Source organism: Pseudogracilibacillus sp. SO30301A (genome assembly GCF_037072025.1).
Lineage (GTDB): Bacteria > Bacillota > Bacilli > Bacillales > Amphibacillaceae > Pseudogracilibacillus.
Genome location: NZ_JAXHDD010000003.1, coordinates 1 through 57,671 on the forward strand (window position 1 = coordinate 1; position 57,671 = coordinate 57,671).

Consider the following 57,671-nt stretch of genomic DNA (forward strand, 5'->3'; position numbering starts at 1 on the left):
CACTGCCCTTTTCCTCTGTTGAAAAGGGCTTTATTTATTGGATTTTCAAGGTGCGAAACTTAAGTTATTAAGTTCCCGGGATGTAAAGTACAAAATAAAAGAAGTCGCTGAAATGGTAGGATTTACGGATCCGTTATATTTTAGTCGCCGATTTAAAGAACATATCGGTATATCTCCAAAAACATATCTAAATAAATTCATGAATAATCCATAGATTTTCATGAAAATGATATTCACAAAGGAATTCGCTCTGATACAATTAATAGTGATAATCATTATCAATGTTGTTTATGGAGAAGGATGTGTTATTTAGTGTTGAATAGTAGTGACGGATTATATGATATTACTATTGTTGGCGGAGGACCGGCAGGACTATTTGCGGCATTTTATGCAGGTTTACGTGAAATGAAAACGAAGATTATAGAAGCTGATAGTAAACTTGGTGGTAAAGTTCATGTATATCCACAAAAAATGGTTTGGGATGTAGGGGGACTAACTCCTTTGACTGGAAGAGAATTAATTGAGCAGTCTATTGAACAAGGACTTTCATTTAGCCCAACAATTGTATTAGATCAAGTTATAACAAGTATAGAAAAGAAGAATGACGGCACCTTTTTAGTTACGACAACTAAAGGAGATATCCATCATACCAAAACAGTAGTTATTGCAACTGGAGCAGGAGGCGTAATTCGACCAATGAAGCTTGAAGTGCCTAGAGCAACCGAATTTGAGAAGAAAAATCTCCACTATGAAGTACTTGATGTTAACGACTTTAGAGGAAAGTCATTGCTTATATCTGGTGGAGGTCCAACATCTATTGACTGGGGAAATGATTTATCTCCAATAGCAAAAGATATTACACTTATTTATCGTGGAGATGATTTAAAAGGTTTGGAAGCAACCAAAACAAAGCTTATTAATAATGGTGTGAATATTCTTTTTAATACGGAGATTTATGAATTAATTGGAGAAAACAATGTAAATGAAGTAGTACTTTATAATAATAAGAAACAAGAAACATTTTATATGGAAGTTGATGCAGTTCTAGTAAATCATGGTTATCATAAAAACAATCCTCTTCTTAAGGAAAACAGTAAATCAACAGGATTGGAATTAACCGAGCATTTCTATATTAAAAGTAATTCTATGGGGCATACGAATATACCTGGTATATATGGAGCAGGTGATTGTGTCTTGTATGATGGCAAATTGCAGCTGATTGCAGGTGCGTATCAGGATGCAACAAATGCAGTTAATGCTGCAAAGTTATATATTGAACCAGATGCTCATAAAGTGGCTCAAGTGTCCTCACACAATGATATTCTAGACGAAAGAAATAAAAAATATTTGTACGAACAAACAACTTAAACATTATATCAGGGGAGAAAAAAGCATGAAAAAAAATCTACTATTATTAATGAGTGCATTATTTTTAATTTTTCTAGTAGCATGTAATAATGAAAAAGGATCTGATAAAGCAGAAACAACTGATAAAGAAGTATCCAATGAGGAAACCCAAGATGAGGCAACATCTGATACGGATGAGACAAAAATCTTTACTACTGACAGTGGTGATGAGGTAGAGATACCGGCCAATCCTAAAAAAATTGTCGTACTTCATCCTGCATATGTAGGTGCATTAATTAAGTTTGGGCATAATCCTGTAGGTGTACCTTATTATGTTGACCAAGATGAGGTACTTAATGAAGCTACAGAGGGAATCGAGCGAATTGATCCTGAAGATGTTGAAGGTATTATTAATTTGGAACCAGATTTAATTATTGCTACGGCTACAGAACCTAACTTAAATAAGTTTCAACAAATTGCTCCTACAGTAACATTTGATGCAATGATTAGTACATATAAAGATAATACTAGGTTACTAGGAGAACTTGTCGGTGAAGAAGAACAGGCTCAAGCTTGGTTAGAAGAATGGGAAGGAAAAATGGCAGAGGATGCTAAGAAGTATGCTGATTTAATAGAAGGTAAGACACTTTCAATTTTTCAATCCACTCCTAAAGGGCTAATATCATTTAATACCGACTATGGGCGTGGCGGAGAAATATTATATGATGGATACGGATTTGTACAACCAGATACACTTGCTGAAATTACGAAGGATCAATTTAATGTTGAGCTGTCTACGGAGGAGTTGCCAGAATATGTTGGAGATTTCATTGTTTTAGCCACCATAGGAGATGAAGGAGCACCTGTAACCGAGACTAAAGTATGGGAAAATGCGGATGCAGTTCAAGCTGGAAGAGTAATTGAATTGGATTTATCAGTAACACGTTATAATGATCCGATATCATTAGAATTCCAACGAAAATTGATTAAAGAGCAACTTGATGCAATGGATTAAAGAACATATAACCTTTTCATAGAGATATCTTTATGAAAAGGTTTTTATCTATAAAACTGACCAAAGAGAGGGAGTAATATGAATCGACTAACAGGGAGCGGATTGACTATTGCATATGGTAATAAAATAATCATTGAGAACTTGGATATTGATAATCCGGATAAAAAAATCACTTCTATTATTGGTCCCAACGGTTGTGGAAAATCAACTTTATTGAACGCATTATGTAGACTTCTTCCAATTAAGAAAGGAAAAATACTTTTAGATGGTGATGATATAAATTCAATTGCATCAAAAGAAATTGCTAAAAAAATTTCAATTTTACCTCAATCTCCAGAGGTCGCAGATGGTCTAAGCGTTGGAGAACTCGTATCCTATGGAAGGTATCCTTATCAAAAAGGATTTGGAAGTTTATATGAGGATGATATTGATATTATAGAATGGGCTTTACGAGTCACTGGGATATCAGAGTTTAAATATAGGGCGATTAATGATTTGAGTGGTGGACAAAGACAGAGGGTATGGATTGCTATGGCTCTTGCGCAAAAAACAGACATTATTTTCTTAGATGAACCAACGACTTTCTTAGATATTGAACATCAGCTTGAAATTTTAGAATTAATTACAGAACTAAATCAAACGCAAAATACAACAATTGTTATGGTGCTTCACGACATTAATCAAGCAATTCGTTTTTCAGATTATATTATTACAATGAAAAAAGGAAAGGTTATTACACAAGGAAACATTGATGACGTGTTATCTAGTCAGTTACTTGCCAAAGTGTTCAATATTGATGCAGAGTTAAGTATAGATAAAAATACTGGAAAACCAATGATTACAAATTATCAATTAATGAAAAGAAAATATTCAAACGTATAAATTCATAAAGAAGTGAGTTAAAAAGGATGGGTTTTAAGGAAGAAGGTCAAATAAATTTTATTTTTATTTTTACTATCGCTTGTCTCTTGATGGTTATTATTTTTTTGTTGTCAATTATACTTGGGAGTGCGGAAATAAATATTCAAACAATTATTAATGCTATTTTCAATTATGACTCTACTGATATGAACCATAATATTATTGTGGATATTCGTATTCCTAGAGACATTGGTGCTTTACTTGTTGGCATGGCACTTGCAGTTTCAGGTGCTGGGATTCAGAGTGTGACAAGAAATAGTCTTGCTGATCCAGGCTTGATTGGTTTAAATTCCGGGGCTGCACTTGCGCTTGCACTAACATATGCTTTCTTACCTACCGTTTCATTTTCTATGTTAATTTTCACAAGTTTTTTAGGTGCAATGATTGGTGGAACGATGGTCATTATGATTGGGCGTTCAAGAAGAGATGGTTTTAACCCAATACGTTTAATTTTAGCAGGTGCTGCTGTCAGCGCATTGCTCAGTGCATTAAGTCAAGCAATAGCTCTTTATTTTAGGCTGAATCAATCCATTACTTTTTGGAGTTCTGGCGGTGTCTCCGGTACAACTTGGGAACAATTATATATAGGTTTTCCTGTCGTTATTATTGTAATCGTTATGTTTATTCTAATAAGCAGGCAATTATCTATTTTAAATTTGGGGGAATCAGTCGCGAAAGGACTTGGACAAAATGTTAAGCTTATCCAAGTATTCACAATGTTATTAAGTATGATGCTAGCAGGGATTGCGGTAGCAATTGTAGGGCAAGTTGCTTTTGTAGGATTAATGATCCCCCATATTGCTAGATTTTTAGTTGGTACGGATTATAAAAAGGTCATCCCATTAACAGTAGTTTTGGGAGGTAGCCTAGTTGTAGCTGCCGATACAGTTGCAAGGTTAATGGGTGAAGCACCTGTCAGTGCAATCATCTCTTTTATAGGTGTCCCTTATTTCTTATATTTAATTAAAAAAGGGGGACAAACGATATGATTGATCCACGATTAAAAAGAAAACAGTTAATTGTATTTATTATCTCATTATTCCTCCTTTTTTTAGCAATTACTTGGAGCATTACTTCCGGAGAATATAAAATGGCTGTAAATACATATTTAAAAACAATAATTGGACAGGGCGAATCTATGGATACTTTAATTTTAATGAATTTTAGAATGCCTAGAATGATTATTACTCTACTAGCTGGTATGTCTTTAAGCGTAAGTGGAGCAATCATCCAAAGTGTTACAAAAAATCCATTAGCCGAACCAGGTATTCTCGGTATAAATGCAGGTGGGGGATTTGCAATTGCTGTATTAATCATTATTGGACAAGTTAATCCAAATACATTTATTTATGTATTGCCACTTGTAAGTACGATTGGCGGTATATTAACTGCATTTTTAATTTTCTTGTTTAGTTATAATAAAGGTAAGGGAATCAGTCCTGCAAACATGGTTTTAATTGGTGTAGGATTATCTACTGCCTTATCCGGCGGTTCGATTACTATCATGCGAAAGTTCAATGAAGATCAGGCAGAATTTATTGCCACTTGGCTTGCAGGTAATATTTGGGGAGATGAATGGCCATTTGTCATCGCTTTTTTACCTTGGGTTTTAATAATTATTCCTTTCTTGTTTTTTAAATCAAATGTCTTAAATATCATTAATACACATGATCAAACGGCGAGAAGTCTCGGAGTCAGGCTAGATAGAGAAAGGATTATTTTATTATTAACAGCTGTTATCCTGTCCTCAGCTACAGTTGCAGTAGCTGGTTCAATTGGTTTTATCGGTTTAATGGGGCCACATATAGCTAAATCACTTGTTGGGCCACGACATCAGTTGTTCTTACCAATTGCATTATTGGTAGGTGCTTTTTTACTTGTGATTGCGGATACTATCGGTCAAGTAGTCATCTCTACGGGCACCATTCCTGCCGGGATTGTTGTAGCAATTATTGGCGCACCGTACTTCATATATTTAATGTATAAAACGCATTCTATTTAAAATTAATCAATATTCCTTGATTATTCAGCGCACTGACGGGATTCAGCGGTTTCAGTCTATAATTCAGCGATCTGACCGATTATTCAGCGCAAAGCCCATGACATTCAGCGGGATTTACAATAATTCAGCGAATTACAAAATTATTCAGCGCACTGACGCGATTCAGCGGTTTCAGTCTATAATTCAGCGATCTGACCGATTATTCAGCGCAAACCCCATGATATTCAGCGGGATTTTCAATTATTCAGCGAATTACAAAATTATTCAGCGCACTGATGCGATTCAGTGATTACAATCATCAGATAACCACCAAAAAAAAGTGCATTTTTTGTGGCTTATTTGGTGTGCCCTTAGAAATATTTTACATAGAAGTGTTTCACTGATTTTGTTTTCACACTATCCACCCAAGAATTTTTTTGTTCTTCTCGTTTCTTTGCGGATGACATTTTTTCGTTTTGCGTCCTTAACTTGCGGTTGCTTCGTGTAATGACCGTTTTTTTTGAAACTGCCTGATCTTGAAAAAGAAGGTCTGGACATCCTTTTTGACCAAAGAAATACCACTGATGGCCACCGCATCATTCGCATGTCTTTTTTCCAATCCCAAAAGCTCGTTGCGGTGTCGTTTATGATTTAGGCCAGCAGTGATTCAATTGGTAGGAGGATAATGACGAATAGAACTATTGACGGAAGAGCAGCAAATAATTAGTTGAACGAAAAACTAGGATTTCATTTTATTTAAAAAATGAATTCTAGTTTTTTTAGTTGGATTTTAATTTTGTATCGAAGTGTTCGATCCTCTGTAAGGAATTTAATATAAAAAACAAATCGTAATCATTCCTATTTACAAATCGTAATCATTACGATATAATTTGGAAACAACAAAATTTAAGAAAGGGAGTAGAGAATGAAATTCATTAAATCATTCGTATTTTTATTATTTTTAGTTTTTGTGACTGTGGGTTGTTCTTCAACAAATGAAGACACTAAATCGGATCTAACCATCTATACTACAGTCTATCCACTGCAATACATAGTGGAGGAAATTGGAGGGGATACGGTTACTGCTCATTCTGTTTATCCACCTGGAGCTGATGGACATACATATGAACCCACCTCTAAGGAAATGGGAGAGTTTGCTAGAAGTGATGCATTTATTTATATAGGTGAAGGTATGGAGGGGTTTGCCGAGAGTATCTCTAGTGCATTAGGTTCGCAAGATGTGAAGTTAATTGAGATTGGAAAACATGAGGAGCTTTTCCATCATGAACATGCCGACCATGATCACGATGGACACAACCACGAACACGGGGATGACCATGATCACGAAGGGGACGACCATGATCATGACGGAAATGATCACGAACATAGGGATGACCATGATCACGATGGACACAACCACGAACACGGGGATGACCATGATCACGAAGGGGACGACCATGATCATGACGGAAATGATCACGAACATAGGGATGACCATGATCACGATGGACACAACCACGAACACGGGGGTGACCATGATCACGATGGACACAACCACGAACACGGGGATGACCATGATCACGATGGACACAACCACGAACACGGGGGTGACCATGATCACGATGGACACAACCACGAACACGGGGATGACCATGATCACGATGGACACAACCACGAACACGGGGATGACCATGATCACGAAGGGGACGACCATGATCATGACGGAAACGATCACGAACACGGAGATGACCACGACCATGACGGACATGACCATCAAAATGATGGAGATGAAGCAACTACTGCAGTATCCATCAATGGGTTAGCTGATCATTACCATACAGGAGATACGATTGAACTTACTGCAAAACATAATGAGGACTCAGATTATGATCACTGGCACTGGTTTACACGTAATTCAGATTCAGAAGAATGGGAAATGGCAGAAGATCAAAATGAAGGTACTTATGAAGGAAAAGCTACTATTTCTGAACAGCAAATAAAGGCCGAGCTATATGATGACAATCATGAACTTGTTGCCGAATCAAATCCAGTAACGATTGTCATTGATGATCACGAAGATCATGATCCCCATATTTGGACTGATCCACTACGAGTCATTAAAGTTGCGGAAATAATAAAGGAGGAGCTAATTGAATTAAACCCTAATGAAGAAGCTCTTTACAACGAAAATTTTGATGCATTAAAAAGCAAATTAACAGAATTAGATGAAAGATACAAGAATCTACTTGATACAAAAGAAAATAAGCATATTATCGTTTCACATGCAGCTTTTGGTTATTGGGAAGAACGGTATGGTATCGAACAAATTCCAATTAGTGGGTTATCTTCTAGTGAGGAGCCATCACAAAAGGCATTGACTGAGGTTATAAAAGCTGCAGAAGAGTACAATTTAGATTACGTTCTTTACGAACAAAACAGCAAGAACCGTCTCTCTGAAATTATTCAAGACCAAATTGGTGCGGAAGCTGTAATGATTCACAACTTAGAAGTGAGAACAGAAGAAGATATTGAAAATGAGAAAGACTATATTGAACTAATGGATGATAATCTAAAAGTGCTTGATAAGACAACAAAGTAAGATGTTACTGGGGCTGGGCAATAACTAAAATGCTACCCTCAAAGACGAACAATGAATTACCTTAGCGGAGGAAATATACGTATACTTCTGCGGGAGGTCGGCTAGTGACGGTCACGTCCTGTGACCTACGCCGACACTAGAACATCGTGTTCGTCGAAAAGGCATCGGTGAGAACCTGCCCCGGCAAGGGGTATGCAGATGTTGGCCGCAAAGGGAGGTTTTAGTCTGCCCTCCTTAATGTACTCGAGGAAGCTCACCAGCCGCCGCCCTAAGGATAGCGAGAAGTATATTTCCGGAGCGGGTTTGCACCATAGTAGTTCGGCTTTTTCTTTGGTAAAAACACTTTTGTCCCAGCCCCATTTAAATAAGGGTTTTCCAGCTACTGTTTTTGAAGCTGTCACAATGGATCAAGTGGATATGGGTTAATATGCTTACAACAATATTGGTAATCTATCTGTGGACAAAAAAATAGTGAAAAGTTCTTGGATGACACTACATCATAGATCGATTCAGAAGAAAGATTTATTATACTTTGAGCAAAATGTATGAAAGAAGGCGTGTATGACATGATTCGTAATAAAATACCGATAACAATTTTAACAGGCTTTTTAGGTGCTGGAAAAACAACATTATTAAATCGGATACTTAAAGACAATTCAAATGAAAATGCAGCTGTAATCGTAAATGAATTTGGTGATTTATCGATTGATAGTGCGCTCATCATGAATACAAAAGAAGAAATTATTGAGATTAATAGTGGTTGTATTTGTTGTAATGTTAGAGGAGACTTAATTTCTATTTTATCAACCTTACTCAAACGATTTATAAAAGAAGAAATACATATTAATCGCGTTATCATTGAGACAACAGGGCTCGCAAATCCAGCTCCTGTTATTCAAACGTTTTTGATGGATGATCTCATGGCAAGTTGGTTTGAAATAGACAGTGTTTGTACTGTCTTAGACTCAAAACATATCTTGCAACATATTGATATAGAAACTGCTCTTGAACAAATCGCATTTGCAGATGTGTTGATCTTTAATAAAGTAGAACTCATTGATAAACAAGAATTAGATGGGTTAAAAGCAAGAATTATTGGCATAAACCCAAATGCAAAGATGTTGTTCTCTTCTAATTGTGAAATTGATATAAAAGAAATAATAGATATAAAGTCTTTTGAGTTAGGAAATAAGCTTAAAATTAATCCGCAATTGTTAAAAAACGAACATCGTCATCAACATAATGATGATATTAATTCTTTTATATTTACCGATGAACGTCCTCTTAATTTGGATAAAATTAATAAATGGTTTAGCTATCTCGTGCAAATAAAAGGGGAAAGTCTGTATCGCTATAAAGGTATTCTTCATATTGCGGATAGGAAGGAACGAGTTGTTTTTCAGGGGGTCCATATGTTGTTTTCGGGAACGAGTGACCGAAAGTGGAAAAAAGATGAAGCTAAGCTCAGCAAAATTGTTTTGATTGGAAAAAACTTAAATAAACTTGAATTAGAAAAAGGTTTTGAATATTGTGTTGCAGCACAAAGATAAGAATAAAGCGCTGCACGGAGAGTGGTGAAAATGTGAATTCAAAATTATTATTACCTTTTTTACTTAGTTTCTTTCATTGTGGTTAGTTTGTTTAATTTTTTTAAGAGTGTTACATAGATTCGGACAGAAGTATACTTCGGAAAACACTTAGAAAAAAGATATCATAATCGCTAATTCAATGTATTGTAATTATATTTACTTTAGTTCTACTTAGTAGATTTATGTAAAGTAGAAAAATCGGAATTTTCCATAAATCATAACTTCAGTTTTAATGAGAGGGAGAAAACTAGTTGTCGAATTCCCGGATTATGAAGTGGGTTTCCGGGACTAGAACTGTTTCTAGCTATTCCTATTGTTGGTGGATCTATCGTGATTAGTACTTGGTATATTGCTCTTATTATTGCATCACTTGTAATAGCGATAAATGCTCAAACATCAAAGGTTGGAAACATATTAGGAATTGTACCATCTTGCTTAGCTTGGATTCCATTAGTTGGTTGGTTTTTACACTTAGTGATAGGAATTATTATAGCGATTGATGCATCTTAAAGAGACGAGGTAATCATTCCATGAACAAGGCATAAAGACTTGCCTTGTTTTTGCGATAGTATTAAAAATAAATCATTGATATTTTAGTTGTAATACTGTATTATAATTTTAACGCTTACATTTTAGATCGATCTAACCGTGAAGGGAAGATGGTCACTCAAATGTATAAATAATTTCAGCTCTGAAATTAGATCGATCCAACTAATAAAAGGAGGATTTTTCATGTCACAACCTCAGTTTTCATTAGCATATTTAACAGTATTGAATACGCCGCCGCCGGAAATGACGTATATGGCTGCACGTGCGGGGTATGATTTTGTAAGTTTACGCCCGATTTATATGGGATTACCAGGTGAACCGAATTTTTCCTTGGCTAAAAATAAAGCACTTCTTCGTGATACAAAAACAGCATTAAAAGATACTGGATTACAATTACTTGATATTGAACTAGCTCGGATCGCAGATGGCATTGATCCGAGTCAGTATGAGCCTGAGATGGAAGTTGCTGCTGAACTTGGTGGGCGTCATGTGTTGAGTAGTATATGGACAGATAATAAAGAAGAAGCAATTGATAAGTTTACAAAGCTTTGTGATTTAGCTGCTCAGTATGAACTTACTGTTGAGTTAGAGTATGTGCCAATTGCAAGCGTTTCAAATTTAGCTGGTGTAATGGATGTCTTAAATACTGTAAATAAAGCGAATGCCGGGCTGATGATTGATATTCATCATTTCCATCGTGCACATGGTACAGTTGAAGATTTGAAAAAAGTACCTAAAGAATGGTTCCGTTTTCTCCATCTCTGTGATGCGCCTGGTATCATTCCATCTGATCGCGATGAAATGGTTCGTATCGTACGAGAAGCTCGTTCATATGTCGGGGAAGGCGGAATTGATGTAGCAAGCATTATTAATAGTATCCCGCAAGTGCCATATTCAATTGAATTGCCAAATAAGCGACAATCTGAATTACTTGGCTACGAAGAATTTGCTCGCCGTTGTCTCGTGACAGCGAAAGAATATTTTGCCAAACATCCTCGCCAGCAGAAGGTTAATAGCTAACTAGGGTTATGGTATACTATCGATAAGGAAAAATGAAACGGAGTGTAACAAGATGACGACAGAAATTTTTGCAAATAAAAAAGCGCCATATGTTTGTACACCTTTAACAGGAATAACAAAGGCCGAAATTCTTGAGCAATTAGATAAAATTTTGCCACAGGAGCCAGATCTTATTGAATGGAGAGCAGATTTTTTAACAGATTTAACTGATGTTGAACTTGTGGTAGGACTCGTTCAAGAAATCAAAGGTAAAACAGACATCCCATTATTATTTACTATTCGGGCAGAGCATGAAGGTGGGGAAAAAATTACGTTAACCGAAGAAGATAAAGTATCTTTAATTAGCAAGGTTTGTAAACAAACAGATGTTGATTTCGTTGATTATGAAACGTCAAATGAAGATAAGTATTTAAAAACGTTACGTGATATTTCTAAAGAAAACAATAAACAATTAATTTTATCTTATCATAATTTTAAAGTGACTCCGGATAATGATGAGATCATTGAACGTGCTCGTCAGGCGGAGGCTTATGGAGCGGATATAGCAAAGTTTGCGGTAATGCCAAACTCAAAAGAAGATGTACTTCGTCTGCTTGAAATAACAAAAACAATTGACGATATGCTTGAAGTACCAGTAGTGACCATGTCAATGGGCGATCTTGGCGGATTAAGCCGTATCGTTGGCTGGGCTTATGGTTCAATTATTACGTTTGGTGTCGGTGTAGAGTTATCCGCGCCAGGACAAATTCCGGTTAAAAAATTGCGTGAAGCGATTCAGTTAACGCAAGATTTAGTACCTAGCTGGGAGTAGAAGTGATTAGGGTGCGAAAGTTCTTTATTTAAAGAAATGTCGAGTCTGAAGCAATGTGACTTACTTGCGGTTCAGTTTGCGTTTTGATATTGGGTATAAAATAAGGCTGGGGACAGGGGAACTTGTCCTCTTTTTCATCTTATGAAACATGCTACAATGGATGTGAAGGAGAGGTGGTATCAATGTTTAAAAAGATAATATGGACCTTCATTATTGTGATTGTAGCATTAATTGGATGGTTTACTTATATTGTTTATACTGATTTTTCAGCTTCTGAACAACCTGTTACGGAAGAACCGGCTGAAACCGAAACAGAATCTCCTCAAGAAGAGGGAGAAGAAGAACCGATTTTACTGAATGAACAGGGAGATGAAGATAAAAATCCTTTTAATACAACAATGAAACAGGAAGAAGTAACCGAAGAGGTGATGAGAGATTTCATTCATAAAATGTCTCATCAAAAAATAGAAGCTGAAGCAAAATGGGGATTAATTGAAATCACAGATGAACGGATTGACTGGTTACTAAAAAGCGTAGATAAAACAAAAGAACCTCTACAACATAAAGAAGTGTACAAAAAAATTTTAACACGTTGGGCGGATGGTGACTTTTCGCATGCTGTCGAAGATCATAATACGATCTGGGAAATGCAAGGTGGAAATATCGGCGAAGCCATTAGATTGTTAACCGCAGAAGAAGAGAAGGCATATTTGGAAAGTAAAAGAAAATAAGTTCACGAGAAAATTGAGTGCGCTTACTATTTTACATCCCATCAATTGAATAGTAAAAAAAATAGACGCCGATGTTTTAATAGAAAGGAAGATTCGATGAGTGAAAATATAATGAGTAACAACCCATATTGGGATCATATCGGCTTAAAAGAAGTTGAACTTAATGATGGTCACTCTGTTCTTGAATTGCCCGTTATTCATGAAATTACACAGAGTCAAAAACGGTTCATGGCGGAGTGATTGCAAGTCTTGTCGATGCAGCGGTTGGGGATGCCCTCAGGTCACAAGTTGAAAAAGGGATGGGCGGTGTGACGGTTGAAATGAAGGTCAATTATTTGCGCCCGGCTGTCGGAGAAACGCTAATTGCTAAAGGGCGAGTAGTCAAACAAGGAAAATCAAAATCACTCATCGTCGGCGAAGCAGTCATTGAGAATGACCAAGGCGAAGAAGTTGCAATTGGCCTGGCAACCTATATGATGAAACCGAGAGAATAATTAGAAAGAAGGGATAAAATGACAAAAAAAATAACGATCAGAGGTACAGATTTAGAAGTGAATCCAATTGGACTTGGTACGAATTCAGTTGGAGGACAAAAATATTATCCGAATATTACAGATGATGATGGACGAGCATTTTTAAAAACGGCGATTGAACATGGAGTAGACTTCTGGGATACTGCATTTACATACGGTCCAAAGCGGTCCGAAGAAATTATCGGCGAAGTGCTGGAGGAAACGGGTGAGCGGAAAAATATTGTTCTAGCTTCAAAAGCGGCACATAAATTTGTTGAAGAAAAGACGGTGTTTGATAATTCCCCTGCATTTTTGAAACAAGCTGTGGAAGATAGTTTGAAACGGTTGCGAACGGACTATATTGATCTGTTTTACATTCATTTTCCGGATGAGGACACGCCAAAATATGAGGCGGTTGGTGCGTTAAAGGAATTAAAAGATAAGGGAATAATTCGTGCGATTGGTGTGTCGAATTTTTCACTCGATCAGCTGAAAGAAGCGAACCGTGATGGGTATGTCGATGTGTATCAAGGACTGTATAATTTGATTGAGCGGGAAAATGAGCAAGAATTGTTTCCGTATACGATTGAAAACGACATTTCATTTGTACCGTTTTTCCCATTTGCATCTGGGTTACTTGCAGGAAAGTATACGGAGGACACAACTTTTCCAAAGGGAGATACCCGTTTATCTAAGCCGCATTTCCAAGGAGAGGCATTTAAAAAACATTTAGAAAAAGTTGATAAGCTACGTGCGATTGCGGAGGCAAAAGATGCGGAAGTGGCGCATATTGTCCTCGCTTGGTATTTGACGCGTGATGCGATTGATGTTGTAATTCCGGGAGTGAAGCACAGTGATCAGGTGATTAGTAATTTACAAACGCTTGAACTGGAGTTGACAAAGGAAGAGATTAATAAAATAAATGAATTCTTTCGTTAAAGAGATAATGCTTCCAAGGTTGTCTCTAGGATATTAAAACCATGGCTAAAAAATTTAATTCGTTCATTATAATTATTAGGATGGAAATATAAAATATTAAAATTTACTTAGTGTTATTATGATTTAAGCTTATTGCTACAATAATTTTAAGTCAATGTTTAAAGTTTAATTTTTTATTCTATACAAGGGGGATTATTTATGATTGGAGTTGTGGCGCCGTATTCTGATTTTAAAAAAGAAATTAAACAAATTGCTTCTAGCATGACAATACCGATAGTGGTAGAAGTGGGAGCATTACAAGCAGGGTTATCAAAAGCAAAGCAAATGATTCGCAATCATGAAGTGAAAGTGATTGTTGCCCGTGGTGTTACAGCAAATTTCTTAAAGTCAAAACTCGATATTCCAATAATAAAAATAGATGTAACGAATTACGATATTGTCCGAACAATAAATGATGCTAAAAAAATTGATAAGTCTATAGTTTTAATCGATCATTTTGAAAGTTCTCGTCGTATTGACCTCAGTACAATTAGTGAAATGCTTAATGTCGATATAGACTTAAAGTTATATGAAAATGAAAGAGATATTTCTAACCATATTCATGAAGTAGCAAAGACAAAAGAAAATAAACCAATTGTAGGAACTGCAGAGTGTATGAGACATACTGCCGGTAAAATTGGAGTGCAATCATTTATAGTGTTCTCACAGACTGATTCGATGACTGAATCTCTTTTAAGAGCTCAAGAATCATTAGAATACTTTTCAAAGGAAAGAAAAAAGCAAAAACATTTACAGTCAATTATTTCAAGTGCATTTGATGGTGTAATATCTATGAATTCTAAAGGGATAATAACTGTTTGTAATGATGTCGCAGCAAATTATCTTGGAATCCACTCAAAAGATATTATTAATAGAAAGGCAAAAAATATCCAATTAATGCTATTTAAAAAACTTGTTGGTGATTATTCACCTGCTTCCAAGCAAATCATTAAAAATGGAAATAAAAGTTATGTATTGAATCGCGTACGTTTAGGCGAGAAAAGTATGGTAATCACTTTCCAAGAAACTGAATCATTTTTAGTAATTAATGATGATATTAGAAGTGAACTTTACCAGCGGAGATTTTTTGCTAAGCATAAATTTGATGATATTATTTATCGGGGTAACAAAATGGAACAAGTAATAGCATTGGGGAAAGCTTATGCAAATTCAGAAAGCAATATTTTAGTTTATGGAGAAAGTGGGATTGGTAAAGAGTTAATGGCACAAAGTATACATAATGAAAGTAAACGAAAAACAGGTCCGTTTATTGCGGTGAATTGTGCTGCACTACCAGAAAATTTACTAGAAAGTGAATTGTTTGGTTACGAAGAAGGAGCTTTTACCGGTGCAAAAAAAGGTGGGAAACCGGGTTTGTTTGAAATGGCTCACGGTGGGACCATATTTTTAGATGAAATTGGAGATATATCACCTACTCTGCAAGCGAGATTACTAAGAGTTCTTCAGGAAAAAGAGGTTCGCCGTATTGGAGGCGAGCGAATATTATCAGTTGATTTCCGTGTAATTTCTGCGACGAATAAAAATTTAATCCAGTCGGTAGAAAAGGAAGAATTTAGAAGGGATTTATATTATCGATTAAATGTTTTACATCTTTTTATTCCAGCTTTACGTCACCGTAGAGAGGATATAGAAATATTGCTTGATACATTTTTAGAAAAGCATGGTGTAAATTCTAGAATCATATCAGAAACAACAAGGAGACTGTTAATTCAATATGATTGGCCAGGAAACATTCGAGAAATGGAAAATTTTATTGAACGGGTGTCCGCTGTAGATGATCATTATAAAGGGACTATTATCAATCTATTAGATAAAAAATACCAAGAAGAAAAGAGTGCCAAAAAGGATAATAATGATTTAGAAAGTGAGTATTTGACAATCAAAGTAGAAAGCATGGAAGGAATGGAAAGACAAATTATTGCTGAACTATTAATTAGACATGACGGAAATCGTTCTAGTTTAGCAGAAGTATTAGGAATTAGTCGCACGACGCTTTGGAAACGAATGAAAGAACAAGCCCAAGTAAAATAATTCCATCTATTTGATAACGCTATCTTCATTTGATAGCGTTTTTGTTTTTTAAAATAAAAAACGTGTTCAATAATGTAACAAAAACTGTTCACTAAAAAAATAGAATGTTCGTAATTTGAACAAAAAGAAAAAATGCTTAATTTCTTTAATTAAAAAAATTAAACTTTAATTTAAAATATATAGAGTTTTGTTGATAACGCTGATAAAATATAATATTTAAAAAATTCATACCCGAAAAAAACCTATTTTCGGATATGTTGGCACGAATATTGCATGATTTAGTGAGTGAACATAAAATTAAGGAGGAATCATCATGGATCACTTTTTAAGTCCAACACAACCAGAAGAAATGGAGTTACAAAATGTTTTATATGAAAAGAAGGGTGCTGTAGCAACTGTTACAATTAATCGTCCAGAAGTTTATAATTGTTTAAATTTTAGGACATTACGTGAGTTGGCTTATGTTTTTGAAATGGCTTCATGGGATGACGAAGTGGGAGTTGTCATCTTGACAGGTGCTGGAGATAAAGCGTTTAGTACAGGTGCGGATATGAAAGAACAAAATGAACAAATTTTAGAAAGACCTCGAAACTATTGGAAATGGATGGGTCAGTTTTTAGAAGCTCATAAAAAGTTACTCAATATTGGAAAGCCAACAATAGCACGTATTAACGGAATGGCTGTTGGAGGTGGAAATGAATTTAATATGACTTGTGACTTAGCAATTATGGCTGACCATGGCTATATTCGCCAAGTAGGTAATTCACACGGTAGTGTTGCAGCTGGAGGAGCAACTCAATGGTTACCGATCATGGTTGGTGATCGTCGTGCAAGAGAGATCCTTTGGTTAAACGAAGAAATCTCAGCAGAAAAGGCACTTGAGTGGGGCTTAGTAAATGAAGTTGTTCCATTTAACAAATTAGATGAAGCAGTAGAAGTAATGGCACAGAAATTATTGAATAAACTACCAGAGTGTTTACGTTACACGAAAGAGCAAACAAACTTCTGGAAGAACATGTCTTTCGATTTAACAACAGGTCATGCGCGCGACTGGCTAACTGAACATACAGCAAAATATGAGACTCATGAAGCAATGCTTGCATTTAGTGAAAAGAGACTACCAGACTATAAAATGCTACGTGAGCGTTTAAGCACAGGAGAATCGTATGAGCATATGTGGGGAGCGCCGTCACTAGATTGTAATGAGTGTGGAGCGAAAGATATCCCAGAGCATTTTAAACATTGTGGAGTTTGTGGATCTCCATTATCTAATTAATTTGAAGACATCTTAGAAACATTTAATCTACGAAATTATTTTCCGATTAATTGACTGGAGATTTGCTGAGACTGCCCGCAAGTGAAAAAAATAAAACAACTTTTTCTATGGGCAGTTTCTTTATACTATTGCTGTAAGCGCATTCATAAAAATTGTAGGTAAATTTTACCAAATGATGGCTTATGTTTTATAGTTAAAAATTTCAAGGAGGGAATTCAATTGAATAAAAATTTATCAGAAAGAGTAGCGGATCTCTATAGTCGTTATTTTCCGGATGCATTTATTTTTGCGTTACTGTTAACGTTTATTTCAATAGTATCGGCAATCCTTTTTACAGATTCATCAACATTCGGCGTTTTAGGTTATTGGGCCAATGGTATGCCTGACCTATTTCTATTTGCTTTCCAACTAGTCATTACGTATGCTGCAGCATTAGTGCTTGTTGATACACCAATTATGAAAAAACTAATAAGAAAAATGGCGAACTACGTTAAGTCACCAAGTGCTGCCTATGTATCAACTAGTATTATCGGAGCATTAACTTCTTTTTTAGGGTGGTACTTCGGACCAGTTATTACTTCCTTATATGCACGTGCTATTGGTCAAAACGTGGATGGAGTGGATTATCGACTACTTGCCGCTGTTGCCTATTCATCCTTTACGATATCGTTAACTGGAATTTCCGGAACGATTCCGTTATACGTAGCAACAGAAGGGGAACTTACGGAATTACTCGGTGGACTATATTCATTAAAAGAGACTACATTTTCCGTCATGAACTTAGTAACAGCATTTCTAATCGTTACTTTCACTACGATTATTTTCTACTATATTGGAAAAGGCAAAAAAGAAATTGTTACATTTAATGATCTTGCAATCGATAAAGAAGTTGCTGCTGCACTTGAGGAAGTAGACGATCATAACCAAAAACAAAACCATACAACATTTGCAGAAAAAATTAATCATTTTCGCCCGATCATTTTCGTTATCGGATCTTTAGGTCTTCTGTATTTAATTTATTTTTTAGGGTTACATGGACTCGATGGATTAAACTTGAACACGGTAGCATTCATTGCGATTACTTTAGGATTCCTTGTTCATCAAAATCCAACGACTTACGTTGAATCTTTTTCAAAAAACATGAATGCAACAAGTAGTATTGCACTTCAGTTCCCGCTCTATGGTGGAATTGCAGCAATTCTTTTTCAATCTGGACTAACAGACGTCATTACACAATGGATTGTTGGTATTTCTAATACTGCAACGTATCCAATCTTCACATTTTTAATTACAGGATTCATCAACTTGTTCATTCCATCTGCAGGGTCTCAATTTGTCGCTACAGCACCATTCCTTGTACCTGCAGGAGTAGAACTAGGAGTAGATATTCCGCGGATCATTATGGCAATTACGTATGGAGATCTTTGGACAAACATGATTCAGCCATTTTGGGCATTGTTATACTTCCCGATACTTAGCTTGGGAACTCGTTTAACGGTTCGTGACTTTATGGGGTATTGCTTACCTATCCTTGTACTACTTGGTGTTATTTGGATTTTAGGATTAACATTTTTACCACTTTAATCGATTAGACAGCATAGAAAGAGTTTTATTAGATACTCTTAAACAACAATTAAAAGGAGATGGAGAAAAATGACTGCAAAGACAAAAAATCTTCCTTATTACTACAAATCAGTAGATTGGAACAAATTGGTAAGTGAATATGAACCTCCAATTGAATTTATGGAAGGAACTTGGAAATGGAGCCGAGATCAAATAGAAAGTACGCAATTAAAAAGGCTACATGAAACACTTGAAAAAGGATCCAAAATTCCTTTTTTCCAAAGACTATGGAAAAAACACGACTTTACTCCAAATGATGTAAAGAGTCTTGATGATGTAAGTAAAATTCCTAGTTATACAATTGATGATATCCGGGATAGTATCGATCGTGAACCACCGTTTGGAGATTATCAAGCGTATCGATTTGAAGATGGTAAACATACTCCACTAAGGATCTATATGAGTGGTGGGACGACAGGGGCTCCAAGACCGACGATTTATTCGTCATGGGATCGAGAAGTAGGGGCAATTTTAAGTGCTAGAACTTTTTACATGCATGGAATTCGTCCGGGAGATGCCGTGATGAACTCGTGGGCATATTCCACTCATAATGCGGCATGGATTATGGATCATGGGTTGTGGCACTGGTTAGGGTGTACGCCGATTACAACAGGTATTGGAAATGTAACACCTACTGAAAAACAAGTAGAGCTTGCCAAAACATTTGGTGTTACCTCTATCTTAGCAACATCGGATTATTTAGTTCATATTGGAAACACAGCCAAAAAGATGGGAATTGATCCTAAAACAGATTTAAATTTAAAAACTTTATCTGCTTTTGGTACGAAAGAGCCAGTGGAAAAAATGTTCGGCATTCCAGTGTATGACTCGTATGCATTCCATGAAGTACAATATGTCGCTTCCGAATGTGAAGCAGAATCAGGACTGCATATATTTGAAGATGCATTTATCGTTGAAATTGTTGACTTTGAAACAGGAGAGCCTTTACCACTGGGGCATCGTGGAAATGTTGTTGTAACTGCATTGTATAAAACAGGAACGCAACAAATCCGTTATAATATTCAGGATATTTCTGCAAGCTTTAAACTTGAGAAATGTACATGTGGAAGTTGGCATCGAAAAATTGATTACTTCCAAGGCCGAAGTGACAATATGGTTAAACTTCGCGGAATCAACATTTGGCCAGAAGCGATCGGAGATATTGTGAACGAAAGTCCAAAAGTAAATGGTGAATACTTCTGTTATGTAGAGCGAATTAATAACCGAGAAGAAATGACGGTTCTTGTTGAACCAAAATTTTCAAGTTCTGATAAACATGTTCTCAAACTAGAATTAGAAGAGGAGCTAAGAAGAAGAACTGGTGTTAAAATTTACGTCCAAATTGTTGAAGAAGACTCTTTACAAGAACTTACGGGTCATGGTTCCAGGGCTAAATTAGTACGTTTTGAAGATCGACGTTAAGAGCACAGCGGTAATATGTCAAGTCCTTAAAACAAGAAAATTGGAAATTTATTTCAGCAATCGTTAAAAACCACTAAAAATGAGCAAGCCAAATATTACTGAATATTCCGAGCTTTGCTGTTTCCAATAATCAAACAGGGGCAGATACCCTCATTAAAAAAAATGTTGGAAACATGCGAAAAGCATAAATTAAATTCAATGAAAATAGGGATGGAAGCTACATCAAACCTTGGTTGGCACCTTGCACATCATTTAAGAGACCAACTTCAAACCGACATAGAAGACAATTAATGGGACGCTGCTTCCCCTTCTAAGGCACCGGGTGAAGCAGGTGAAACGAGTAAAACAAACAGGGTGGATGAGGGAGCTATTAATGTAGCTACTCAACCATCTAAAACAGAATTAATTCTGGAAATTGATTTAGGGTCTTTCTGGTTGTCCGGATCAACTGGAAATTCGCCTAAATCTAAGCTCTAAATATATTATACGAGGAGGTATCGGGAGTCATGGGAATTTCAAACAAAACGATGAAAGGAATTGTATTACACGAACATGGCGGTATAGAGCAATTAAGCTATGAGGAAGATATTGAACTAAAACCATTAAAAGCGGATGAAGTGCGTGTCCAAGTAAAGTACTGTGGGTTAAATCATTTAGATATTTGGCTGCGCAAAGGGGGGACGGGAGACCGGCTATCTCTTCCGCAAATTCCAGGTAGTGATGTAGTCGGTATTATCCATGAAGTAGGGAACAAAGTTAACCATGTAGATGTAGGTGATGCAGTCGTTCTTTACCCGGGTAAGGGTTGTGGTTCTTGCTCATCTTGTATAAAAGGAAGAGAAACATTATGTCAGCATTTTGAAGTTCTTGGATATAACAATGACGGTGGTTATGCTGAATATGTTACAATTCAAGGGAAACGAGCCGTAAAAATTACGAATGACGAGCTGAGGTCTTGGTCTGGAGTTCCGATTGCATATGTTACTGCTTGGAATGCACTTGTTACAAAGGGGAAAATGACTGCGAATGATACAGTTTTCATTTGGGGCGCTTCCGGCGGACTTGGCTATGCTGCACTGTCGATTGCAAAAGCAATTGGAGCGAATGTCATAGGAATTGTCAGCTCAAAAGAGAAGAAAGAATTTTTACAGGAAAAAGGATTTACGGATGTCTCGTTCATCGTACGTGATGAGGATATTGTAAAACAAGTCCGGGAGATAACGAATAAGGTAGGGGCGGACATAGTTTTAGATCACGTTGGTCGTAAAACTTTTAATGATAGTTTACGAATGCTTGCGCGTGGTGGAAGACTAGCATTTTGTGGAATAACGACAGGTCCTTTTACAGAAGTAGATTTACGTTTAATTTTTGGAAAACAATTGACAATTACAGGTTCATGGATGGGAGATCTACAAGACTTTCATGAAGTTGTAAATTTAATCGAGAAAAAGAACGCATTTCCGCATATTCATCAGGAATTTCTACTAATCGAAGCTGGAAAAGCACAAGCATCTTTAGAAGCTGGAGATCATATTGGTAAGATTATCTTAAAAGTAGATACAAATGATAAATAAATAGTATCAATTTCATAAATGTTAATTTTGAAAATAAATCTGAACAAAAAAAGTACGTGGTTTTACTCACTAACAAATAAGACTTGGAACGGCAGGTGGTCGATTCTTGGTCGGCTATAGATACGGTCACGTCCTATGGCCTACGCCGACACTAACACGTCGTATTGCGTTGGTCGATAATAAACGTCACGTTAAGGGACTACTACTAAAGGCTGGTCTACCATAAAGATTTGTGACGTCATCGACACTTGCACATGATGTCTGTTGCGGGAAGAAAGGCTTAACGGACGCTAGTAAAAAAAGCGACCACCTAGAGTGAACATCAATAACTAATTTTTATTGGGGATCTTTAAATTGAATTATTATATTGATACAAATGATATATTAAACAATGTATTATATTCAAACAGTTTTTATTAGAGAAATAGATTTAAACTAGGAGGACAACATGAAGATTAAACATATTTTAGTAGTTGGTTCAGGTATTATGGGAAGTGGAATTGCATACGCCAGTGCTGTTGGTGGATTTGAAACGACTGTGTATGATATCGAGGATGAAAGTCTAGATAAAGCAAGAGCTTATCATCAAGAAATGTTGCAAAAAGGAGTCCATCGGAACAAGATTTCCAAAGAAACTCAAGCAACTGCAATAGAAAATCTAAATTATTCAACAGACTTAAAAGAATCAGCAGAAAAAGCAGACTTTGTCATTGAAGCAGTACCTGAAGTACAAAAAATTAAACAAGATGTATTTGAAAAGCTAGATCAATACGCTCGAGAAGATGTAATTCTTGCGACCAATACATCAACAATGAGTCCGACAGAAATTGGATCGTACACAAATAGACCGGAAAAAGTTATTGCAATGCACTTTTTCAATCCAGTTCCACTTATGAAGCTAGTAGAAATTGCTCGTGGACTAGAAACGAGCGATGAAACAGCAGAATTAGTAGAGGCTGTTGCGAAACAAATGGGGAAAGAAACGGTGTTAATAAATGAAATGCCTGGTTTTGTAACGAGCCGAATTAGTAGTATGGTCGGAAATGAAGCGTTTAACATGCTCATGGAAGGAGTCGGGACACCTGAGGAGATTGATAAAGCGATTGAGATCGGATTAAATTATCCAATGGGACCTTTTAAATTGGGAGATTTAGTAGGACTGGATACAAGATTAAGTAACCTAGAATATTTACATTCTACTTTAGGGGATCGTTTTCGCCCAAGTCAGCTGCTCGTAAAATATGTGAAAGCAGGAAGGTTAGGACGTAAAACAGGCAAAGGGGTTTATGATTACAATGACAACTAATTTAAAAGAATATAGCAATTTAAGATTATCTATCGAAAACTTTATTGGAAAAATTCAAATTTACCGTCCAGAAAAACGAAATGCCATGGATCCCCAAAGTTGGGCAGAGTTAGATTGTGCGGTTGCCGAATTAAATGATAATGATGGTGTCCGTGTTATCGTGATTACTGGACATGAAAAAACGTTTGTCGCAGGAGCCGATATTCAATGGATTCATGACCGTAAACCACTTGATATCTACGGGCTAGCAGTGCAAGATGTATTATTAAATGTTTACAACTCAAATAAACCTGTCATTGCGGTAATTAATGGCTATGCACTCGGTGGCGGTTGTGAACTCGCACTTGCATGCGATATTCGTGTAGGATGTGAAACAGCACAACTTGGCCAACCAGAAATTAATCTTGGAATTTTGCCTGCTGGCGGTGGTACCCAACATTTAACGCGAATTGTCGGCCTAGCGAAGGCAAAAGAAATGATTTTTACCGGAGATTTTATCGACGCTGAAGAAGCGCATCGACTTGGACTATTAAACCATGTCGTTCCAAACGATGAGCTGATGGACAAAGCATATGAAATCGCAAGAAAAATTGCGAAAAAATCGCCAATTGCTGTACAAATGGTAAAAATTGCTTTAAATCAAAGCCCGACAACGGACTTACCTTCAGGGCTTGCTCTAGAAAAATCGTTACAAGCTGTGTTATTTAGCACAAAGGATAAAAAAGAAGGAACAAAAGCATTTTTAGAAAAAAGAAAACCAATATTTAAAGGTGAGTGACATGGCAAAGAAAGAAGTATACATCGTTGATGCAGTGAGAACACCAATTGGAAGGTTTAAAGGTGCCTTAAAATCCGTACGAACGGATGATCTTGCAGCGACCGTCATTAAAGGACTTGTTGAAAGAAATCCGGACGTTCCAGTTGAGGAAATTGAGGAAGTCGTATTAGGTAACGCAAATGGTGCAGGAGAGGAAAATCGAAATGTTGCCCGTATGGCTGTATTACTTGCTGACCTCCCAATTGAAGTAGGTGGCACAACTTTAAACCGCCTATGTGGGTCAGGGTTAGATGCTGTGAACTATGCAGCTCGAGCCATTCTAGCTAATGAAGGAGATATTTTCATTGCTGGCGGAACTGAAAGTATGACCCGAGCTCCATTTGTAATGGCTAAAGCGGAAACAGATTTTCAACGAAGTGTTGAAATTTATGATACAACAATTGGTTGGCGTTTTCCAAATCCAAAAATTGAAGAAAAATATGGTATTGATTCCATGCCGGAAACCGCAGAAAAAGTTGCACAAAAGTACGAAATTTCTCGGGAGGCACAAGACGAATTTGCACAAAATAGTCAAATGAAAGCAAAAGCTGCAATCGAAGCTAATCGTTTTAAAGAAGAAATCATTCCAGTTGAAATTACTGGGCAAAAAGGCCAAACGACGATTGTTGATACAGATGAACACCCAAGGCCAAATTCAACTTTGGAAGGGTTAGCGAAATTAAGTCCGATATTTAAAGATGGCACGGTAACAGCTGGGAATTCATCTGGTATTAATGATGGCTCTTCTGTATTGCTTCTTATGAGTGGGGAAAAAGTAAAGGAATTAGGGGTAAAGCCGTTAGGAAAATATATTGTTTCAGCTATTGCGGGATTGGAACCTGAAGTAATGGGGCTTGGACCAATTTATGCTTCACAAAAAGCATTGAGACGAGCTGGTTTAAAAGCAAATGATATGGATTTAGTGGAATTAAATGAAGCCTTTGCTTCCCAATCTATAGAGTGTATAAAGCAGTTGGAATTTCAAACGGACTTCGTTAATGTTAATGGTGGGGCTATTGCTTTTGGACACCCTTTAGGAGCAAGTGGGGCCAGAATTTTGACAACACTCTTACATGAAATGCATAAGCGTGAGCATATAAACTATGGTCTTGCAACGATGTGTATCGGTGTAGGTCAAGGAATTGCAACTATAGTTAAAAAATGTTAAGAGTTCTATATTATATGTCATTTTAATAATTCGAAATAAAAGAGCTGTCCCCTAAATCCAATATCACTGGTTCATGGGACAGCTCCTTTAATAATTTATGAATTACATCTTTTTGCTTTTTGTAGGTGTATGAAGATTTAATTATTATTTTTCATATTTAATATTAATAATGCAGTACTTGGACATTTTTGATAAGGTTAAATGTAAAATTATAGCTAAAGTAGGGATTTATTATGGACCGTTCTTCCTCAATTCTTTTTTTATTATTTGCAACTATACTATGGGGAGGTAATTTTGTGATAGGGCGTGCAGTTATAAGTGAATTGCCTCCATTTACTTTAGCATTTTGGCGATGGTGCATTGCATTTATGGTGTTTTATCCATTTGCTTGGTCTTTTCTAAAACGTGATTGGAATCTTATACGCAAACATCTAGTGCCAATTTTTTTCATGGCACTAACAGGTGTCGCTAGCTATAGTTCTTTGATTTATATTGCGCTCCATAAAACTACTACTATTAACGCAGCTATTATGAACACAACTGCGCCTGTCATTATTTTTATTATTTCATTTATTTTTCTAAAAGAACGTTTAACTATGATTCAAATTGTCGGAACAGCCATTTCTCTCATAGGCGTCTTATTCATTATTTCAAAAGGATCTTTTATGTCGTTGTTAAATGTGTCATTCAATATTGGAGATTTATTTGTTCTTATTGCTGTTATTGCATGGTCTATATATTCTGTATTAACCAAAAAATTCTCTTCAATACTACCTGGACATTCTACCTTCTTCATAAGTATGTTGTTTGGAATACTGATTCTTTTACCATTGTTTATACTTGAATCTGTATATACTACGCATGATATAACATGGTCTTTTATGTCTATTTTCGCTGTTTTTTATACTGGTATTTGTGCATCAGTAGTTGCTTATATATGTTGGAATATAGGTGTTATTAAATTAGGGGCAAGCTATGCAGGAGTGTTTATGAATTTTATACCTGTGTTTGCTACATTATTTGCATTCATATTTATCAATGAAGCATTAAAGGTATTCCAAATAATGGGAGGTTTCTTTGTTTTCATGGGTGTCTTTTTAACTATGTATAGTAAATCGAAAAGAGTATAAATGTAACATTGGAAAGTTTGAATAAAAAATTTAGCGGTGAATTGGCTGAAAAAAAGATATTCAACCAGATTTTTTTTACTCAATTTTGCTTTTTTCATTTTTATATTAAGCTTAAATTGACCAGGGAAAGTCTTATTTTTTAGTTACTCCACTTTAAAAGTTTTTAACTAATTCCCCATTGACATACTACGATATAGATTACAAACGCTGGAAAACTAAAGTCAACTCATATTTAATCAATTTTTCATTTGAATCCACTCAATCATTATCTGAAATTTTTAAAACCTATTGACATGGAAAAAGGAATAATGTATTGTATCTATAACTATAATTAATGCATACGTTATTAAAACGTTATATAATGGTTTGTGAGGAGTGGGATTATGTGTAGGTATACAATTGTCAATCAAGAAACTTGTATTTCTTGTGGAAGCTGTGGGGCTATTGCACCTGAGATTTTTGCATATGATGAGGAAGGTTTATCTTATTATATAGGGGACGATAATGAGGGGAATGTGCCAGTGGATGAAGAGCTGATATATGATTTGGAGGATGCGCATGATGAATGTCCAACGGGTTCGATTAAAATATCAGATGAACCATTTGAGGGAGATCCTTTAAAAGAAGAAACCTATGTTAAGGGGGCTTAAGTGATGAGGGAAATTCACGATATAACAATAATTGGCGCAGGTCCCGTTGGTTTATTTACGACGTTTTATGCGGGTATGCGTGAGGCAAGCGTTCATCTGATTGATAGTATGCCAGAAGTTGGTGGTCAATTGTCGGCACTTTATCCGGAAAAATATATTCATGATGTGGCGGGGTTTCCAAAAATAAAGGCACAAGATTTAGTCGATCAACTTTATGAACAAGCGCTCACTTTTTCACCGAAAATTACGTTAGGCGAATCAGTGCTTCATGTGAATCGTTTGGATGAGGAAATTTTTGAGCTGATTACGACTAAAAATCGATATTTGACGCGAAATTTGATAATTACTGCAGGCGCTGGGGCATTTCAGGCACGGAAATTGGAAGTTGAAAACTGCGATAGTTATGAAGGGGAAAATTTACATTACTTTATTAAAAAACTCGATGATTTTAAGAATCACGATGTACTCATTTGTGGAGGCGGAGATTCTGCGGTCGATTGGTCACTGGCGCTTGAGCCCCTTGCTAAAAGTGTAACACTTATTCACCGGCGTGATCGTTTTCGAGCACATGAGGCGAGCTTATCGGAGTTGCGAGCATCTAATGTAGAGATTGTTACACCATTTGAAGTGGCAGAGATTTTTGGAAGCGGCAACAAAATCGATCAAGTTTTAATTAAAGAAGTAAGAGGAGAAAAGACTAGTTTACTAGATGTTGATAGTATCATTGTAAATTTCGGCTTTATCACGGATTTAGGGCCGTTAAAAAAATGGGGACTTGATATACATCGTAATTCAATTCGTGTGAATCAACAAATGGAGACAAATATTCCTGGTATCTATTCAGCTGGAGACATCTGTATTTATAAAGGAAAGCCTAAATTAATTGCAACAGGTTTTGGTGAAGCAACGATTGCAGTCAATCAAGCGAAATTACGAATTGATCCAAAGGCAAGAGTCAATGTCCATAGTACCCATTTGTTTGAAAAAACGAAAGTCATCTAAATTTTACCTATTGACTTGTTTGCGTATGGTTGATTAAATGGATTCAAGGGGGGATGGTATGTTTTATCGTTATAAAGAATTTATTCCGCAAGTAAATGAGTCCGCTTTCATTGCAGATGGCGCAAAAGTCATTGGAGATGTCAAGATTGGTGCCGAGACAAGTATTTGGTTTAATGTAGTTTTACGAGGCGACGAAGATCAGATTCGAATTGGAAACCGTTGCAGTATCCAAGAAAATACAGTCTGTCATTTGTATGAAGGATATCCATTAATTGTTGAAGATGAGGTAACAGTTGGACATAATGCAATTATTCATGGTTGTACATTGAAAAAAGGGGTCCTCATCGGAATGGGAGCGACTGTTTTGGATGGAGCGGTAATTGGAGAAAACTCCATTATTGGTGCCAATGCATTGATCCCGGCGGGTAAAGTAATCCCACCGAATTCACTCGTGCTTGGAAGTCCTGGAAAAGTTGTGCGACAATTAACCGAGCAAGATGAGGAATTATTAGATCTTACAATAAGAACATATGTAAGAAACGCAGAACAATATCAAGATCCGGCAATTTTTGAAAAAATTGAACGGGAAAAAGTGAAAGTATAGGGAACAAAAAACTTGACTGTTAATGTTGACAGTCAAGTTTTATTATGTGTGATCAGATGCTAACGGATTGGCGCATGTCCCTCTGAATTGGCACATAATTTTCGAAACCGGCACATCTCTCTTCGAATAGGCACATAATTTCTGAAATCGGCACATCTCTCTTCGAATAGGCACATAATTTCCGAAACCGGCGCATCTCTCTTCGAATCGGCACATCTCTCTCCGAATAGGCACATAATTTCTGAAATCGGCGCATCTCCCTCCGAATAGGCACATAATTTCTGAAATCGGCACATCTCCCTTCGAATAGGCACATAATTTCTGAAATCGGCGCATCTCCCTTCGAATCGGCACATAATTTCCGAAACCGGCACATCTCTCTCCGAATCGGCACATAATTTCTGAAATCGGCACATCTCCCTTCGAATCGGCACATTATTTCTGAAACCGGCACATCTCTCTCCGAATCGGCACATAATTTTCGAAATCGGCACATCTCTCTCCGAATAGGCACATAATTTCCGAAACCGACACATCTCTCTCCGAATTGGCACATAATTTCTGAAATCGGCACATCTCCCTTCGAATAGGCACATTATTTCTGAAATCGGCACATCTCTCTCCGAATTGGCACATAATTTCCGAAACGGGCACATCTCTCTTCGAATAGGCACATAATTTCCGAAACCGGCACATCTCCCTTCGAATAGGCACATAATTTCTGAAATCGGCACATCTCCCTTCGAATAGGCACATAATTTCTGAAATCGGCACATCTCCCTTCGAATCGGCACATAATTTCTGAAATCGGTGCATGTCTCCCACAATCGGTACTGTTTCCTCAGAAATCTCTCTACTGCTGTTTAATCGGTTCTCCTAATTCAAAGACGGATTCGAAAAAGCGTTTTGCAGGTTTTGATAAAATAGCATTATAGTCTTTAAATAAGGCAGTTGCTGAATCGCCCAACCATTTTTCTGGTAAAAGTTCATCTGGTAAGCTTGGGTCGATAAATAAAAATTTTCGATATTGGTGGACGAGCAATGCACTTTCTACAAAACAGCTGCTGTCACTCATTTCATTTTTACTAATTTTATTTTTATGAATAATATAGTTTTGACTGTATTGCTCAATGAATCCTGCATATTGTTCATTAATTTCATTTAAGTCCCAACACTTTTTCACTAAGTCTTGGTGTGATTGCATCCCTTCATATGATGCGTGAAAATAGGTTACATATTCTTCTACTTGATATTTTTTGATCATGAGATTGATTTCTTTTTGGAGGTTATTCGGAGTGATCCAACAACTATTTGAAAGTGGACCAAATCCACTCCATACTAGTTCCTCACGTAATTTATCACGTAAATGGCGTTTTTCTTCGGGAATATTATACAATAAAATCCACCATTTCCCGTCCCATTTCGGAACTGGCTCTTTATAAATTCTTCGAGAAGCCTCTTCCATCCGAACTTTTCCTTGTTCGGTTAACGAATAAAAACTTTTATTGCCTCGTCTTTCAGATTGTATCCAGCCTTGTTTACTCATTCTAGAAACAGCTGCCCGTACAGCTTGTTCGTTATGTCCGAACGCTTCTAGTAATTTTATTAAACTGCCAATCCAAATCACACTACCATAATGCCGAATATAATCTCCAAATATCGTAAAGATCATTGAACGAGTATTAAATTTTCTCTCCATATGAATCCCTTCTTTACTCTGAAAAAATAAAATTGATTTCTATTATAGCATAAATAAATAACCATACGAAAAAAATACGCGTCAATATTTACGTGTTAGATGAGTGGATGCATTTAGTTTGGAAAGAAGTTGAGGTATAACATCGTACAATTCAAAATAGAAATTGTGCAATTCAGATTTGAATTCACGCATTATAGGAGAAAGTTTCTCGAGGATAGGGTAGGAAAAATCAACGTTCAAAGTTACTCAATCCCTTGGAAGAATTGCAATCCAGTAAGATCCATACAGTGATTTTTGAACGGTTGGATTATTTAAAGTTTTTTGACAATAGGGCATTGACACAATTTCGCCTTATATGTATAATCATATATAATTCATAACGATAAATATACGTCATTATTTTAAATGTAATATAGAAAACTATTAGGGGGTGGATGATTTATGGGAGATTTAATCCAATTTATTATGACTGGATTAACAATAGGAAGCATTTATGAAATCGTTGCTTTAGGATTTGTAACGATTTATAGCGTGACAAAAATTATTAATCTTGCTCAAGGTGAGTTTGTCATGCTCGGTGGAATGCTCATGATTACTTTTGTCGGTATGGGGATTCCGTTTGTCATTGCTTTTATACTTACTCTCATTATGGTGACAATTATTGGATGGGTGCTAGAATTTGCTGTTTTCAGGAGAGTGAAAGACGCTGATCCGATTAGTCTTATCATTTTAACGATTGGGATTGCTATTTTGATTAGAGGGCTTGCTAGTATTGGTTGGGGGAAAGGTTCGTTTCGTTTGGAGTCATTCACAGCACATGCTCCTTTAAAAATATTTAATGCGACGATCAACATTCAAAGTATTTGGGTGATGTGTATCATGTTAGCGGTCGTGATCTTTTTATACATAATGATGGAAAAAACAATCTTAGGAAAAGCGTTTCGAGGAACATCGGATAATCCGGTAGCAGCGAGGTTAATGGGAATTAGTTCCGTGAAAATGGCAACGCTTGCATTTATGTTAAGCGGCGGACTAGGAGCACTTGCAGGAGTGGCGATTGCACCAATTATGTTCCCGTCTTATGACTTAGGAATTATGTTAGGAATAAAAGGATTTTCTGCTGCAATATTCGGAGGACTTGGAAGTGCACCAGGCGCGGTTATTGGTGGATTAGTAATAGGGCTTGTTGAATCTTTAGGTGGAGGATATATTAGTTCAGGATTAAAAGATGCAATTACGTTTTCGTTTGTCTTGCTGCTTTTACTAATTAGACCGAGTGGAATATTAGGGGAAAAGTCAGTTGGAAAAGGAGGTTTATAATGGCTGTTCAAAGAAAAGGCGTCAAAAAATTAAATTGGATTGGATTTATCATTTTCTTACTTATTGTACTCATCCTACCGTGGCTCGGCTTAAATTCTTTTTTAATGACACAAGCTACATTTGCTGGAATTTATGCCATCATTGCTGTTGGACTCGGGATGTTAATGGGCTATGCAGGGCAAATATCACTTGGGCAAGCAGCCTTCTATGGCGTTGGCGCTTATACGACTGCAGTGGTATCAAAAACATTTGGCCTCAGCCCATGGATCGGGTTAATATTTGCTATATTACTCCCGGCACTCGTCGCTTTTATTGTCGGACATACGATGGCGCGACTCAGTGGGTACTATTTAGCAATGGCCACACTCGCATTTGGAATTATTGTAAGCGTTTTAATCGTTGAATGGCGTTCAGTTACGAGTGGAGCTTCTGGATTCTACGGTATTCCAACGATTCAGTTATTCGGTACGATGATCAAACAAGGGTTACCATATTATTATTTCGTCTGGTTTTTCACGGTGATCACTGTATTAATCTCACTTAATATCGTTCATTCCCGGATTGGCAGGGCACTTCGGTCAATACATGATAGTGAAATTGCCGCAAATAGCATGGGAGTTAATACAGGGAAATATAAAATGCAAATTTTTATTTTCAGTGCGATGTTAGCAGGTCTTGCAGGTTGGTTATTTGCCCATATGAGTTACAGTATTTCGCCAGGATCATTTGGACTTGATGCCTCCATTTTATTTTTAACGATGGTCGTACTTGGTGGAGCAACGAGTGTTTGGGGAGCCCTTATTGGAACCATACTGATCACCGCAATTAATATTTTCGTTCATTTTTTAGGAAATAATGTTTCCTTTATTACTAGTGATTTTGAGCATGTCATGAATGGTCTGATTTTAGTGCTAGTCATCATGTTTATGCCAAAGGGGTTATTTCCAAGTTTGGTAAATGTTTTTAGGAAAAAAACACCCCATCTAGTAAAAGAAAGTACGACATAAGGAGGTATTTTATGCTGCGTGTAGAGAATGTGACACAGTCGTTTGGTGGCATTGTCGCAAATAAAGATATATCATTTCAGATTGTAGAAAATTCAATTGTCGGATTGATAGGACCAAATGGAGCTGGTAAAAGTACATTATTTAACGTTATTTCAGCTATTTATAAGCCGACCAAAGGAAAAATAATGTTTAACGGAAAAAGGATTGATGGGTTGCCTCCTTACAGAATAGCTACGCTTGGAATATCCCGAACATTTCAAAATTTACAAGTATTCAGAAATATGTCAGTCATCGAAAATGTCATGGTCGGTTACCATACAAATTCAAAAACTGGAATGATCCAATCAGCTTTACGTTTACCGAGAGTGTTAAAAGAAGAGGAAGATGTTTATACGAAATGCTTACAATTTGTAAAATTTGTTGGTTTGGAAAATGATATAGAAATTTTAGCTGGGAATTTACCGCTTGGAAAATTGCGTTTACTTGAGTTAGCACGGGCACTAGCTGTTAAGCCGAAACTTTTATTACTTGATGAAATTGCTGCAGGGTTAAATCATAACGAAACGAAAAAAATGAGTGGATTGATTAAAAGCATAAAAGATAAAGGGATCACAGTGTTAGTTGTAGAACACGATATGGATTTAGTAATGGGGATTTGTGATTCGATCATTGTTCTTAATCAAGGAGAAAAAATTGCCGAAGGAACGCCGTATGAAATTCAACAAGACGAAGCAGTCATTAAGGCGTATTTAGGAGAGGAAGTTAAAGAATCAGTTGCTAACTAGTAAAAAGGAGGGCGTCATGACGAAAAAGATAAGTTTACATATTGAGAATCTTCACGTGTTTTACGGACCGATCGAAGCTTTAAAAGGGGTGAATCTTCATGTGAATGAAGGGGAAATTGTCGCACTATTAGGAGCAAATGGTGGTGGGAAAACAACTCTTTTACAAGCGGTTTCTGGACTTGTGAAAATTAAAGAAGGTCACATATCCCACAATGGAAAAAGCATAGTAGGGTTAGGAACTGAACAAATTGTTGCCCAACACATTGCACATGTACCTGAACATCGGCAAATTTTTGGAACGTTATCTGTTCTCGATAATTTGCATTTAGGGGCATATCATCACTATAGAAAAACAGGAAAGGCGGAAAAAGAGAAAGATTTAAAATTAATTTTTGAACTTTTTCCAATTTTAAAAGAGAGACAAGACCAGCTTGCTGGAACACTTTCAGGGGGACAACAGCAAATGCTTGCGATAGCAAGGGCGATGATGGCAAAGCCGGATCTTTTATTATTAGATGAACCGACGCTTGGACTTGCACCGATTGTTGTTGGAGAAGTGCTTGATTTAATTGTGAAACTAAATAAAACGCTTGGAAAGACAGTGCTATTAATCGAACAAAATGTAGCTGCTTCTTTAAAAATTTCGAACAGAGCATATGTCATTTCCAATGGTGTCATTGTAAAAGAAGCCTATTCAAACAATCTGTTAAATGATCAAGAAATTAAAGAAGCGTATCTTGGTCATAAAATTGAAGTGTAAAAAATTTACAATACGGGAGGGTTTTGATTGAAAAAGTTCTATGCATTTGTATTCATGATCGCTTTTGTTTTCGTTTTGGCTGCTTGTAATGGGGAAGATGGTGAAGGACAAGAAGCATCAGGGGAAGCTAATGGGGGAGACGATGCAGAAGTATATAAAATTGGTGCAATTTATTCAAAAACGGGACCAAATAACCCTCTAGGTGAACCGGAATGGAATACGACAGAGTTAATAGTAGAAGAAATTAATGCAGCAGGAGGAATTAACGGAATTCCGTTAGAAGTAATTTTAGCAGATGATGAGTCAACACAGGAAAAAGCAACACAAGAAATGAACCGACTCATTCATGATGAAGAAGTTTTAGCGGTATTAGGCTCTTCTGGATCGACGGAAAGTTTAGCGATGAAAGGGATTGCGATGGAGCAAGAAGTTCCACTAGTTTCTGCGGCAGCAAGTATTCAAGTGGTCGAACCTGTAGAAGAATCTACATGGGTTTTTAAAACACCACAAAACGATGTTCATGCGGTAGAAAATATTTATATGTACTTAGAGGATGAAGGGATCGAAAAGATTGGTATATTAACAGATTCAAATGCGTATGGTGAAAGTGGACGTGAGCAACTGGAAGCAATGGCCGAAGACTATGGCATTGAGATTGTTGCGAAGGAAGTTTATAACATGGAAGATGCTGACATGTCGACACAATTAACGAAAATTAATAGTTCGGGAGCAGAAGCGCTCATTACATGGGGAACGAACCCGGGGCCGGCAACGATTGCAGTAAATATGAAAGATTTAGGAATGGAGATCCCGCATGTAAGTAGTCATGGGGTTGCTAACCAAGCGTTTATTGATCTAGCTCAAGACGCGGCAGAAGGGGTCGTTATTCCAACAGGGCGTTTATTATTCCCATCCGAGATTCCAGAAGATGACCCACATTATGAAGTGATTTCTGACTTCTATGAAAAATATACAGATAAATATGATAGCGAGCCGACGAATTTCGCTTCATACGGATATGACAACTTAATGCTCGTTGTCGATGCACTAGAAGCAGGTGCTACAGATAGAGCGTCAATTCGTGACCATCTTGAAAATAATATTACAGATTGGGTAGGAACATCTGGAACATTCAATATGAGTTCAGAAGATCATAATGGGTTGGATACAGATAGTTTAGTAATGGCTCATGTAAAGAAAGGCAAATGGCAGTTTTTAAAATAAATATTGCATATATTTTGGAATAAGACGAGTGAAAAAGGATTGACCGTTTTAACAAATAAATTCTTTTATTTGCTGGTAGGATCGGGACATGATTAAAAACTTAGTTTTTAAAAAATTATACACTTCTTAGTGAAGGAAATAAACAGAGACTAAAGTCAGTCACGTCCTGTGCATGTGCGAGGAAAGGCATAGGTGCGATAACGAAGTGATTAGCATAAGGTCGATGACAAACGTCATGTCTTGTGATCTACGCCGAACTAGTACGTCCTGTACGTCGAAGGCTAAAGCAGCCGCCCGGCGGTAAAGAGACACTGTGAAAGCTAGTAGTAGAACGTCTTGAACAGGTGCAGTTGATGGGACGAACCTTGTGCAGTCCTAGATGTCGCTCTTATGCCTGTGGTGAAAGCGCAGTGCATTTTCCGAAGCGGTTTATATGCACATACAAACTTTTGTCCCAACATCACTGCTTATGCCTTGGCGCTAAGCTAAGTGTTCTAAAGAAACATCCTGATTTAATAAAAGTAAGGAGGATTTAGGTAAATGATTTTTAATGAAGAGAGAGAAACGATGAGTGAGGTTGAGAGAGAAGCATTACAGCTTAATTTTTTAAAAAACACATTGAAACGTGTATACGAAAATAATGCTTACTATAAAAATGCGTTAAATCGTGTAGGTGTAAAGCCAGAAGATGTGAGGTCACTAAAGGATATTCAAAAACTTCCATTCCTTACAAAAAAGGATATTCGCGACAATTATCCGACTGGACTATTTGCTGCGCCACAGGAGGAAATTGTGCGCTATCATGCATCATCCGGAACAAGTGGAAAACCGACGATTGCTGCATATACTAAAAATGACATCGATATGTGGGCAGAAGTTATTGCAAGGTCAATCGTTGCTGCAGGAGGAAGGAAATCCGGAATTATGCATAATGCGTATGGGTACGGACTGTTTACAGGAGGACTTGGCCTACATCATGGTGGGGAAAAATTGGGGATGACAACGATCCCTGTGTCGACTGGAAATACGGCAAGACAAATTTTAGTTATACAAGATATGAAACCGGATGTAATTTGTGCAACTCCATCTTATGCTCTCCATCTTGCCGAAGTCATGGAAGCAAAAGGGATTGACACGAGAGAAACGAGTTTAAAATATGGAATTTTTGGAGCAGAAACTTGGTCCGAAGAGGTTCGAACATTATTAGAAGAAAAGTTTGCTATTAAGGCAGTCGATATTTACGGATTAACTGAAGTCGTCGGACCTGGAGTAGCGATTGAATGTATGGAAGCACAAGATGGGCTTCATGTTCAGGAAGATCATTTCTTTGTTGAGGTAATCGATCCGGATACACTGGAAGTTTTACCAGAGGGAGAATACGGAGAACTTGTGTTTACGAGTTTAACAAAAGAGGCATCTCCAGTAATAAGGTACAGAACAGGTGATATTTCAGCGATTCATCGTGGGAAATGTAAGTGTGGAAGAACGACTGTCCGTATGAGCCGTACAAAAGGAAGAGTCGATGATATGTTAATTATAAAGGGAGTAAATGTTTTCCCAAGTGAAGTGGAAAGAAGTTTGCTGCAAGTGAGTGAACTTTCACCGAATTATCAACTTCATCTTTCAAAGAACGGTCATGTAGATCATGTGGAATTATACGTTGAAATTTGTGAAGAAGTTTATCGAGAAACAAACGAGTCATTGGATCATGAAGAAATTCATTCCGTGAAGCAAAAAGTGCAATCAGTGATCCGAAATGAATGCTTTATTAATATTCCTGTAAATATAGTAGAACCAAAAACGTTGCCACGTTCAGAAGGTAAAGCAGTTCGGATTATTGACGAAAGCATGCAGACAGCGAATTTAAAGTAAAACAATAAAATAGGTAAGCCTCAGAATTTTCTTTTAAAAGCTCGTAAACAACACACATCTATGAAAATAAAAGTTTAAGATTCTCGAGGCTTTTTTAATATATTGATAAAAAGAGTGTGTTCGGAGCATTGAATGTGGGGGACTAGTGCGCAATGCTGATGAGTTGCGCAACATGCAGAGTGGTAGAAAAAGAAGTCGCTCTAGCATTATGCATAGTGGCACGTACCAATGCTGAGTGGTTCTTGCAACGTGCATAGTCACAGGAAAAGATGCATAAATAACATTACTAATACCAAGGCCACCAAAACTTGCAATATGCATAGTCGCTAGAAAAGATGCTTAGTGTCTCTCGCAACCTGCAGAGTTGCGAAAAAAGATGCATAGTCGAGGCGAAAGATGTTTAGTGGTAATTGGATGGGGGATATTTTTTATGAATAAGGAAATGACGAAAATTTTCAAAGAGGATCCATATGCACAGAAACTGAATATGGAACTATTGGAATGGGGCAAAGGATATGCGAAAACCGCTGTTACAATTACTGATGAGATGTTAAATTTTCACCGTGCTGCCCACGGGGGACTGGTGTTTTCCTTAGCTGATTATGCATTTGCTGTGGCTAGTAATTCTTACGGGCAAGTGGCAGTTGGGATCAGTACGAATATGTCATATGTGGCGGCAGGCGAATTAGGCGAAGAGTTAATTTGTACGGCAACAGAAATAAATAATAATGGGAGACTTGCAATCTATCAGATGGAAGTAATGTCTAACGGACAATTGAAAGCGCGGATGGAGGGGATGGTCTACCGGAAAAGAGATATGTTTGTTTAAAGCCTAAATGAATAGAAAAGGAGCTAATCATCATGGGGAAATTTACAATAACGGATTTACAAAATGTAGCAAAGCAAATAAAAAAACCACCACCATGTGATGATACGATGCAAGTGAAGGTAACGCAAGCTGAAGACGGGGTTGCACATGGTATTTGGGAAGTGGATCATAAATTTATTAACGGTAATGGTGTCGTGATGGGGGGGTTTATAACTGCTGCGGTCGATATTATGATGGCTTATGCGATTGCTTCCAAACTTACTGATGAAGAAGGGTTTGCATCGATTGATATTGATACGACTTTCCATCGTCCGATGATAGACGGTCAGGTTGACATAACAGCGACGGTTGAACGGCGGGGAAAAACGATTGCCTATGTAACAGGTGAGGTGAGACAGAATGATAAACTTATAGCAAATTGTGTCTCGTCTATCCTCATTAGTCAAAGGAAATAACAAGAAAAAGTACCTTGACAGTTATATAACGTAATGATAAACTAACGTTAATAATACGTCATAAGGAGGATTTGCAATGTACCTTTATATAGAAGGTGGAGACCTCATTCAAGATGAGCGTACAGATGAAGAACAGTATGAACTGTTCATGGAACGGATTAATAATGGGGAAAAAATTGAACCTAATGATTGGATGCCAGATGATTACCGTAATGCACTCATTCGTTTGATTTCTATGCATGGAATGAGCGAAATTATGGGAGCGCTTCCAGAGAAGGAATGGACACCGAAGGCTCCATCTTTAAAAAGGAAGTTAGCGATTATGGCAAAAGTTCAAGATGAAATGGGGCACGGGCAATTACTGCTTCGTGTTGCAGAGGACTTACAGAAACCAAATGGAATTTCACGTAAAGAGATGATGGAAGGTTTATTAGATGGAAAAATTAAGTTTCATAATGTCTTCCATATGAAAACAAAATCGTGGGCTGATGCAGCGATTATCGCTTGGTTAGTTGATGGAGCAGCGATTATTACGCAAACAAATATGTTAAACGCATCATACGGACCTTATCAAAGGGCATTACAGCGAATTTGTGCGGAAGAAGTTTTCCACGCACAGCATGGTGAGGCGTTAGTAATGGCGCTAGCAAATGGAACGAAAGAACAACGGGATATGTTGCAAGAAGCGTTGAGCCGTTGGTGGGAGTCGTTAGTAATGTTTTTTGGACCACCAACACCAAAAGTAACTGGATCTTCAAGGCAAGATATCATGATCAAGTACAAAATTCGCGTGAACAATAATGAGGAATTAAGGCAAGCATTTTTTGATAAATATATTCCTAGAATAAAAGCTTTGGGTCTTGAACTCCCGGATAAAACAATAGCCTTTAATGAAGAGACAAATGAATGGACATATGAGCAACCTGACTGGGAGCAGTTTAAGCAGACGATTAATAATAATGGACCGCGTTCTAAGGCGAGACTTAAGCTTAGACAAATTGCTTATGATAATGGCAGTTGGGTAAGACGCGCATTAGCGCACCAACCGGAAGCAGTCGTGTAAAAGGAGGTAAAAAATATGGCACAGGAAGAGCGAAACTTTTACCGAGAATATGAAGTGTTTAGTAGGAAAAGTAATAAACTCCCATTACAACATCAGTTCAGTTTACTTGCCCCGAATAAAGATATGGCCATGATGATGGCACAGGAAAATTTTATGAGACGAGAAGATGCAATTGATATTTGGGTAGTCGAACGGGATGATATTCGGGCAATGACGAGTGAAGAAAAACAACAATTAACAAAAAGATTAGATAATAAAGATTACCGGAACACGAAAGGATACGGCTATTTAAGGAAACTATGGCGTGAAAAAGAAGAGAAAATGGGAATGTTAGATGAAAAAGAAATATTCTCATGGAGTAAGGGGAGAAAGTCATGAGTAACGAAATAATAAAAACGGCAGAAGAAGCGCGTCAGAACCCAGCGTACAAAGCTGCACTTGTTGAGTTATTGTATCAATTTGCTGATGATGATTTGATCATTTCGTTCCGTGGTTCCGAATGGCTCGGACTCGCTCCCCATATTGAGGAAGATGTAGCATTTTCGTCGATTACCCAAAACACAATGGGGCATGCAACGATGTTTTTCGGGTTACTAGAAGAGCTCGGAGAAGGAGACAGTGATACATTAGCTCATGAACGTACAGCTGGAGCAAGGCGTAGTTCGACCTATTTAGAAAAAGTGAATGGGCCTGGTAGCTATATCGGTGAACCGGATTATGACTGGGCACTAGCAGTAGTAAGAAATTTTCTCTATGAATCTTTGAAACGCATAAAACTGGAAGCGGCTACAAATAGCTCGTACGAACCGTTAAGACAGATTGCTAGAAAAGCATTGCTCGAGCAAACATATCATTTAGCACATTGGCGTTTATGGATCGAACAGCTGCAAGATTCAACAATAGAAGCGAAAGGGAAAATTCGTATGCGGTTAGAAGAGGCTTCCCGGGAGTTTGGTGATGCCCTATCGCTCGGGTCCAAGGCCGAAGAGATTCACCGATTCAATTTATTAATTGATGAGGAAACGTTAAAAAATCGTTGGCTCGAAAAAGTTAATGGTGTTCTGAAGGAGAAATTCGACTCCATACCGAAAATGGTATTAGGAGACGGCAGAAGAGGAGAGTATAACGAAGATTTAGAGCAAGCGATCGGTATTTTTACCGAAGTGTATATGTCAGATACAGAAGCCGTTTGGTAATTAGGAGGGAGGGATCACCATGATACCACTAACGCCGGATGAAGAAATTTTGGAAGTGCTAAAAACGGTTGATGATCCTGAGTTAACAAATGTAAGTGTCTATGATCTTGGTATGGTTTACTCAGTAAGCATCACCGGGAGTCGAGTGTCCGTCACAATGGTTCCAACATTTGCGGGATGTCCGGCCCTCGACTTCATCGAGCGTGACGTAAAAAACGCAATTGAAAACCTTCCTTGGGTCGTCGAGTGCGATGTGGAATTTTCATTCGAACATCAGTGGACGACTGACCTGATTACAGACGAGGGGAAAGTGCAGCTTAGAAAGCTTGGTATTTCTCCACCGCCAGAAAATTACCGCGTTGGGGAGGAGTGGACAGTTGATTGTCCATATTGTGGCTCAAGCTACACATCGATGGATAATGTGTTTGGACCAACCGCTTGCAGAAGTATTTTATACTGCCTCGATTGCCGAAATCCATTTGAAGCAATGAAACCTGTGATTGTGGAGGAAGAAGAAACCGCGTAGGTAATGACGGCTCAAACATGTTAAGTCGCTTGCAAAGAGCCGAGTGAGCTCTTAAGAAGTTGAGTCGTTCGCACAGATGCGGAGTGAACTATTAAGAAGTCGAGTTGTTTGCAAGATGCCGAGTGAACTCATAAGAAGTCGAGTCGTTTACAAGATGCCGAGTGAGGTCATAAGAAGTTGAGTCGTTCGCACAGATGCGGAGTGAACTATTAAGAAGTCGAGTCGTTTGCAAGATGCTGAGCGAACTCATAAGAAGTCGAGTCGTTTGCAAGATGCTGAGCGAACTCATAAGAAGTCGAGTCGTTAAGCAAAGATGAGGAGTGAACTTTTAAGAAGTTGAGTTGTTAAGCAAAGATGCCGAGTGAACTATTAAGAAGTCGAGTCGTTAAGCAAAGATGCCGAGTGAACTCATAAAGATATCGAGTCCAGTCCCAATGGATGACGCATATAAAAACTAAGGAGAAGTGATATGTATGGCAAAAGCAAAAGTGATTGCGTTATATAAACAACCGGAGGATAAGGAAAAATTTGATGACCACTATTTCAATGTTCATAGCCCGCTGACGGCAAAAATTCCAGGACTCCGTGAAATGAAAGTTACAAAGATTGTTGGTTCTCCAATGGGAAAGAGTGAATATTATTTACAATGTGAAATGATCTATGACGACATGGAATCGTTACAAAAAGCGATGCAAACAGATGAAGGAAAAGCTTCTGGAAAAGACGCATTCCAATTTGCGGGTGATATTATTACCCTCATGATCGGTGAGGAAGTCGATGAGTGATTACGAGCATATTAACGTTTGGACGGAAGGTAAAGTCGGTGTTATCCAGCTAAACCGTCCGGAAAGTTTAAATGCATTAAATCGTAAAATGATTGAGGAAATTGTAACACAGTTAGAGGAGTTTGAAAGCAAAAGTGATATCCGCGTTTCGGTAATTCGTGGAAATGAAAAAACATTTGCCGCAGGTGCCGATATTGATGAAATGCTTGGGGAATCACCTCTATCTTTTGAATTAGCTAATCCATTTGCTGTTTGGGATCGGCTGATGGCGATTCAAAAACCCGTGCTAGCGTCCGTTACAGGTTATGCACTTGGCGGTGGATTTGAATTAGCACTCCATTGTGATGTTATTATCGCTGCAGAAGATGCGAAATTTGGCTTTCCGGAAGTAAATTTAGGCGTAATGCCTGGTGCTGGAGGGACTCAATTTTTAACGAGAATTATTGGGAAGCGAAAAGCACTTGAATGGATTTGGTTTGGTGATCATAAGTCTGCTGTTGAAGCGGAACAATTAGGAATTGTAAACCGGACCGTGGCACCAGAAATTATTTTTGAAGAAACAATGCGGTTTGCAGCAAAGTTAGCGGAACAGCCGCCGATTTCCCTTCGTCTCATTAAAGAAGCAGTAAATAAAGCAGAGGATGTACCACTACGTGAAGGGTTGACGCTCGAACGGAAAAATTTTTACTTAGCATTTGACTCAAAAGATCAAAAAGAAGGAATGCGCGCATTCGTGGAAAAACGACGTCCTTCATTTAAAGGGGAGTAATGGATGGGAAAATATGAAACAATTCGCTTTGAGAAAAAGGATGCAGTGGCAAAAATAATCTTGAATCGACCGGAAGCCTTTAATGCATTAACCCCTGTGATGAATAGGGAAATTACGGATGCACTTAAAACAGCGGAAAGGGATCAAGAAGTCCGTTGTGTCGTTTTAACTGGTGATGGCAAAGCATTTTCCGCCGGACAGGATATTAAGAGTGTAGAAGTGGATATGGATTACGGCTCATTTTTAAGGAAAAATTATCATCCGATGGTCAATGCCTTCCAATCTATATCTAAACCTACTGTAGCAGCTGTAAATGGTGTGGCGGCAGGAGCGGGAATGAGTTTAACGTTATTGACAGATTACCGAATCGTCAAATCCGAAGCACAATTTGTAAGTGCTTTTTTGGGAATAGCGCTCGTTCCAGATGCAGGTTTCATGTATATACTGCCGCGCCTAGTAGGTTACGCAAAGGCATTAGAAATAGCGACGATTGGAAAGCCGATTACTGGAGAAGAAGCTGTCGAGCTCGGATTAGCATCAGAAATAATTGATGCAGCCGAGTGGGAAGAAGGAGTGGAAAACTTCTCGAAACAACTTGCAACTCTACCCCCAAAAGCTTTTTCATTAGTGAAGCGGTATATGATGGACAGCATGCATACACCATTTGAACGATTTCTAGATCAAGAAGCGGAGGCTCAGCGAATCGCCGGATTAACAGAAGATCACCAAGAAGGAGTTCAAGCATTTTTGGAAAAAAGGCGCCCGAAGTTTGAAGGGAAGTAAATTATAGGCTAAGATGTGCTGATTCTTGAAAAGATGCGCCGATTTCGAGTAAGATGTGCCAATTTAAGGTCAGATGTGCTAATTTCCTAAGAAATGTGCTGTTTCGGAGAATAATGTGCCAAATTCGGAAGGGATGTGCCGATTTTTGAAAAGATGTGCCAATTAAAGGTCAGATGTGCTAATTTTTTAAGAAATGTGCCATTTTGGAGAATAATGTGCCAAATTCGTAAGGGATGTGCTGATTCTTGGAAAAATGCGCCGATTTCGAGTAAGATGTGCCAATTAAAGGCCAGATGTGCTAATTTCCTAAGAAATGTGCTGTTTCGGAGAATAATGTGCCAATTATGGAAAAGATGTGCTGATTCTTGAAAAGATGCGCCGATTTCGAGTAAGATGTGCCAATTTAAGGTCAGATGTGCTAATTTCCTAAGAAATGTGCTGTTTCGGAGAATAATGTGCTAAATTCGGAAGGGATGTGCTGATTCTTGAAAAAATGCGCCGATTTCGAGTAAGATGTGCCAATTTAAGGTCAGATGTGCTAATTACTTAAGAAATGTGCCATTTTGGAGAATAATGTGCCAAATTCGTAAGGGATGTGCTGATTCTTGGAAAAATGCGCCGATTTCGAGTAAGATGTGCCAATTTAAGGTCAGATGTACCATTTTCGATAACGACAGATGGATTCATTATATAGAAGGGAGAATTTAATTATGAAAGAGACAGTTACAAACGAACTGATTACGGAAGTAGGTACGATGAAACGGGACCATTACCAGATGATCATTAATGGCCAGCGGGTGGAAAGTGTAGCGAATGAAGTAATGGATACATACAATCCTGCGAAGGGAGAAAAGCTTGCAACCGTCGCAAAGGCGACCAGGGAAGATGCTGAAAAAGCAGTGCAGGCGGCGAGGGAGTCTTTTGATCATGGAAAGTGGAGAAGATGGCCTGTTGGAAGACGAGCACGTGTGATGAATAAAATTGCAGAAATCATGCGGGATCGCTTCAAGGAACTCGTTGAGATGGAAGTGTTAAATAGCGGAAAGTCGGTTGGGGCGGCAATCGCGCAGATTAATCAGGCTGTTGAGGATTTTGAATTTTATGCAGGTGCGATTGTTGGGCATCGTGGAACGGTGAACAATATGCCGTACGGGTTTTTCAACTATACGCATAAGGAGCCGGTTGGTGTGTGTGCGCAGATCATTCCGTGGAATTACCCGGTGATGATGGCGGCATGGAAAATTGCACCAGCGATTGCGGCAGGTTGCTCAGTTGTCGTGAAGCCAGCTAGCTTGACGCCGGTGACAGCAATTTTGATTAACGAAATTTGCCATGAAGCGGGTGTGCCAGAGGGGGTTGTGAATACAATTCCGGGATCGGGTGCGGTCGTTGGAGATTATCTCGTGGAGCATGAGGATGTGGATAAAGTAGCTTTCACGGGCTCAACACCGATCGGAAAAGATATTATGGCGAAAGCTTCAGGTACGTTGAAGCGGATTACACTTGAACTTGGCGGAAAATCGCCGAATATTGTGTTTGAAGATGCGGATATAGATGCTGCTGTTGCGGGGTCGTTGTTCGGAATTTACTTTAATACAGGGCAATCGTGTGAGGCGCGTTCGAGAATGTTTGTGCATGAATCGATTTATGATAAATATTTAGAAAAATTTGTCGAGAAGACGAAGAAATTGAACTTAGGTGATCCATTTGATAAGGCGACTCATGTTGGCTCCATTATAAGCCGAGAGCAGCTGGAAATTATTGATGGATATGTGAATTCAGCGGTTGAGGATGGTGCGACGGTACTTACTGGTGGTGAGGAGCTTACGATTGAAGGGCATGAAAATGGACATTGGTACGCACCGACGGTAATCGTTGATGTAACTCCTGATATGGCAGCGGTGCGTGAGGAAATTTTTGGCCCAGTTGTTGTAGTGGAGAAGTTTTCAGATGAAAAAGACGTTGTGGCGCGGGCGAATGATTCGCGGTACGGATTGGCAGCAGCAATTTGGACGACAGATCAGGGGCGTGCTACGAGAGTTTCGCACCAGCTTGAAGCGGGAGTTGTGATGGTGAATAGTCCGTTCTCCGCATTCCCGGGAACGCCGTTTGGTGGATATAAGGAGTCGGGAATTGGGCGTGAGCTTGCGGTCGAGTCGCTTGATTTGTATATGGAAGATAAAAGTGTGTTGTCATACTATGGTTCGAAGCCAATCAATCCGTTTGGCGTATAAAGATAAGTTTGGTTGGATAGATGCCTTATTTTTTCGGATGATTCCAGTTAGGATGAAGTGATCGATATTCTCGTGGAAAGGCACATCCTTCGAGAAATCGGCACATGTTCTGGTGGAAAGGCACTTGTTTCGGTAAACCGGCACATGTTCTCGTAGAAAGGCACATCATTCGAGAAACTGGCACATGTTCGCATGGAACGGCACATCTTTCTGTAAATCGGCACATGTTCTCGTAGAAAGGCACATGTTTCGAGAAATCGGCACATGTTCTAGTGGAAAGGCACATCTTTCGAAAAACCGGCACATGTTCGCAGAGAAAGGCACATCCTTTCGGTAACATTAGCGAAAGAAGATTTTAGAATAGATTGAATCTGAACAAAAGGAGGCGTACCCATGATGATAAATCACGTTACTGTCGTGGGGGCTGGTGTTATGGGGCGGGGGATTGCGTATGTCTCCGCCCTTGCCGGCTTCAAGACAATATTAGTAGATATTTCAGAAACTCAGCTGCAAGATGCGGTTGATACAACTAAAAAGACAGCTGAAAAAGGGGTCGTGCGCGGTAAGCTAACGGAAGAAAAGAAGGAAGTATTATTTGGAAATTTGCATACGTCTACCGATTTAGCGGCTGCGGTAAAGGAGACAGACTTTATCATTGAAGCGGTGCCGGAAAAGCGCTCCCTTAAGCAGAGTATCATGCAAGAGGCAGAAGCACATGCTCGGGATGGGGTGATTTTTACATCAAATACGTCTACGATTAGTCCGACAGAGCTTGGATCGTATACGAACCGGCCAGAAAAATTTGCGGTAATGCATTTTTTCAATCCAGTACATATAATGAAACTCGTTGAAATTGTAAGAGGACTTGAGACGAGTGATGAGACGGTGGAAGTGGTGCGTCAAGTAGCGGAAAAAATGGGAAAAGAAACGGTGGAAGTGAATGAATTTCCAGGGTTTGTGACAAGCAGGATTAGTGCGCTCGTTGGGAATGAGGCATTTCATATGCTACAAGAAGGGGTAGCTTCTGCTGAAGATATTGATAAGGCAATCAAACTGGGTTTAAATTTTCCGATGGGTCCACTCGAATTAGGAGATCTCGTTGGTCTGGATGCACGCTTGAACAATTTACGGTATTTACATGAAAAATTAGGAGATAAATTTCGTCCGGCACCGCTGTTAGAACAGTATGTGATGGCGGGGAGGATCGGCAGAAAAAGTGGTAAAGGAGTTTACGATTATTCAACAGGGGAGGAATAGGTCATGCAGGAAGTAGTAATCGTTGATGCAGTTCGGACGCCTTTTGGCAGATACAATGGGGCATTGAAAGATGTTCGTCCAGATGATTTGGCGCAGGTAGTGATAAAAGCGTTGATGGAGCGAAATCCGAATGTGCCGAGCGAGCAAATTGAGGATGTCGTGCTTGGAAATGCGAATCAGGCAGGAGAGGATAATCGAAATGTAGCGCGCATGTCCGCTTTACTTGCCGGACTCCCTGAGAATGTAGGTGGTACGACGATTAACCGGTTATGTGGTTCCGGGCTTGATGCGGTAATCTATGCTGCGCGTGGGATTATTGCTGGCGAGGGTGATATTTATATTGCTGGCGGAACAGAAAGTATGACACGCGCACCGTATGTGATGGCGAAACCAGAAATGGGGTTTGCGCGTGGGAATAAGGAATTATTTGATACAACGATCGGCTGGCGTTTTACGAATGAAAAATTGGCGAAAATGTATGGGGCGGATTCGATGCCTGAAACTGCTGAAAACGTCGCCCAGCAATTCGGAGTAACGCGGGAAGAACAGGATGAATTTGCTTATCAAAGCCAGATGAAGGCAAAAGAAGCGATGGACGCGGGGAGATTTGCGGATGAAATCGTTCCGGTTACTTATCAAGATAGACGTGGAAATACAATAATTGTTAATACGGATGAACATCCTCGTCCAAATACAAGTCGTGAAGTACTCGCAAAATTGCGTCCGATTTTTCCAGATGGAACGGTAACAGCTGGAAATGCTTCGGGAGTAAACGATGGCGCGAGTGCGCTGTTACTAATGAGTGCTGCAAAGGCACGGGAGTTAGGCTTAAAGCCATTGGCAAAATATCGTGCAAGCGCTGTTTCCGGACTTGAGCCGAGCATCATGGGGTTAGGTCCAATTTTTGCAACGAGAAAAGTGGTCGAGCGCGCAGGAGTCGCCCTGGACGATATTGATTTGGTTGAATTAAATGAGGCGTTTGCTTCCCAGTCGATCGAGTGTGTTCGTCAGTTGGGGCTTGATTCGGATAAAGTGAATGTCAATGGTGGTGCGATTGCGTTTGGACATCCACTCGGAGCAAGCGGTGCGAGAATTTTAACGACGCTTATTTATGAAATGAGAAGACGCGGCTCTACATACGGCCTTGCGACAATGTGTATTGGCGTTGGACAAGGAATTGCGGCGATTGTGGAGAATGTGGAAGGATAAATTTTATAGTGCGTGTTCAAAACTCCCATGTCTTTACAGACACCGCGAAAAGGAGGATAAAAAGGACCAAGAAGTTCGAGGCGGCGCAGTTTCGAGCAGCGGAATGTATGCATTTAGATACATGAGTAGCGGAGAAACAAGCATTCGTGCGAAATTCGCAGTGTCATTTTTACCGGACTTTTTGAACATCCTCTTATAGAAGAAGTGAGTAATTCATCTAGGGTTTCATGCTTAGTGACTGAACAAGATGCAAAGTGTCTCATGCCACATGCTGAGTGTCGAGAAAAGATGCAAAGTGTCTCACGTAACATGCTTCGTGTTGAGAAAAAATGTATAGGTCTTACTCTGTATGAAAAGTCGTATTCAACCATATGATTCAAATATACATATGTTTTCCAAAATAAGAGGTGAAAATGTTGTCTAATATCATTACGGAAAAAGAAAATGGAATTTGTTATGTAACGATCAATCGTGAAAAAACACTCAACACATTCGATTACCAAACGTTATCTGAATTGCAAGACGCGGTAGAAGAGATTCACCTTGACCCGGACGTACAAGTCGTCATTTTTACGGGAGCTGGCGAAAAAGCATTTAGCGCTGGGGCGGATTTAAAAGAAAGAAAAACACTCACCCCGAATGAAGTGCGCCGAAACGTCAAGCTGATTGCAGACGTGTTCAATGCGGTCGCCGCACTCCCTCAGCCGACGATTGCAGCTGTTAATGGCTATGCTTTTGGTGGGGGATTCGAACTAATGCTTGCATGTGACATGGCGATCGCAGCAATGAACAGTCAGTTTGGACTAACGGAAACGAGTTGGGCAATCATTCCCGGTGCAGGAGGAACACAGCGTTTACCTCGGCTCGTTGGAGTAATGCAGGCAAAAGAGTTAATTTTAACCGCAAGAAAATTTGATGCCGCTGAGGCGAAAGAGCTTGGGGTAGTGCTTGACGTTGTGGAACAGGAGCGATTGTTGGAAAAATGCAAGGTGCTCGCGTCCAGAATTACGCAGAATGGACCTGTCGCAATTCGTCAGGCAAAATTTGCGATCAACGAAGGGATGAACACAGATCTTGATACGGGTATAAAAATCGAATCTAAAGCATACGAGTTGACGATTGATACAGAAGATCGACTCGAAGCGCTGGCGGCTTTTGCTGAAAAAAGGAAGCCGAAGTTTAAGGGAAAGTAAACTTGCTGTGGGGCTAGGTATTGCGAAAAGTTCCAGAATATAGAACTTATTGCTATTTTCTATTTCCTATTATTGAAATTGCCATACACTTAGTTCATATTGGCTAAGTATGTGGCAATTTTTTAATATTTTAAAAAGGATAAAACATTCTATGATCTATAGGTATATATATATATTGATATTGAATGACGATTCATTTTATGCTATTCTATGTTCAATCTAAAAAGATAGGGAGTTTACCAATCATGTTTCTGAAAACAAAATCAATCATTGATAATGTAGGTCATGTTCATTTTATAAATGGTTTCGCATCATTTGGGAATGTAAAATTAAATGTGTACTGTTTTGAAGTTGATGGTGTATTGATTGATACTGGTGCCCAATCGTTATTAACAGAAGGCAATCGGTCTGAATATTTACGTGGAGCTGTGTGGAATGCGATTGGAAAATGAAAGCGAATGGAGCAATTATGCATCTCTTAGATATGCTATTCTTGGAAATTGGCTATAATGATGATCAGATTCGCCAGCTGGTGCTCGCGATCTATAGTGAATTTGACATAAAATCTGTTCCCGAGGAAGAGGATATTTATAGGGAATCGGGATTATTAAGAGGGGGGAAAATATGAGTAAATACAGCATTGTTAATACGACAAAAGAGCAACGAGAAAGATTTGTTGCTAATGCTGAAGCGATTAATTTATTGGGAGCTATCCCATTAACGAAAGAGAATCGGGCTTTATTGCAAACATATGTTGATGGCCAAAACGAACTTGATGATTTGCGGGAAATGATAATTGACAAATATACAAGATAAGATACAATGAAAAGTACAAATGGCTGTCTCGGGCGTGTGGTGTGCGTCCACATTTAATATGGGACAGCAAAACACCATAAAAAGGGCTACCTTCTTGCGCAGTTGGTAGTCTTTTTTACGCCTAATATATGGCGGTTGTCAATATATTTTTGTGGTAGCAGACCGAGGGGCAAAATAAAAAGGGCGGCAATCGCCACCTTTTATCCAAAGAAATTATTATTCATTTTCATAATGAAACCGATTGTAACCTTCGTCTCCTCAATAGAAAAATTAACATTCCATCTTGGGTGTATTTTAACCTTGTTACTTTCATCAAGTTCTAAAATCCCATGTATTTAATCATTATCTTTGGAAATGAAAACAACCTTTTTCATTTCATAAACGTTAATTGATTCATGATAATTAAGTGTGAAACCATTAAAAACTATTCAAAGGTGTATTCCCATGCTTGTCTTTAAAGAGGATGTTCAAAAAGTCCGGTAAAAATGCACTGCGAATTTCGCACGAATGCTTGTTTCTCCGCTACTCATGTATCTAAATGCATACATTCCGCTGACGGGAGCTACGCCGCCTCGAACTTCTTGATCCTTTTTATCCTCCTTTGTCCCTATAATATTATGATTAACAGAGTAGCTCAAAATTAAACCGCATGCCCCCATTTTCATACATTGCGGTGTCTATAAAGACATGGGAGTTTTGAACACGCACTTAAAGCTACCCAATTTCACCTTTCCATTTGAGTCTAATAAGGATTTTGGTATTCCATAATTGGAGGAAATCACTGTTTTGGGATCATTAAAGTAATTAGAAATAGGTTTATATAACCATTGTAACTCCACCAACTACTATTGCACCAGTTGCAAGTAATCCAACCTGTCCTACACCAGGAACAAAATAAATGGCAGGGGTCAATGTAAAAAAGGGTTGAACAGATGAACTATCATTGTCGCCACTATCACCCAATACAACTATTTCTGCAGATTTCAAGTCTCCTCAAATTCCTCAGGACTATAAAAATCACCCTTTATTAAAATACCGTTCTAAAATTACTAAATCAGGATTATCTTGATTGAAATCTACTTTTTTCATTTTCTAATTGAAAAGCCTTAACATTAGATATACCAGAGGTTCCTACAGTTGAAAAACTAAAGCAAAAATTAATGAAAAAATAAAAATCCTCTTTATCCGATTCATCATAAACATCCCCCTTCAAATTTAAACAAAAGTCTTTTACAACTTCTCACAATCCTTGTTTAAGGAAAAATTACCAGGTCAAAGTTTTTTCTTGATCATTTTTTTATTTTGGCCTGACGGTCGCTAGAAGGAGGACGGCGGCACCAAATTCGAACCTATTGGCATTGAATCGAATGCATTCGCTTAGGACGACTCTCGTTTAATCAATTCAGGTTCAATAATAATTCGTTGTCTTTCCCGTTGTGGCTCGCTAATCCGTTTATGTAAAAGATTCGCTGCCTTTGTCCCGGTCTTTTTAGCAAAAGAGGAAATCGTTGTAAGCGGAGGGTATGAAATTTCGGCTTCCGGTATATTGTCAAAACCAACGATATCAATATCTTCGCCGGGTGTGAGTCCCATTTTGCGCAGACCAATAATGGCTCCAAAGGCAATTAAATCACTGAAACAAAAAATTGCTTTCGGCGGATTTTCTTGGCTCATTAATTGTTGGATTGCTTTAAGACCGCCTTCTCTCGTCGGCTCACTGTCAACAATAAGTGAATAATCAATGGAAATTCCGGCTTCTTCATGGGCAATTCGATATCCGTCCATTCGCTCTTGCCACGTTGTAGAATCAGAAATTCCACCAATAAAAGCAATTCGCTTATGTCCTTTTTCAAGTAAATGATTCACTGCCATATAAGCTCCAGTCTCGTAATCGATTCCAACATAATCACAAGTTAAATTTTGCAACTCACGAATCCCTACGACAACTGGGATATCTAATTTTTTAATTCGTTCCACCGTTTCTGTCGAACTTGCAGAAACTGGGCATAATAAAATCCCACCGACACGATTTTCCAGCATCGTCGAAATGAGCCGTTCTTGGTCTTTTAATGAATCAAAAGTTGTTCCAAGTAACACGGTGTAGTCGTATTTTTCTAGTTCTCGGTGCACGCCGAGTAAAAATTGCGCAAAGAAAGTGTTTCCAACATCGGTAATAATCGTTCCAATCGTCGATGAACTTTGGGAACGTAAATTTGCAGCTACCCGGTCATACACATAACCGAGTTCTTCCATTGATTTTAATACTTTTTCTCTCGTTTTATCTGCAACTTTCGGGCTGTTTCGAACAATCAGTGATGCGGTTGCACGCGAAACTCCAGCATGATTTGCAACATCTTGCAAAGTTACGCGGCGCGGTGGTTTATTTGTCATCATTGTCCCCCCATATTTTGTCAAAACGCGCTCAATATATCTCTTTTAAGCAATATTATAGTATATAAACCTTGTAAAGTATAGATTTTGTAATAGTTTCCGACTAGCATGAGTCAAGTAAAAAATCCAGAAATGACGTGAATGGTATAAGCAAAAGCAATTGAAATACTAATTAGCAATAAGGCATACGCTATATTCCACACACTAATTTGGTATGAATTTCGTTTAATTTCACTCGCTAAAATTGACAACGACACATTAAATGGACTGTACATCACCGTACTTAAGCTACAGGTAATTAAAACCATTGTTAACGGAATACTTGAAATTTCCGGAAGCACCGGTCGTAAAATCTCTGCCAGCAGCACAATTGAGACAAGCGGATGAAAGCCGATAAATGATGTAACGAAAAAATAAAGACCGATTAAAATGAATAAAATAAGCTCTTTGCTAGAAAACGCAGTATACAAATTTTGCAACACAATGAGCACTTTTGTTTCCGCAACCATATTGACAAAAAATCCCGCAGACAAAAACATAAAAAAGAAATTTGCTTGCCCCCTCGTCTTCATTTTCCAATGCGGAATTGTGTGTACAACATATCGCTTTATTTTTCGATTTTTATTGGCCCAAATGAGCGAAACCGGAATAACTAACAACACTAATGAAAATAGATATCCTTCTCCAATGATGCGGTTAAGGATCGTCACCGCCACAACAAGCAAGACAAGTAAGATAAAAAGCTCGCTTATTTTTTTGAGGATCGGTTTTATTGAAATCGCTCCATCTGTTGGCTGGATTGGTAAATGAGAGTATTTTCTTTTCCCAAAAATAGTATCAAGATATAGCATCACCCCAGCAAATACAATTAAAAACGGCGAGATGAATAAATAATCTTTTCCAGTAACTTCGAGCGATTGGATGACCATAATTTCCATCGGACTCCACATAAGACAGAGTGCATATGCCCGGAGGAGACTTTGTGTATAAAATTTATCAGTCATCGGTTTAGGATACGTTTTTAATGATGTATGCAGTGAATGCAAGACAAGCGGAATCGTTGCTATATTAAGAAATAGCCCTAAAATATGGCTGACAAGTCCACCTCGTTTATATAAATCTCCAACATTCTGAACTTTATATTCTAATAGTGAACTCAAATGTTTATCATAGCGACCAACGAGAATGAGTGAATTTAAAAATGGTAGCATGATAAAGAGAGCGAGGATGCCGAGCATCGAATCAAACTGCAAGAAAAAAGTTTTCCACGAGAGATTGTTTGTAAGAAAGAGGACGAGTCCGATCACGTAAAATAGAATTCCAGAATACAAGTAAAGCCCTCGTGCGTAAAATAAGGAAACGAAGATCGTAATGTTGGCAACAATCCCAATGAGTTGGAATAAAGCCTCATTTGGAAACAACGCTGCTACAATATATAGAATGATTAATATCGGGTATAAATAGAGACGAAGCATGAAACAACCTCCTAAATAGTGCTAGTCCACTGAATGATGCGGAAAATCGCTGAATTAAGTAGGGAAGGTAAAAAATCTTCTGAATGACTCATGAAGTTCGCTTGGATCACTAACGCAAATCACTGAACTGAATCCAGTCTTGGATTAACCACGGGATCCGCGGAATAACCACGAGAATATCGAATTAACCACGGGATTCGCGGAATAACCACGAAGATATCGAATTAACCACGGATCCGCGGAATAACCACGAAGATTTCGAATTAACCACGGGATCCGCGGAATAACCACGGAGATATCGAAATAACCACGGGATTCGTGGAATAACCACGAGAATATCGAATTAACCACGGGATTCGCGGAATAACCACGAAGATATCGAATTAACCACGGATCCGCGGAATAACCACGAAGATTTCGAATTAACCACGGGATCCGCATTACAACGATCCACTACTTAATTCTAAACTTTTCAAATAATTGTGTTGAATTTTTATAAAATCTAGTGTATTATATTGATAACGATTACAATTAGATCGATCTAACGGTGAGCTCACTATTTATTATACTACTCCATTTTATTGGAAAATCAATAGAAAATGAGGTTTTAAAACAAAAAAATTAGATCGATACAATTTTTACAGAGGGTGATCAGATGGTACTTACAGTTGCGAATTCTTTTATAGAGGGAGAATGGCTGGCTGGGACCAGTGAAGAGGTTGAGATTATTAATCCGTATTCCAGAGAGAAAATTGGTGTGCAATATTTAGCAACAAAGGATGATGTGGAGCGTGCTCTTGAAGCTTCTTATCGGAGTAAAAAAGAAATTAAGCAGATTCCATCATTAAAACGGGCAAATATTTTAAAAAATGTTGCTGCTCTTTTAGAAGAAAGGAAAGAAGAGTTTGCGAGACTCTTATCAAGTGAACTTGGGAAACCGTTAAAAAATACGTTAGATGAGGTGGATCGATCTATCGAGACACTCGAACTTTCTGGGGAAGAGGCAAAACGTTTACATGGAGAAACGATGCCTGGGGATGTTTCATCTCGTGGGATGAACACGATGGCCGCAACGTTCCGTGTTCCGGTCGGAGTTGTGGCAGCGATTACGCCATTTAACGCACCGCTAAACCTTGTTTGTCACAAAATTGGTCCGGCATTTGCTGGTGGAAACGTGACAATTTTGAAACCGGCACCACAAACGACATTAATTGCGACTGCTTTACTGAATCTGTTATTTGAAGCAGGTTTTCCAAAAAACGCGATTAATATGGTGTTAGGCGGCGTTGAAGTTGGTCAGCAAATTGTAAGCGATGACCGTGTAAACATCATTTCGTTTACTGGTGGAATTATTGCGAGCAAAAACATTTCCCAACTTGCTGGCATTAAAAAACAACTTTATGAATTAGGTGGAAACGCTGCAACGATCGTACATGAAGATGCTGATTTAACGAGAGCGGCGACGCAATGTGCGCGCACCGGTTATTCAAATTCAGGTCAAAGCTGTATTTCTGTTCAACGAATTTACGTTCATGAAACCGTAGTTGAAGCGTTTACGGAGAAACTAGTTGCCGAGGTTGCCAAATTAAAAGTCAGTGATCCGCTAGATCCTGCCACAGACGTAGGAACATTGGTTGATGAAAATGCAGCTGATAGAATTATGAGCTGGATTGATGAAGCGGTGAAATCTGGTGCTGAAATTTTACATGGTGGAGAAAAGAATGGGGCTTCTGTAGTTCCGACTGTCCTTAAAAATCCTCCGAAAGAAGCAAAAGTTGTCTGTGAGGAAGTTTTTGGACCAATCGTTAGTGTTATTCCATTTTCTACATTAGAAGAAGCGATTGCCGAGGCAGATAATTCGCCGTTCGGGCTTCAAGTTGGACTTTTTACGAACAAAATTGACCTTGCCTACAAAGTTGCTAATGAAATGGAAGTTGGCGGTGTTGTCATTAACGGAACATCGAATTTCCGCCTAGATCACTGGCCTTATGGCGGAGTGAAAAATAGCGGGATTGGCAGGGAAGGTCCGCGTTTTGCAGTAGAAGAAATGACCGAATCAAAAATGATCGTACTTCGAATGGATTAAGTTGGTGTAATTATGAAAACTTTATATATAGAAAAGTCCGGTAAAATTACGTGGAAAACAGTACCAGCCGGTGAAGAAGTAAACAACGATGAAGTGAAAATAAAAGTAATATACGGTGGTATTTGTGGCTCAGATGTTTCTGTATTTAAGGGTAAATTGCCACACGCAGCCTATCCAGTCGTCCCTGGGCATGAAGTGTTAGGCGAAGTCGTGGAGACGGGCGCGGAAACGGACATACACGTTGGACAACGTGTTGTCGTCCAGCCTAACTCTTATTGTGGAAGGTGTGAATTTTGCCAAAAAGGAAAGACGAATATTTGTCCAGAGAAAAAATCTCTTGGTATTAATGAACATGGGGGATTTGCGGAGGAATTTATCGTAGCATCTAAATACGTCATCCCGGTTCCCGAACAGCTTGCGAAAGAGCGGGCGATTTTAATTGAGCCACTAGCGGTCATAGTTCATGCGTTAAAAAAAGTGAACATTGATGCGGAAACTTCAGTTGCGATTATTGGTTGCGGAACAGAAGGAATGCTTGCGGTTGCGCTTGCAAGTTATTTTGGTGGCAAGATTACAGCGATTGATATTAATCCGGAAAAACTGCAAAAAGTGCAGGAGCATTATCCGGATATCGTGATTAAGCATCCGGATGAAGTGGAAGAAAATCAGTTTGACGTTGTAGTGGAAGTCGCCGGTGTACGAGCATCTTTTGAACAATGTGTCGATGTCGTAAAGTCCGGTGGATCCGTTGTCGCAGTTGGTTTTCCGACAGTTGCAGAAATTCCAGTTGTGAAAATGGTCCGAAAAGAGTTGACGATTTTCGGGTCGATTATTTATAACGTTCCAGAAGATTTTTTAAAGAGTATTGAGTATTTATTGGATGAAAAATTTTACGTAGAACCGATTATTTCCGAAATTATACCTGTTGCGCAGTTTGAGGAAGCATATGAAAAAGCTGTTTCGGGAAATTATCGAAAAATCGTGCTGGAGTTTTGATAATTTACACATGTTTGTCAAGAAAGGCACATCTTAGGAAAACTCGGCACATATTTCTCTTAAATCGGCACATGTCGTGGCAGACTGGCACATTTTTAGTTGAAATTGGCACATATTTGTCTAGAAAGGCACATCCTTGGAAAAATTGGCACATATTTGTCAAGAAAGGCACATCTTAGGAAAACTCGGCACAAGTTTAGATGAGATCGGTACTCGGCTCAAGTAGAAGAGGATCGGCACATGCTGATGTTAAATGAATTAGTT

General features: G+C 38.4%; 57 protein-coding genes. 52 read left to right on the forward strand and 5 right to left on the reverse strand.

Annotated elements, in window-relative coordinates; genetic code table 11:
* Positions 1 to 37: 37 nt before the first annotated feature.
* The 28 genes from SPD89_RS22840 to SPD89_RS02850 all read left to right on the forward strand — a co-directional run bounded on the left by SPD89_RS22840 (position 38) and on the right by SPD89_RS02850 (position 28,677).
* Positions 38 to 214, forward strand: coding sequence for an AraC family transcriptional regulator (locus SPD89_RS22840; protein ID WP_442961027.1), 177 nt, complete (start codon positions 38 to 40; stop codon positions 212 to 214).
* Positions 215 to 312: 98 nt separating this feature from the next.
* Positions 313 to 1,368 (forward strand): NAD(P)/FAD-dependent oxidoreductase, encoded by a 1,056-nt coding sequence (locus tag SPD89_RS02720; RefSeq protein WP_336260428.1) that lies wholly within the window; start codon positions 313 to 315, stop codon positions 1,366 to 1,368.
* Between the two features lie 25 nt (positions 1,369 to 1,393).
* Complete coding sequence (locus tag SPD89_RS02725) at positions 1,394 to 2,362, forward strand: ABC transporter substrate-binding protein (RefSeq protein ID WP_336260429.1); 969 nt, start codon at positions 1,394 to 1,396, stop codon at positions 2,360 to 2,362.
* A 78-nt stretch (positions 2,363 to 2,440) separates the two neighbouring features.
* Positions 2,441 to 3,244 (forward strand): ABC transporter ATP-binding protein, encoded by an 804-nt coding sequence (locus SPD89_RS02730; protein WP_336260430.1) that lies wholly within the window; start codon positions 2,441 to 2,443, stop codon positions 3,242 to 3,244.
* 26 nt (positions 3,245 to 3,270) lie between these two features.
* Positions 3,271 to 4,272, forward strand: a complete 1,002-nt coding sequence (locus tag SPD89_RS02735; RefSeq protein ID WP_336260431.1) for a FecCD family ABC transporter permease — start codon at positions 3,271 to 3,273, stop codon at positions 4,270 to 4,272.
* Entirely contained in the window at positions 4,269 to 5,285 is a 1,017-nt protein-coding gene (locus tag SPD89_RS02740) for a FecCD family ABC transporter permease (protein ID WP_336260432.1), read from the forward strand. Before SPD89_RS02735 ends, SPD89_RS02740 begins: the two co-directional genes overlap by 4 nt.
* A gap of 904 nt (positions 5,286 to 6,189) precedes the next feature.
* Positions 6,190 to 7,863 carry a metal ABC transporter solute-binding protein, Zn/Mn family gene (locus tag SPD89_RS02745; protein WP_336260433.1) on the forward strand — a complete coding sequence of 558 codons (1,674 nt, stop codon included), beginning with the start codon at positions 6,190 to 6,192 and terminating at the stop codon, positions 7,861 to 7,863.
* Positions 7,864 to 8,061: 198 nt separating this feature from the next.
* Positions 8,062 to 8,289, forward strand: a complete 228-nt coding sequence (locus tag SPD89_RS02750) for a hypothetical protein (RefSeq protein WP_336260434.1) — start codon at positions 8,062 to 8,064, stop codon at positions 8,287 to 8,289.
* A gap of 140 nt (positions 8,290 to 8,429) precedes the next feature.
* Positions 8,430 to 9,413: a CobW family GTP-binding protein gene (locus tag SPD89_RS02755; protein ID WP_336260435.1), complete on the forward strand. Its 984-nt coding sequence runs from the start codon at positions 8,430 to 8,432 to the stop codon at positions 9,411 to 9,413.
* A 369-nt stretch (positions 9,414 to 9,782) separates the two neighbouring features.
* Complete coding sequence (locus SPD89_RS02760) at positions 9,783 to 9,962, forward strand: hypothetical protein (RefSeq protein WP_336260436.1); 180 nt, start codon at positions 9,783 to 9,785, stop codon at positions 9,960 to 9,962.
* A gap of 222 nt (positions 9,963 to 10,184) precedes the next feature.
* Positions 10,185 to 11,021, forward strand: a complete 837-nt coding sequence (locus SPD89_RS02765; protein WP_336260437.1) for a sugar phosphate isomerase/epimerase family protein — start codon at positions 10,185 to 10,187, stop codon at positions 11,019 to 11,021.
* 52 nt (positions 11,022 to 11,073) lie between these two features.
* On the forward strand, positions 11,074 to 11,832 hold the full coding sequence (aroD, locus tag SPD89_RS02770; protein ID WP_336260438.1) for a type I 3-dehydroquinate dehydratase: 759 nt from the start codon (positions 11,074 to 11,076) through the stop codon (positions 11,830 to 11,832).
* 182 nt (positions 11,833 to 12,014) lie between these two features.
* Complete coding sequence (locus SPD89_RS02775; RefSeq protein WP_336260439.1) at positions 12,015 to 12,563, forward strand: DUF6241 domain-containing protein; 549 nt, start codon at positions 12,015 to 12,017, stop codon at positions 12,561 to 12,563.
* A gap of 96 nt (positions 12,564 to 12,659) precedes the next feature.
* The gene (locus SPD89_RS02780; RefSeq protein WP_336260440.1) at positions 12,660 to 12,803 is read left to right on the forward strand and encodes a hypothetical protein; all 144 of its coding nucleotides are present in this window, start codon (positions 12,660 to 12,662) and stop codon (positions 12,801 to 12,803) included.
* Positions 12,800 to 13,057 (forward strand): PaaI family thioesterase, encoded by a 258-nt coding sequence (locus SPD89_RS02785; protein ID WP_336260441.1) that lies wholly within the window; start codon positions 12,800 to 12,802, stop codon positions 13,055 to 13,057. Before SPD89_RS02780 ends, SPD89_RS02785 begins: the two co-directional genes overlap by 4 nt.
* Positions 13,058 to 13,075: 18 nt before the next feature.
* Positions 13,076 to 14,014, forward strand: coding sequence for an aldo/keto reductase (locus tag SPD89_RS02790; protein WP_336260442.1), 939 nt, complete (start codon positions 13,076 to 13,078; stop codon positions 14,012 to 14,014).
* Between the two features lie 198 nt (positions 14,015 to 14,212).
* The gene (locus tag SPD89_RS02795; protein ID WP_336260443.1) at positions 14,213 to 16,105 is read left to right on the forward strand and encodes a sigma 54-interacting transcriptional regulator; all 1,893 of its coding nucleotides are present in this window, start codon (positions 14,213 to 14,215) and stop codon (positions 16,103 to 16,105) included.
* A gap of 313 nt (positions 16,106 to 16,418) precedes the next feature.
* Positions 16,419 to 17,381, forward strand: coding sequence for an enoyl-CoA hydratase/isomerase family protein (locus SPD89_RS02800; protein WP_336260444.1), 963 nt, complete (start codon positions 16,419 to 16,421; stop codon positions 17,379 to 17,381).
* Positions 17,382 to 17,600: 219 nt separating this feature from the next.
* Positions 17,601 to 18,965, forward strand: a complete 1,365-nt coding sequence (locus SPD89_RS02805) for a TIGR00366 family protein (RefSeq protein WP_336260445.1) — start codon at positions 17,601 to 17,603, stop codon at positions 18,963 to 18,965.
* 69 nt (positions 18,966 to 19,034) lie between these two features.
* Positions 19,035 to 20,426 carry a phenylacetate--CoA ligase family protein gene (locus SPD89_RS02810; RefSeq protein ID WP_336260446.1) on the forward strand — a complete coding sequence of 464 codons (1,392 nt, stop codon included), beginning with the start codon at positions 19,035 to 19,037 and terminating at the stop codon, positions 20,424 to 20,426.
* A gap of 506 nt (positions 20,427 to 20,932) precedes the next feature.
* Positions 20,933 to 22,000, forward strand: a complete 1,068-nt coding sequence (locus tag SPD89_RS02815) for a zinc-binding dehydrogenase (protein WP_336260447.1) — start codon at positions 20,933 to 20,935, stop codon at positions 21,998 to 22,000.
* A gap of 448 nt (positions 22,001 to 22,448) precedes the next feature.
* The gene (locus tag SPD89_RS02820) at positions 22,449 to 23,306 is read left to right on the forward strand and encodes a 3-hydroxyacyl-CoA dehydrogenase (RefSeq protein ID WP_336260448.1); all 858 of its coding nucleotides are present in this window, start codon (positions 22,449 to 22,451) and stop codon (positions 23,304 to 23,306) included.
* On the forward strand, positions 23,296 to 24,084 hold the full coding sequence (locus SPD89_RS02825) for an enoyl-CoA hydratase/isomerase family protein (protein WP_336260449.1): 789 nt from the start codon (positions 23,296 to 23,298) through the stop codon (positions 24,082 to 24,084). The genes SPD89_RS02820 and SPD89_RS02825 overlap by 11 nt, the downstream gene beginning before the upstream one ends.
* Position 24,085: 1 nt before the next feature.
* Positions 24,086 to 25,291, forward strand: coding sequence for an acetyl-CoA C-acyltransferase (locus SPD89_RS02830; RefSeq protein ID WP_336260450.1), 1,206 nt, complete (start codon positions 24,086 to 24,088; stop codon positions 25,289 to 25,291).
* A 233-nt stretch (positions 25,292 to 25,524) separates the two neighbouring features.
* On the forward strand, positions 25,525 to 26,421 hold the full coding sequence (locus SPD89_RS02835; protein WP_336260451.1) for a DMT family transporter: 897 nt from the start codon (positions 25,525 to 25,527) through the stop codon (positions 26,419 to 26,421).
* 383 nt (positions 26,422 to 26,804) lie between these two features.
* The gene (locus SPD89_RS02840) at positions 26,805 to 27,071 is read left to right on the forward strand and encodes a ferredoxin (protein ID WP_336260452.1); all 267 of its coding nucleotides are present in this window, start codon (positions 26,805 to 26,807) and stop codon (positions 27,069 to 27,071) included.
* A gap of 3 nt (positions 27,072 to 27,074) precedes the next feature.
* Positions 27,075 to 28,073 (forward strand): NAD(P)/FAD-dependent oxidoreductase, encoded by a 999-nt coding sequence (locus SPD89_RS02845; protein ID WP_336260453.1) that lies wholly within the window; start codon positions 27,075 to 27,077, stop codon positions 28,071 to 28,073.
* Positions 28,074 to 28,131: 58 nt separating this feature from the next.
* Positions 28,132 to 28,677, forward strand: a complete 546-nt coding sequence (locus tag SPD89_RS02850; protein ID WP_336260454.1) for a gamma carbonic anhydrase family protein — start codon at positions 28,132 to 28,134, stop codon at positions 28,675 to 28,677.
* Between the two features lie 59 nt (positions 28,678 to 28,736).
* On the opposite strand, the gene SPD89_RS02855 is transcribed toward SPD89_RS02850, so the two are convergent.
* Both SPD89_RS02855 and paaX read right to left on the reverse strand, forming a co-directional pair.
* Positions 28,737 to 29,504 (reverse strand): hypothetical protein, encoded by a 768-nt coding sequence (locus tag SPD89_RS02855; RefSeq protein WP_336260455.1) that lies wholly within the window; start codon positions 29,502 to 29,504, stop codon positions 28,737 to 28,739.
* A gap of 26 nt (positions 29,505 to 29,530) precedes the next feature.
* Complete coding sequence (paaX, locus tag SPD89_RS02860; RefSeq protein ID WP_336260456.1) at positions 29,531 to 30,376, reverse strand: phenylacetic acid degradation operon negative regulatory protein PaaX; 846 nt, start codon at positions 30,374 to 30,376, stop codon at positions 29,531 to 29,533.
* A gap of 441 nt (positions 30,377 to 30,817) precedes the next feature.
* On the opposite strand from paaX, the gene SPD89_RS02865 reads away from it, so the two are divergent.
* From SPD89_RS02865 to SPD89_RS02970, 22 genes are all read left to right on the forward strand, one after another.
* The gene (locus tag SPD89_RS02865; RefSeq protein WP_336260457.1) at positions 30,818 to 31,696 is read left to right on the forward strand and encodes a branched-chain amino acid ABC transporter permease; all 879 of its coding nucleotides are present in this window, start codon (positions 30,818 to 30,820) and stop codon (positions 31,694 to 31,696) included.
* Positions 31,696 to 32,703, forward strand: coding sequence for a branched-chain amino acid ABC transporter permease (locus tag SPD89_RS02870; RefSeq protein WP_336260458.1), 1,008 nt, complete (start codon positions 31,696 to 31,698; stop codon positions 32,701 to 32,703). Before SPD89_RS02865 ends, SPD89_RS02870 begins: the two co-directional genes overlap by 1 nt.
* An 11-nt stretch (positions 32,704 to 32,714) precedes the next feature.
* A complete protein-coding gene (locus SPD89_RS02875) occupies positions 32,715 to 33,488 on the forward strand; it encodes an ABC transporter ATP-binding protein (protein WP_336260459.1) in 774 nt (257 codons plus the stop codon).
* Between the two features lie 16 nt (positions 33,489 to 33,504).
* A complete protein-coding gene (locus SPD89_RS02880) occupies positions 33,505 to 34,248 on the forward strand; it encodes an ABC transporter ATP-binding protein (protein ID WP_336260460.1) in 744 nt (247 codons plus the stop codon).
* 27 nt (positions 34,249 to 34,275) lie between these two features.
* Positions 34,276 to 35,472 (forward strand): ABC transporter substrate-binding protein, encoded by a 1,197-nt coding sequence (locus tag SPD89_RS02885; protein WP_336260461.1) that lies wholly within the window; start codon positions 34,276 to 34,278, stop codon positions 35,470 to 35,472.
* A 540-nt stretch (positions 35,473 to 36,012) separates the two neighbouring features.
* Positions 36,013 to 37,344: a phenylacetate--CoA ligase family protein gene (locus tag SPD89_RS02890; RefSeq protein ID WP_336260462.1), complete on the forward strand. Its 1,332-nt coding sequence runs from the start codon at positions 36,013 to 36,015 to the stop codon at positions 37,342 to 37,344.
* 430 nt (positions 37,345 to 37,774) lie between these two features.
* Positions 37,775 to 38,173 carry a hotdog fold thioesterase gene (locus SPD89_RS02895; RefSeq protein WP_336260463.1) on the forward strand — a complete coding sequence of 133 codons (399 nt, stop codon included), beginning with the start codon at positions 37,775 to 37,777 and terminating at the stop codon, positions 38,171 to 38,173.
* A gap of 32 nt (positions 38,174 to 38,205) precedes the next feature.
* Positions 38,206 to 38,628: a PaaI family thioesterase gene (locus SPD89_RS02900; RefSeq protein ID WP_336260464.1), complete on the forward strand. Its 423-nt coding sequence runs from the start codon at positions 38,206 to 38,208 to the stop codon at positions 38,626 to 38,628.
* 76 nt (positions 38,629 to 38,704) lie between these two features.
* On the forward strand, positions 38,705 to 39,691 hold the full coding sequence (gene paaA, locus SPD89_RS02905; RefSeq protein WP_336260465.1) for a 1,2-phenylacetyl-CoA epoxidase subunit PaaA: 987 nt from the start codon (positions 38,705 to 38,707) through the stop codon (positions 39,689 to 39,691).
* 15 nt (positions 39,692 to 39,706) lie between these two features.
* A complete protein-coding gene (gene paaB, locus SPD89_RS02910) occupies positions 39,707 to 40,069 on the forward strand; it encodes a 1,2-phenylacetyl-CoA epoxidase subunit PaaB (RefSeq protein ID WP_336260466.1) in 363 nt (120 codons plus the stop codon).
* Complete coding sequence (gene paaC, locus SPD89_RS02915) at positions 40,066 to 40,887, forward strand: 1,2-phenylacetyl-CoA epoxidase subunit PaaC (RefSeq protein ID WP_336260467.1); 822 nt, start codon at positions 40,066 to 40,068, stop codon at positions 40,885 to 40,887. Before paaB ends, paaC begins: the two co-directional genes overlap by 4 nt.
* A gap of 19 nt (positions 40,888 to 40,906) precedes the next feature.
* Entirely contained in the window at positions 40,907 to 41,413 is a 507-nt protein-coding gene (gene paaD / locus SPD89_RS02920; RefSeq protein WP_336260468.1) for a 1,2-phenylacetyl-CoA epoxidase subunit PaaD, read from the forward strand.
* 473 nt (positions 41,414 to 41,886) lie between these two features.
* The gene (locus SPD89_RS02925; protein ID WP_336260469.1) at positions 41,887 to 42,198 is read left to right on the forward strand and encodes an EthD family reductase; all 312 of its coding nucleotides are present in this window, start codon (positions 41,887 to 41,889) and stop codon (positions 42,196 to 42,198) included.
* Positions 42,191 to 42,967: an enoyl-CoA hydratase-related protein gene (locus SPD89_RS02930; RefSeq protein ID WP_336260470.1), complete on the forward strand. Its 777-nt coding sequence runs from the start codon at positions 42,191 to 42,193 to the stop codon at positions 42,965 to 42,967. The genes SPD89_RS02925 and SPD89_RS02930 overlap by 8 nt, the downstream gene beginning before the upstream one ends.
* A 3-nt stretch (positions 42,968 to 42,970) precedes the next feature.
* Positions 42,971 to 43,750, forward strand: coding sequence for an enoyl-CoA hydratase/isomerase family protein (locus SPD89_RS02935; protein ID WP_336260471.1), 780 nt, complete (start codon positions 42,971 to 42,973; stop codon positions 43,748 to 43,750).
* A 710-nt stretch (positions 43,751 to 44,460) separates the two neighbouring features.
* On the forward strand, positions 44,461 to 45,984 hold the full coding sequence (locus tag SPD89_RS02940) for an aldehyde dehydrogenase family protein (protein ID WP_336260472.1): 1,524 nt from the start codon (positions 44,461 to 44,463) through the stop codon (positions 45,982 to 45,984).
* A 396-nt stretch (positions 45,985 to 46,380) separates the two neighbouring features.
* Positions 46,381 to 47,241, forward strand: coding sequence for a 3-hydroxyacyl-CoA dehydrogenase (locus SPD89_RS02945; protein WP_336260563.1), 861 nt, complete (start codon positions 46,381 to 46,383; stop codon positions 47,239 to 47,241).
* Positions 47,242 to 47,244: 3 nt separating this feature from the next.
* A complete protein-coding gene (locus SPD89_RS02950) occupies positions 47,245 to 48,450 on the forward strand; it encodes a thiolase family protein (RefSeq protein ID WP_336260473.1) in 1,206 nt (401 codons plus the stop codon).
* A 413-nt stretch (positions 48,451 to 48,863) separates the two neighbouring features.
* On the forward strand, positions 48,864 to 49,643 hold the full coding sequence (locus SPD89_RS02955; RefSeq protein WP_442961029.1) for an enoyl-CoA hydratase-related protein: 780 nt from the start codon (positions 48,864 to 48,866) through the stop codon (positions 49,641 to 49,643).
* Positions 49,644 to 49,888: 245 nt separating this feature from the next.
* Complete coding sequence (locus SPD89_RS02960; RefSeq protein ID WP_336260475.1) at positions 49,889 to 50,095, forward strand: hypothetical protein; 207 nt, start codon at positions 49,889 to 49,891, stop codon at positions 50,093 to 50,095.
* Positions 50,092 to 50,271, forward strand: a complete 180-nt coding sequence (locus SPD89_RS02965) for a hypothetical protein (protein WP_336260476.1) — start codon at positions 50,092 to 50,094, stop codon at positions 50,269 to 50,271. The genes SPD89_RS02960 and SPD89_RS02965 overlap by 4 nt, the downstream gene beginning before the upstream one ends.
* Entirely contained in the window at positions 50,268 to 50,459 is a 192-nt protein-coding gene (locus SPD89_RS02970; protein ID WP_336260477.1) for a hypothetical protein, read from the forward strand. The genes SPD89_RS02965 and SPD89_RS02970 overlap by 4 nt, the downstream gene beginning before the upstream one ends.
* An 816-nt stretch (positions 50,460 to 51,275) precedes the next feature.
* On the opposite strand, the gene SPD89_RS02975 is transcribed toward SPD89_RS02970, so the two are convergent.
* The 3 genes from SPD89_RS02975 to SPD89_RS02985 all read right to left on the reverse strand — a co-directional run bounded on the left by SPD89_RS02975 (position 51,276) and on the right by SPD89_RS02985 (position 54,325).
* A complete protein-coding gene (locus SPD89_RS02975) occupies positions 51,276 to 51,446 on the reverse strand; it encodes a hypothetical protein (protein WP_336260478.1) in 171 nt (56 codons plus the stop codon).
* Between the two features lie 390 nt (positions 51,447 to 51,836).
* Positions 51,837 to 52,850 (reverse strand): LacI family DNA-binding transcriptional regulator, encoded by a 1,014-nt coding sequence (locus SPD89_RS02980; protein WP_336260479.1) that lies wholly within the window; start codon positions 52,848 to 52,850, stop codon positions 51,837 to 51,839.
* 113 nt (positions 52,851 to 52,963) lie between these two features.
* Positions 52,964 to 54,325: a hypothetical protein gene (locus SPD89_RS02985; RefSeq protein ID WP_336260480.1), complete on the reverse strand. Its 1,362-nt coding sequence runs from the start codon at positions 54,323 to 54,325 to the stop codon at positions 52,964 to 52,966.
* Positions 54,326 to 54,980: 655 nt separating this feature from the next.
* Between SPD89_RS02985 and SPD89_RS02990 the strand changes: the two genes are divergently transcribed.
* Both SPD89_RS02990 and SPD89_RS02995 read left to right on the forward strand, forming a co-directional pair.
* A complete protein-coding gene (locus tag SPD89_RS02990; protein ID WP_336260481.1) occupies positions 54,981 to 56,411 on the forward strand; it encodes an aldehyde dehydrogenase family protein in 1,431 nt (476 codons plus the stop codon).
* Between the two features lie 12 nt (positions 56,412 to 56,423).
* The gene (locus tag SPD89_RS02995) at positions 56,424 to 57,407 is read left to right on the forward strand and encodes a zinc-dependent alcohol dehydrogenase (RefSeq protein WP_336260482.1); all 984 of its coding nucleotides are present in this window, start codon (positions 56,424 to 56,426) and stop codon (positions 57,405 to 57,407) included.
* Positions 57,408 to 57,671 lie beyond the last annotated feature (264 nt).

Coding starts and splice junctions, on each gene's coding strand:
- SPD89_RS02725 (WP_336260429.1), top strand. CDS start 1,394: ATGAAAAAAAATCTACTATTATTAATGAGTGCATTATTTTTAATTTTT.
- SPD89_RS02730 (WP_336260430.1), top strand. CDS start 2,441: ATGAATCGACTAACAGGGAGCGGATTGACTATTGCATATGGTAATAAA.
- SPD89_RS02735 (WP_336260431.1), top strand. CDS start 3,271: ATGGGTTTTAAGGAAGAAGGTCAAATAAATTTTATTTTTATTTTTACT.
- SPD89_RS02740 (WP_336260432.1), top strand. CDS start 4,269: ATGATTGATCCACGATTAAAAAGAAAACAGTTAATTGTATTTATTATC.
- SPD89_RS02745 (WP_336260433.1), top strand. CDS start 6,190: ATGAAATTCATTAAATCATTCGTATTTTTATTATTTTTAGTTTTTGTG.
- SPD89_RS02750 (WP_336260434.1), top strand. CDS start 8,062: ATGTTGGCCGCAAAGGGAGGTTTTAGTCTGCCCTCCTTAATGTACTCG.
- SPD89_RS02755 (WP_336260435.1), top strand. CDS start 8,430: ATGATTCGTAATAAAATACCGATAACAATTTTAACAGGCTTTTTAGGT.
- SPD89_RS02765 (WP_336260437.1), top strand. CDS start 10,185: ATGTCACAACCTCAGTTTTCATTAGCATATTTAACAGTATTGAATACG.
- aroD (WP_336260438.1), top strand. CDS start 11,074: ATGACGACAGAAATTTTTGCAAATAAAAAAGCGCCATATGTTTGTACA.
- SPD89_RS02775 (WP_336260439.1), top strand. CDS start 12,015: ATGTTTAAAAAGATAATATGGACCTTCATTATTGTGATTGTAGCATTA.
- SPD89_RS02780 (WP_336260440.1), top strand. CDS start 12,660: ATGAGTGAAAATATAATGAGTAACAACCCATATTGGGATCATATCGGC.
- SPD89_RS02790 (WP_336260442.1), top strand. CDS start 13,076: ATGACAAAAAAAATAACGATCAGAGGTACAGATTTAGAAGTGAATCCA.
- SPD89_RS02795 (WP_336260443.1), top strand. CDS start 14,213: ATGATTGGAGTTGTGGCGCCGTATTCTGATTTTAAAAAAGAAATTAAA.
- SPD89_RS02800 (WP_336260444.1), top strand. CDS start 16,419: ATGGATCACTTTTTAAGTCCAACACAACCAGAAGAAATGGAGTTACAA.
- SPD89_RS02810 (WP_336260446.1), top strand. CDS start 19,035: ATGACTGCAAAGACAAAAAATCTTCCTTATTACTACAAATCAGTAGAT.
- SPD89_RS02815 (WP_336260447.1), top strand. CDS start 20,933: ATGGGAATTTCAAACAAAACGATGAAAGGAATTGTATTACACGAACAT.
- SPD89_RS02820 (WP_336260448.1), top strand. CDS start 22,449: ATGAAGATTAAACATATTTTAGTAGTTGGTTCAGGTATTATGGGAAGT.
- SPD89_RS02825 (WP_336260449.1), top strand. CDS start 23,296: ATGACAACTAATTTAAAAGAATATAGCAATTTAAGATTATCTATCGAA.
- SPD89_RS02830 (WP_336260450.1), top strand. CDS start 24,086: ATGGCAAAGAAAGAAGTATACATCGTTGATGCAGTGAGAACACCAATT.
- SPD89_RS02835 (WP_336260451.1), top strand. CDS start 25,525: ATGGACCGTTCTTCCTCAATTCTTTTTTTATTATTTGCAACTATACTA.
- SPD89_RS02840 (WP_336260452.1), top strand. CDS start 26,805: ATGTGTAGGTATACAATTGTCAATCAAGAAACTTGTATTTCTTGTGGA.
- SPD89_RS02845 (WP_336260453.1), top strand. CDS start 27,075: ATGAGGGAAATTCACGATATAACAATAATTGGCGCAGGTCCCGTTGGT.
- SPD89_RS02850 (WP_336260454.1), top strand. CDS start 28,132: ATGTTTTATCGTTATAAAGAATTTATTCCGCAAGTAAATGAGTCCGCT.
- paaX (WP_336260456.1), bottom strand. CDS start 30,376: ATGGAGAGAAAATTTAATACTCGTTCAATGATCTTTACGATATTTGGA.
- SPD89_RS02865 (WP_336260457.1), top strand. CDS start 30,818: ATGGGAGATTTAATCCAATTTATTATGACTGGATTAACAATAGGAAGC.
- SPD89_RS02870 (WP_336260458.1), top strand. CDS start 31,696: ATGGCTGTTCAAAGAAAAGGCGTCAAAAAATTAAATTGGATTGGATTT.
- SPD89_RS02875 (WP_336260459.1), top strand. CDS start 32,715: ATGCTGCGTGTAGAGAATGTGACACAGTCGTTTGGTGGCATTGTCGCA.
- SPD89_RS02880 (WP_336260460.1), top strand. CDS start 33,505: ATGACGAAAAAGATAAGTTTACATATTGAGAATCTTCACGTGTTTTAC.
- SPD89_RS02890 (WP_336260462.1), top strand. CDS start 36,013: ATGATTTTTAATGAAGAGAGAGAAACGATGAGTGAGGTTGAGAGAGAA.
- SPD89_RS02895 (WP_336260463.1), top strand. CDS start 37,775: ATGAATAAGGAAATGACGAAAATTTTCAAAGAGGATCCATATGCACAG.
- SPD89_RS02900 (WP_336260464.1), top strand. CDS start 38,206: ATGGGGAAATTTACAATAACGGATTTACAAAATGTAGCAAAGCAAATA.
- paaA (WP_336260465.1), top strand. CDS start 38,705: ATGTACCTTTATATAGAAGGTGGAGACCTCATTCAAGATGAGCGTACA.
- paaB (WP_336260466.1), top strand. CDS start 39,707: ATGGCACAGGAAGAGCGAAACTTTTACCGAGAATATGAAGTGTTTAGT.
- paaC (WP_336260467.1), top strand. CDS start 40,066: ATGAGTAACGAAATAATAAAAACGGCAGAAGAAGCGCGTCAGAACCCA.
- paaD (WP_336260468.1), top strand. CDS start 40,907: ATGATACCACTAACGCCGGATGAAGAAATTTTGGAAGTGCTAAAAACG.
- SPD89_RS02925 (WP_336260469.1), top strand. CDS start 41,887: ATGGCAAAAGCAAAAGTGATTGCGTTATATAAACAACCGGAGGATAAG.
- SPD89_RS02930 (WP_336260470.1), top strand. CDS start 42,191: ATGAGTGATTACGAGCATATTAACGTTTGGACGGAAGGTAAAGTCGGT.
- SPD89_RS02935 (WP_336260471.1), top strand. CDS start 42,971: ATGGGAAAATATGAAACAATTCGCTTTGAGAAAAAGGATGCAGTGGCA.
- SPD89_RS02940 (WP_336260472.1), top strand. CDS start 44,461: ATGAAAGAGACAGTTACAAACGAACTGATTACGGAAGTAGGTACGATG.
- SPD89_RS02945 (WP_336260563.1), top strand. CDS start 46,381: ATGATAAATCACGTTACTGTCGTGGGGGCTGGTGTTATGGGGCGGGGG.
- SPD89_RS02950 (WP_336260473.1), top strand. CDS start 47,245: ATGCAGGAAGTAGTAATCGTTGATGCAGTTCGGACGCCTTTTGGCAGA.
- SPD89_RS02955 (WP_442961029.1), top strand. CDS start 48,864: ATGTTGTCTAATATCATTACGGAAAAAGAAAATGGAATTTGTTATGTA.
- SPD89_RS02960 (WP_336260475.1), top strand. CDS start 49,889: ATGTTTCTGAAAACAAAATCAATCATTGATAATGTAGGTCATGTTCAT.
- SPD89_RS02965 (WP_336260476.1), top strand. CDS start 50,092: ATGAAAGCGAATGGAGCAATTATGCATCTCTTAGATATGCTATTCTTG.
- SPD89_RS02970 (WP_336260477.1), top strand. CDS start 50,268: ATGAGTAAATACAGCATTGTTAATACGACAAAAGAGCAACGAGAAAGA.
- SPD89_RS02980 (WP_336260479.1), bottom strand. CDS start 52,850: ATGACAAATAAACCACCGCGCCGCGTAACTTTGCAAGATGTTGCAAAT.
- SPD89_RS02985 (WP_336260480.1), bottom strand. CDS start 54,325: ATGCTTCGTCTCTATTTATACCCGATATTAATCATTCTATATATTGTA.
- SPD89_RS02990 (WP_336260481.1), top strand. CDS start 54,981: ATGGTACTTACAGTTGCGAATTCTTTTATAGAGGGAGAATGGCTGGCT.
- SPD89_RS02995 (WP_336260482.1), top strand. CDS start 56,424: ATGAAAACTTTATATATAGAAAAGTCCGGTAAAATTACGTGGAAAACA.